This window comes from Pseudomonas tremae, assembly GCF_023278125.1.
Classification (GTDB): Bacteria; Pseudomonadota; Gammaproteobacteria; order Pseudomonadales; family Pseudomonadaceae; genus Aquipseudomonas; species Aquipseudomonas tremae.
Map to the genome: position 1 here is coordinate 195,001 of NZ_CP066270.1, position 57,671 is coordinate 252,671.

General features: G+C 56.0%; 43 protein-coding genes, 3 rRNA genes and 4 pseudogenes (2 of these 50 only partly in view). 13 read left to right on the plus strand and 37 right to left on the minus strand.

Features of this window, described 5'->3' with window-relative positions:
• From I9H09_RS00840 to rrf (I9H09_RS00850), 3 genes are all read left to right on the plus strand, one after another.
• Positions 1-1,429 (plus strand): 23S ribosomal RNA (locus tag I9H09_RS00840); it begins 1,465 nt to the left of the window's first position.
• A 157-nt stretch (positions 1,430-1,586) separates the two neighbouring features.
• Positions 1,587-1,702 (plus strand): 5S ribosomal RNA (gene rrf / locus I9H09_RS00845).
• Between the two features lie 107 nt (positions 1,703-1,809).
• Positions 1,810-1,925, plus strand: a 5S ribosomal RNA gene (gene rrf, locus I9H09_RS00850).
• Positions 1,926-2,031: 106 nt separating this feature from the next.
• Here rrf (I9H09_RS00850) and I9H09_RS00855 read toward each other — a convergent pair.
• From I9H09_RS00855 to I9H09_RS00875, 5 genes and pseudogenes are all read right to left on the minus strand, one after another.
• The gene (locus I9H09_RS00855) at positions 2,032-2,508 is read right to left on the minus strand and encodes an SRPBCC family protein (protein WP_053481647.1); all 477 of its coding nucleotides are present in this window, start codon (positions 2,506-2,508) and stop codon (positions 2,032-2,034) included.
• A 35-nt stretch (positions 2,509-2,543) separates the two neighbouring features.
• The gene (locus I9H09_RS00860; protein WP_236502619.1) at positions 2,544-5,990 is read right to left on the minus strand and encodes a non-ribosomal peptide synthetase; all 3,447 of its coding nucleotides are present in this window, start codon (positions 5,988-5,990) and stop codon (positions 2,544-2,546) included.
• Positions 5,987-6,934 (minus strand): diiron oxygenase, encoded by a 948-nt coding sequence (locus I9H09_RS00865; RefSeq protein ID WP_122346826.1) that lies wholly within the window; start codon positions 6,932-6,934, stop codon positions 5,987-5,989. Before I9H09_RS00865 ends, I9H09_RS00860 begins: the two co-directional genes overlap by 4 nt.
• A 20-nt stretch (positions 6,935-6,954) precedes the next feature.
• A complete protein-coding gene (locus I9H09_RS00870; RefSeq protein ID WP_053932776.1) occupies positions 6,955-7,743 on the minus strand; it encodes a DUF3050 domain-containing protein in 789 nt (262 codons plus the stop codon).
• Between the two features lie 785 nt (positions 7,744-8,528).
• Positions 8,529-8,894 (minus strand): annotated as a pseudogene (locus I9H09_RS00875) (FCD domain-containing protein); the annotation flags it as partial.
• A gap of 67 nt (positions 8,895-8,961) precedes the next feature.
• Between I9H09_RS00875 and I9H09_RS00880 the strand changes: the two are divergent.
• Positions 8,962-10,124, plus strand: a protein-coding gene (locus tag I9H09_RS00880; RefSeq protein WP_122346372.1) for an IS3 family transposase whose coding sequence is annotated in 2 segments (ribosomal slippage) — positions 8,962-9,217 and positions 9,217-10,124 — 1,164 coding nt in all. Because the reading frame shifts where the segments join, the coding sequence is not laid out codon by codon here.
• A 7-nt stretch (positions 10,125-10,131) separates the two neighbouring features.
• Here the strand turns inward: I9H09_RS00880 and I9H09_RS00885 are convergent.
• The 3 genes and pseudogenes from I9H09_RS00885 to I9H09_RS00895 all read right to left on the minus strand — a co-directional run.
• Positions 10,132-10,506 (minus strand): annotated as a pseudogene (locus tag I9H09_RS00885) (GntR family transcriptional regulator); the annotation flags it as partial.
• Positions 10,507-10,824: 318 nt separating this feature from the next.
• A complete protein-coding gene (locus I9H09_RS00890) occupies positions 10,825-11,832 on the minus strand; it encodes an aldo/keto reductase (protein ID WP_053932775.1) in 1,008 nt (335 codons plus the stop codon).
• Positions 11,833-11,852: 20 nt separating this feature from the next.
• Positions 11,853-12,542: an HAD-IA family hydrolase gene (locus tag I9H09_RS00895; protein WP_005895854.1), complete on the minus strand. Its 690-nt coding sequence runs from the start codon at positions 12,540-12,542 to the stop codon at positions 11,853-11,855.
• A gap of 156 nt (positions 12,543-12,698) precedes the next feature.
• Between I9H09_RS00895 and I9H09_RS00900 the strand changes: the two genes are divergently transcribed.
• Complete coding sequence (locus I9H09_RS00900) at positions 12,699-14,180, plus strand: YdgA family protein (RefSeq protein ID WP_122346827.1); 1,482 nt, start codon at positions 12,699-12,701, stop codon at positions 14,178-14,180.
• A 205-nt stretch (positions 14,181-14,385) separates the two neighbouring features.
• On the opposite strand, the gene I9H09_RS27025 is transcribed toward I9H09_RS00900, so the two are convergent.
• Positions 14,386-14,556 carry an acyl carrier protein gene (locus tag I9H09_RS27025; RefSeq protein ID WP_183142428.1) on the minus strand — a complete coding sequence of 57 codons (171 nt, stop codon included), beginning with the start codon at positions 14,554-14,556 and terminating at the stop codon, positions 14,386-14,388.
• Positions 14,557-14,943: 387 nt separating this feature from the next.
• On the opposite strand from I9H09_RS27025, the gene I9H09_RS00905 reads away from it, so the two are divergent.
• Positions 14,944-15,426, plus strand: coding sequence for a hypothetical protein (locus I9H09_RS00905; RefSeq protein ID WP_053481642.1), 483 nt, complete (start codon positions 14,944-14,946; stop codon positions 15,424-15,426).
• Positions 15,419-17,863 (plus strand): PEP-utilizing enzyme, encoded by a 2,445-nt coding sequence (locus tag I9H09_RS00910; protein WP_122346828.1) that lies wholly within the window; start codon positions 15,419-15,421, stop codon positions 17,861-17,863. The genes I9H09_RS00905 and I9H09_RS00910 overlap by 8 nt, the downstream gene beginning before the upstream one ends.
• Before the next feature lie 121 nt (positions 17,864-17,984).
• On the opposite strand, the gene I9H09_RS00915 is transcribed toward I9H09_RS00910, so the two are convergent.
• From I9H09_RS00915 to I9H09_RS00960, 10 genes and pseudogenes are all read right to left on the minus strand, one after another.
• Complete coding sequence (locus I9H09_RS00915) at positions 17,985-18,413, minus strand: DUF2628 domain-containing protein (protein ID WP_122346829.1); 429 nt, start codon at positions 18,411-18,413, stop codon at positions 17,985-17,987.
• A gap of 378 nt (positions 18,414-18,791) precedes the next feature.
• Positions 18,792-19,343 (minus strand): hypothetical protein, encoded by a 552-nt coding sequence (locus tag I9H09_RS00920; RefSeq protein WP_122346831.1) that lies wholly within the window; start codon positions 19,341-19,343, stop codon positions 18,792-18,794.
• A gap of 95 nt (positions 19,344-19,438) precedes the next feature.
• Positions 19,439-19,987 (minus strand): annotated as a pseudogene (locus tag I9H09_RS00925) (hypothetical protein); the annotation flags it as partial.
• A gap of 291 nt (positions 19,988-20,278) precedes the next feature.
• Positions 20,279-20,839 carry a hypothetical protein gene (locus tag I9H09_RS00930; protein WP_024668598.1) on the minus strand — a complete coding sequence of 187 codons (561 nt, stop codon included), beginning with the start codon at positions 20,837-20,839 and terminating at the stop codon, positions 20,279-20,281.
• Positions 20,839-25,053 carry an RHS repeat-associated core domain-containing protein gene (locus tag I9H09_RS00935; RefSeq protein WP_122323557.1) on the minus strand — a complete coding sequence of 1,405 codons (4,215 nt, stop codon included), beginning with the start codon at positions 25,051-25,053 and terminating at the stop codon, positions 20,839-20,841. Before I9H09_RS00935 ends, I9H09_RS00930 begins: the two co-directional genes overlap by 1 nt.
• A 5-nt stretch (positions 25,054-25,058) precedes the next feature.
• A complete protein-coding gene (locus I9H09_RS00940; RefSeq protein ID WP_024671250.1) occupies positions 25,059-25,526 on the minus strand; it encodes a DcrB-related protein in 468 nt (155 codons plus the stop codon).
• A 34-nt stretch (positions 25,527-25,560) separates the two neighbouring features.
• A complete protein-coding gene (locus I9H09_RS00945; RefSeq protein WP_024671251.1) occupies positions 25,561-26,142 on the minus strand; it encodes a DcrB-related protein in 582 nt (193 codons plus the stop codon).
• An 11-nt stretch (positions 26,143-26,153) separates the two neighbouring features.
• A complete protein-coding gene (gene tssI, locus I9H09_RS00950) occupies positions 26,154-27,998 on the minus strand; it encodes a type VI secretion system tip protein TssI/VgrG (RefSeq protein ID WP_122346856.1) in 1,845 nt (614 codons plus the stop codon).
• A gap of 74 nt (positions 27,999-28,072) precedes the next feature.
• Positions 28,073-28,801 carry a hypothetical protein gene (locus I9H09_RS00955; RefSeq protein ID WP_122346855.1) on the minus strand — a complete coding sequence of 243 codons (729 nt, stop codon included), beginning with the start codon at positions 28,799-28,801 and terminating at the stop codon, positions 28,073-28,075.
• On the minus strand, positions 28,801-29,721 hold the full coding sequence (locus I9H09_RS00960) for a C40 family peptidase (RefSeq protein WP_234779156.1): 921 nt from the start codon (positions 29,719-29,721) through the stop codon (positions 28,801-28,803). The genes I9H09_RS00955 and I9H09_RS00960 overlap by 1 nt, the downstream gene beginning before the upstream one ends.
• 706 nt (positions 29,722-30,427) lie before the next feature.
• Between I9H09_RS00960 and I9H09_RS00965 the strand changes: the two genes are divergently transcribed.
• The 6 genes from I9H09_RS00965 to I9H09_RS00990 all read left to right on the plus strand — a co-directional run bounded on the left by I9H09_RS00965 (position 30,428) and on the right by I9H09_RS00990 (position 33,746).
• Complete coding sequence (locus I9H09_RS00965; protein ID WP_122346854.1) at positions 30,428-30,736, plus strand: hypothetical protein; 309 nt, start codon at positions 30,428-30,430, stop codon at positions 30,734-30,736.
• Between the two features lie 72 nt (positions 30,737-30,808).
• Positions 30,809-31,111: an immunity protein Tsi6 family protein gene (locus I9H09_RS00970; protein ID WP_122346853.1), complete on the plus strand. Its 303-nt coding sequence runs from the start codon at positions 30,809-30,811 to the stop codon at positions 31,109-31,111.
• A gap of 198 nt (positions 31,112-31,309) precedes the next feature.
• The gene (locus I9H09_RS00975; RefSeq protein ID WP_122312234.1) at positions 31,310-31,573 is read left to right on the plus strand and encodes a hypothetical protein; all 264 of its coding nucleotides are present in this window, start codon (positions 31,310-31,312) and stop codon (positions 31,571-31,573) included.
• Positions 31,574-31,657: 84 nt separating this feature from the next.
• Complete coding sequence (gene tri1 / locus I9H09_RS00980; protein ID WP_183136824.1) at positions 31,658-32,767, plus strand: ADP-ribosylarginine hydrolase Tri1; 1,110 nt, start codon at positions 31,658-31,660, stop codon at positions 32,765-32,767.
• Between the two features lie 73 nt (positions 32,768-32,840).
• On the plus strand, positions 32,841-33,395 hold the full coding sequence (locus I9H09_RS00985) for an HD domain-containing protein (RefSeq protein WP_122346852.1): 555 nt from the start codon (positions 32,841-32,843) through the stop codon (positions 33,393-33,395).
• Positions 33,396-33,398: 3 nt separating this feature from the next.
• Positions 33,399-33,746, plus strand: a complete 348-nt coding sequence (locus tag I9H09_RS00990) for a DUF7957 family protein (RefSeq protein ID WP_235661401.1) — start codon at positions 33,399-33,401, stop codon at positions 33,744-33,746.
• Between the two features lie 37 nt (positions 33,747-33,783).
• On the opposite strand, the gene I9H09_RS00995 is transcribed toward I9H09_RS00990, so the two are convergent.
• The 18 genes and pseudogenes from I9H09_RS00995 to tssH form a co-directional block, all read right to left on the minus strand.
• A complete protein-coding gene (locus I9H09_RS00995) occupies positions 33,784-34,512 on the minus strand; it encodes a hypothetical protein (protein ID WP_122346851.1) in 729 nt (242 codons plus the stop codon).
• 156 nt (positions 34,513-34,668) lie between these two features.
• On the minus strand, positions 34,669-37,545 hold the full coding sequence (locus I9H09_RS01000) for a type VI secretion system Vgr family protein (RefSeq protein ID WP_122312233.1): 2,877 nt from the start codon (positions 37,543-37,545) through the stop codon (positions 34,669-34,671).
• A 33-nt stretch (positions 37,546-37,578) separates the two neighbouring features.
• The gene (locus tag I9H09_RS01005) at positions 37,579-38,661 is read right to left on the minus strand and encodes a hypothetical protein (protein WP_122346850.1); all 1,083 of its coding nucleotides are present in this window, start codon (positions 38,659-38,661) and stop codon (positions 37,579-37,581) included.
• 63 nt (positions 38,662-38,724) lie between these two features.
• Positions 38,725-39,102 (minus strand): annotated as a pseudogene (locus I9H09_RS27325) (DUF6396 domain-containing protein); the annotation flags it as partial.
• A 24-nt stretch (positions 39,103-39,126) separates the two neighbouring features.
• Positions 39,127-40,149, minus strand: coding sequence for an SEL1-like repeat protein (locus tag I9H09_RS01015; protein ID WP_236502512.1), 1,023 nt, complete (start codon positions 40,147-40,149; stop codon positions 39,127-39,129).
• Between the two features lie 2 nt (positions 40,150-40,151).
• The gene (locus tag I9H09_RS01020; protein ID WP_122346848.1) at positions 40,152-42,182 is read right to left on the minus strand and encodes a phospholipase D-like domain-containing protein; all 2,031 of its coding nucleotides are present in this window, start codon (positions 42,180-42,182) and stop codon (positions 40,152-40,154) included.
• 50 nt (positions 42,183-42,232) lie between these two features.
• Positions 42,233-42,487 (minus strand): PAAR domain-containing protein, encoded by a 255-nt coding sequence (locus I9H09_RS01025; RefSeq protein WP_003343651.1) that lies wholly within the window; start codon positions 42,485-42,487, stop codon positions 42,233-42,235.
• Between the two features lie 97 nt (positions 42,488-42,584).
• The gene (locus I9H09_RS01030) at positions 42,585-42,905 is read right to left on the minus strand and encodes a hypothetical protein (protein WP_005895914.1); all 321 of its coding nucleotides are present in this window, start codon (positions 42,903-42,905) and stop codon (positions 42,585-42,587) included.
• Between the two features lie 35 nt (positions 42,906-42,940).
• Positions 42,941-43,366, minus strand: coding sequence for a DUF2628 domain-containing protein (locus tag I9H09_RS01035; RefSeq protein ID WP_005895916.1), 426 nt, complete (start codon positions 43,364-43,366; stop codon positions 42,941-42,943).
• 207 nt (positions 43,367-43,573) lie between these two features.
• On the minus strand, positions 43,574-44,671 hold the full coding sequence (tssA, locus tag I9H09_RS01040) for a type VI secretion system protein TssA (protein ID WP_122312227.1): 1,098 nt from the start codon (positions 44,669-44,671) through the stop codon (positions 43,574-43,576).
• A 92-nt stretch (positions 44,672-44,763) separates the two neighbouring features.
• Entirely contained in the window at positions 44,764-45,282 is a 519-nt protein-coding gene (locus I9H09_RS01045) for an Hcp family type VI secretion system effector (RefSeq protein ID WP_002551414.1), read from the minus strand.
• Between the two features lie 155 nt (positions 45,283-45,437).
• The gene (gene tssM / locus I9H09_RS01050; RefSeq protein ID WP_005895923.1) at positions 45,438-47,930 is read right to left on the minus strand and encodes a type VI secretion system membrane subunit TssM; all 2,493 of its coding nucleotides are present in this window, start codon (positions 47,928-47,930) and stop codon (positions 45,438-45,440) included.
• On the minus strand, positions 47,927-48,850 hold the full coding sequence (gene tagF / locus I9H09_RS01055; protein ID WP_005895928.1) for a type VI secretion system-associated protein TagF: 924 nt from the start codon (positions 48,848-48,850) through the stop codon (positions 47,927-47,929). The genes tssM and tagF overlap by 4 nt, the downstream gene beginning before the upstream one ends.
• 31 nt (positions 48,851-48,881) lie before the next feature.
• On the minus strand, positions 48,882-52,799 hold the full coding sequence (locus I9H09_RS01060; protein WP_122346847.1) for a type VI secretion protein IcmF/TssM N-terminal domain-containing protein: 3,918 nt from the start codon (positions 52,797-52,799) through the stop codon (positions 48,882-48,884).
• A 30-nt stretch (positions 52,800-52,829) separates the two neighbouring features.
• Positions 52,830-53,543: a type IVB secretion system protein IcmH/DotU gene (gene icmH, locus I9H09_RS01065; protein WP_024670234.1), complete on the minus strand. Its 714-nt coding sequence runs from the start codon at positions 53,541-53,543 to the stop codon at positions 52,830-52,832.
• Entirely contained in the window at positions 53,540-54,883 is a 1,344-nt protein-coding gene (gene tssK, locus I9H09_RS01070) for a type VI secretion system baseplate subunit TssK (protein ID WP_005895938.1), read from the minus strand. Before tssK ends, icmH begins: the two co-directional genes overlap by 4 nt.
• Positions 54,880-55,635, minus strand: coding sequence for a type VI secretion system lipoprotein TssJ (gene tssJ / locus I9H09_RS01075; protein WP_080267969.1), 756 nt, complete (start codon positions 55,633-55,635; stop codon positions 54,880-54,882). Before tssJ ends, tssK begins: the two co-directional genes overlap by 4 nt.
• Positions 55,636-55,659: 24 nt before the next feature.
• Positions 55,660-57,671: the 3' portion of a type VI secretion system ATPase TssH gene (gene tssH / locus I9H09_RS01080; RefSeq protein WP_122323623.1), read on the minus strand. 592 nt of this gene lie beyond the right edge of the window; 2,012 of the gene's 2,604 nt are visible here — the last part of the coding sequence; its start codon lies off the right edge, out of view; it ends in the stop codon at positions 55,660-55,662.

Below are 57,671 nucleotides of genomic sequence, written 5' to 3' on the forward strand. Positions count from 1 at the left end.
TAGGCTGAGATCTTAGGTAAATCCGGGATCTTAAGGCCGAGAGCTGATGACGAGTGTTCTTTTAGAACACGAAGTGGTTGATGCCATGCTTCCAAGAAAAGCTTCTAAGCATCAGGTAACCAGGAACCGTACCCCAAACCGACACAGGTGGTTGGGTAGAGAATACCAAGGCGCTTGAGAGAACTCGGGTGAAGGAACTAGGCAAAATGGCACCGTAACTTCGGGAGAAGGTGCGCCGGTGAGGGTGAAGCATTTACTGCGTAAGCCCACGCCGGTCGAAGATACCAGGCCGCTGCGACTGTTTATTAAAAACACAGCACTCTGCAAACACGAAAGTGGACGTATAGGGTGTGACGCCTGCCCGGTGCCGGAAGGTTAATTGATGGGGTTAGCGCAAGCGAAGCTCTTGATCGAAGCCCCGGTAAACGGCGGCCGTAACTATAACGGTCCTAAGGTAGCGAAATTCCTTGTCGGGTAAGTTCCGACCTGCACGAATGGCGTAACGATGGCGGCGCTGTCTCCACCCGAGACTCAGTGAAATTGAAATCGCTGTGAAGATGCAGTGTATCCGCGGCTAGACGGAAAGACCCCGTGAACCTTTACTATAGCTTTGCACTGGACTTTGAATTTGCTTGTGTAGGATAGGTGGGAGGCTTTGAAGCGTGGACGCCAGTTCGCGTGGAGCCAACCTTGAAATACCACCCTGGCAACTTTGAGGTTCTAACTCAGGTCCGTTATCCGGATCGAGGACAGTGTATGGTGGGTAGTTTGACTGGGGCGGTCTCCTCCTAAAGAGTAACGGAGGAGTACGAAGGTGCGCTCAGACCGGTCGGAAATCGGTCGTAGAGTATAAAGGCAAAAGCGCGCTTGACTGCGAGACAGACACGTCGAGCAGGTACGAAAGTAGGTCTTAGTGATCCGGTGGTTCTGTATGGAAGGGCCATCGCTCAACGGATAAAAGGTACTCCGGGGATAACAGGCTGATACCGCCCAAGAGTTCATATCGACGGCGGTGTTTGGCACCTCGATGTCGGCTCATCACATCCTGGGGCTGAAGCCGGTCCCAAGGGTATGGCTGTTCGCCATTTAAAGTGGTACGCGAGCTGGGTTTAGAACGTCGTGAGACAGTTCGGTCCCTATCTGCCGTGGACGTTTGAGATTTGAGAGGGGCTGCTCCTAGTACGAGAGGACCGGAGTGGACGAACCTCTGGTGTTCCGGTTGTCACGCCAGTGGCATTGCCGGGTAGCTATGTTCGGAAAAGATAACCGCTGAAAGCATCTAAGCGGGAAACTTGCCTCAAGATGAGATCTCACTGGAACCTTGAGTTCCCTGAAGGGCCGTCGAAGACTACGACGTTGATAGGTTGGGTGTGTAAGCGCTGTGAGGCGTTGAGCTAACCAATACTAATTGCCCGTGAGGCTTGACCATATAACACCCAAGCAATTTGCGTCGAATGACCAGATTGCGGTGACTGTGAAGATGACACGAACCGAAAGTTTGCGTCACAAGCGACACCTGAATAACTGACTGTCACATACCCGATTTGCTGAAGCGCGCCGTATGGCACGACTCGGTACCCGAATTTCTTGACGACCATAGAGCATTGGAACCACCTGATCCCATCCCGAACTCAGTAGTGAAACGATGTATCGCCGATGGTAGTGTGGGGTTTCCCCATGTGAGAGTAGGTCATCGTCAAGATTGAATTCCAGAAACCCTCATCGCTTACGCGTTGAGGGTTTTTGTTTAAGTAGAAGTAACCAAAATTCGCTGAAACGTTACCTGATAACGGATCAGCAACAGAATTTCTTGACGACCATAGAGCATTGGAACCACCTGATCCCATCCCGAACTCAGCAGTGAAACGATGTATCGCCGATGGTAGTGTGGGGTTTCCCCATGTGAGAGTAGGTCATCGTCAAGATTGAATTCCGAAACCCCTCATCGCTCACGCGATGAGGGGTTTTGTCGTTATGGGCCAGCACTAAGTCTGAGAACCCATTCCGGCCTTCCTACCTAGAGGCCTGTTTTCAGGCAAACAGATTGCGCACGTTGCCCATTGCCCCTTCAGCAAAGCCCTGGAGAAAATCTTGAAAGGCTTCGCCCTCTGGCCCCCCTTGAACAGGATCGGCAATAATCGTCCAACTCGCCACGCATGTTTTTTCACCATCAGCCTCAACAGTCATGGCCGCCCATAGATTGCTGACCGGCAGACTGGTATGGATCAGCGACCAGGTCATGTACATCGCATCATCATCACGAGTGTTCAACTGCTCAATGGCCACATTGCCATCCTTGAACAGCTTCCTGCGAACCGAGCCTGCTCCTGCGCCCGTAACCTCGGTACTGTCCAGCGCCGTTATGAATGCTTGAAACCCGCCGAAATTACCCACGATTGCCCATACGTCATGCGCATCGCCAGCGACATTCACTGCGCATACCACGCGGCATATGTGTGGGTTTTTGATCAGGGTGTCCGGCTTCAGATGGCTGTGAAATGTATGCATGTCTTTCTCCATTTATTACGTCAGGGTGCTATTGCTCAGATGAAGTTGATTTCTTTCAGGTAATCGCAACCCCTGCGCAGCAGTGTCGGGGTCTTCCGTGGGTAGCGCTCGCCCATGAGGCGGATGCCTTTCAAGGCGTTCTGATACTCGATCATCGAAATGTCGCCGATGTCCTCTTCAAAGCCGTCGAGGTAAAAACCCAGCACGCCAAATAACGCGTTCTGACTGTCGACTCTGCTGAGCTGGGTCTGCCACTGCGCTACGCTGACCAACTCGTATGGGCACCCGGCTTCGCGGAAGGCTTCCACGTAACAGCTCCAGCTCAAGGGCTCGGGGTTATGCAAGTTGAAGACAGCGCATTCGGGCTCATGGCGACTGGCATGGAAACTGATGAACCGCGCCAGAAAGTCCACCGGCATCAGATCGAAATGGATGTCGAACGCCGGGACCTGGCCCAGCTGCAAAGAGCCCTTGAGCATCAGCATCAAACGGTTCTTCTGTGGCTGGCATACACCGGTGCTGCTGTTGAAGGCGATGTTCCCGGGTCTAAAGATGTTTACCCACGCGCCTTGATCCTTGGCACGCTGCAGGAGCCGCTCAGCCACCCATTTCGAAAGGTTGTAGCCGTTCTTGATGTAGATCGGCGGTGTATCGGCTGCAGGCTGCTCAAGCACCTTGCCGGTCGCATCGACAGCACTCGATGCGGACAACGTCGAAACGAAGTTGAAGATCTTCTTGCTGCGTCCTTCGCACAGCTTCAGGCACGCGAAGATGGGGGCGACGTTGTCTCTGGCCAGTGCTTCATAGTCCTGAACATGGTTTACATTGGCTGCGTTGTGTATCAGCGCCCCGAACTCACGGTCCAGTCGTTCGTACACCTCCTCACTGAGGCCCAGTTCGGGCAGCGCGATATCCGCTGCGTAAACGCGCACACGGCTCAGGTCCAGGTGTTCCAGCCGGTTTTCCCGGAGTGAATGCTCAAAGCGCTGCTGCGCGTTTTGCCCCGGAGCCTCACGCACCAGGCAGGCGATTTCAGTCGCCCCCCAATTCAATAGCGCTTCGACGATATGCACACCGAGAAAGCCGTTGGCACCGGTAACGATCACTTTATGAACATCACCCAGCTTGCTGACAGGCAATGCCGCCAGGGTGATGCTCGTGTTTGCATCCTCCAGCGCCTGAGGGCTCACTGTGTGGGCTGACGCACCGTCGCTGGCTAGCAGGCTGGCCAGTGTCAGTACAGTCGGTGCTTCGATAAAGCGGTTGATCGGGATACTGCGCCCGAACCGCTCACGAACCCCGAGCAACAAGCGTGAGAGCAGAATCGAATGGCCGCCCAGATTGAAAAAGCTCTCGTCCGTCGAGATATCACCCGGCGGCAACTCCAACAGCTCGGCCCACAAATCCACCAGCGTCTGTTCCTGCTCGCTGGCAGGCAGGCGAAGGCGGTGCTGCTCTGTAAAACTCAGCGGTATTTCCAGCAGCGCCTTGCGATCAACCTTACCGTTGTCGGAGAACGGCATGCCGGGCAACATAGTGTACGCAGCCGGGTGCATATACTCCGGCAGCAGGCGTTGCACATGTGCTCTCAACGCCTGTTCATCGTGCGCAGCGTAGGGTTGCGCGATAAACGCCAGAATTCGACGCTGACCGTCGACTACGACCGCGACTTGCCGGTACAACTGACTGGCGCGCAGACAATGTTCTATCTCTTCGGGCTCCACCCGAAAGCCGCGGATTTTCACCTGATTGTCACGGCGGCCAACCAAAGCGATGCCGTCTGCCGTCCACCTGGCGATATCGCCAGTACGATAGGCGCGTAACTGTTGCCCGTCCGGCAGCGTAAGCCACACATAGCGCTCGGCTGTAAGCTCGGGGTTGTTCACGTAACCCAGGCACACACCCGGCCCCACGATGTACAGCTCACCCTGAGTCTGCTCGGCGACAGGCTGCAACTGCTCGTCGAGAATCCACACCTGGCTGTTGGCAATCGGTCTCCCCAGTTGCCGATTGCTGCTGGAAGACCCGAACTCACAGGCCGTGACCAATACTGTGGCTTCAGTCGGGCCGTACAGATTGTGGAAACGACACTGCCCGCTGAGCTGCTCGATAACGTGCGGTTCACAGACGTCTCCGCCAGTCACCACATGCTCAAGCCCCAGCGGCTGATCCAGCGGCAGGATGCTCAGCAGCGCCGGCGGCAGAAACGCGTGAGTGATGCCTGCCTGCAGTACCTCCATCAGTTGTGACGGATCGCGGCGCTGATCTTCATTCGGCACCACCAGTTGGGCGCCACTCAGCCAGGCAGGGAAGATATCGATGACCGACGAATCAAAGCTCAGCGTCGAAAATTGCAGCACCCGGCTGTGCTCGCTCAGGCTCACGTACTCGGCATACCAGGCAGTGAAATGGCTGAGGTTGCGTTGGCTGAGCAATACGCCTTTCGGTTGCCCGGTGGTGCCTGAGGTGTACAGCGCCATACACGGGGTATCCGCACCCGGCCGGACGACTTTCGGCGTCGAAGCCACATCGTCGGCCAAGCTGAGGGCACTGATGTTCAGCGCAGGAAATTCGGCCGCCGCCAGCGGATGCGAGCCATCGTGCAGCAACAGTATCGCACCCGAATTTTCCAGGATGTATTGCTGCCGTTGCAGGGGCTGACCAGGATCAAGCGGAAGGTAAACCGCACCGCAGGCAAGAATGGCCAGGATGCCTGCGTACAGTTCAGGTGACTTGGGCAGACAAATGCCGATGACCGGGGGTGTATCGGCAGTGGCAGGCACGAGCGCCTGCAGCAAAATGCGTTGGATGGCGACGCTCTGCGCATGCAGCTCTCGATAGCTGAACGTCTGATTCTGAATCGACAGTGCAGGGCGTTCAACAAACCTCCGCAATGCCTGTTCCAGCCGCACGGTGACCGGGGTATCGGCAAGTTTCAACAAGTGCGGCTGCGCCGTTTGATTCAGGCGATGCTCGAACAGCAACTGATCCACTGCCTGCAAACCCTCCTGCCGTGCATATGAGGCAAGTTGCGCAGTCGGCAGGGTGTTGAAGTAATTTTCGTCTCTGGAAAAGCGGCTGACCTGCAGTGCCGCCAGGTCCACCATTCTTGCCACCGCTTCATCACGCAGCATGCGCCCGTTACCGGACGGCTCGACCGGCAGGCACTCGCAAGCAATCAATCGTCTGGCGTCAGCAGGGCCTTCCCAACACAACAGTTCCAGTCGAGGTTGCGCGTGTTCCCGAGGCCGGCTGAACCCGACTCTGAGGCTAAGCTGCACAGGCCTGTCATCGCTTTGCGGAGCCTCATCCGACGTCAGGCTGCCATCGTTGATCAGGATCGATGCGTCAGATATCGATAAGCCCGACAGCGCGTACCGGTCAGGCAGATGACGCACGCCATGACCATGATTCAGCAGCTCGGCATGCAGTTCGCTCAGGGTCGAGCTATGACCGATGAGCACGATCTCCAGGCGCTTCATTGCACCGTGCTCTGGGCAGGGAGGTAGTCCGCAAGCGCACGCTGCACGCAAGGATCTTCCAGCATCGAACTGCTCTTGAAGAAGCGCACGATGTTGCCGATCAGCGGGTGATGGCGATTGACCGGGAAATCCATCGCCGTTGTTTCAGCCCTGAGAGCTTGTTTGACCGGCTCAGGCACTTCGAGGTGATCAATTAGAGCGAAATCGAAGCCGCTCTGAATATCATTGGTCAAATATTGAGCAATGAACACCGGCATGATGAGGGCGATACACTCACGGTCCTGTTCGGCTGCCGTGTGCCAGTAAATACGCACCAGCCGCGCCCAGAACCCCGAGTGCCTTCCCTCGTCCAGCAAGTGATCCGCCATAAGGCCCTTGATCGACTGTTTGACCGAGTCGTCCTTGGCGAACGCGGCTACGTCGTTGGTGACGGTATTTTCCGCAATGGCGACGCAGATCAGCTCCACCGCACTGCGCAGATGCTCCGGAGCCAGGGCGAGGGCTGCGGGAATGGCACGGCTGAGCTCGATCTCTTCAGGCAGCCGAATGGGCTGGATGCCAGTCAGGGCGATGGTTTGCTGCATGAAGTCCATCGCCACCAATGCGTGATAATCTTCATCGACCACCACCGTCATCGCGTCATAGCGGCAGGCAAACGGAAAGCGGATGGTGAAGTTGTCCTTGGCGATGCTGCGCGCCGTTTTGTCGACGATCTCTGTTTCAAAGATCACCACATCGTTGATGAACTTGTAGAGACTTTGCACCAGCGCGTAATCGCGCAAATGCGCGCACTCCCGGCTAAATGTGTCGCTGAGCACCAACGGTTGGCGGCTGAGGGGATAGATCAGTTTTTCATCGTTTTCGACAATTCTGCGTGGGCGGGTACGAATGGTCGCGCGGCTTTCCCACGCATCGATGAACGACGTGTAGTCTTCTGCTCTCATGGTGACTTCCTTCTAGGGGGTCAGAGTGTTGCAACCGAGCTGGCCTGCACCAGTGGTGCCTGCATGCTGATGCGCAGCGTGTCCCACAGCCGGACCCTGCTTTTCACGGCTGCGATAGCCGCCTGGTAAACCTCTTTTTCCCGTTGCGCGTCGTCGCCAACCAGGCGCGCCAGCAAGTGCTCTGCAGCAGGACCGTGGTCTTCGGAGTCCACTTCGATATGGCGCTCCAGGTAATAGCGAAAAGTCGGTGCCTGATCGACGGTGATGCCCCAGTCATCAAGAATGCTCTGGAACATCTGCGGTATAACGCTCTCGCGACCATGCAAAAATGCCGCAGCAACGCTGTGTGCGGGGGCGTGCAGGGCTGTTTCGAGCGTGTGTGTCACGAAGGCCGAGGCCGCCTGACCGGCATTGACCTGCTGCAGCGCCGTCGAGTAGTGGATGCCTTGCCGTTGCAGTTCGATGAAGCGCTCGATCTGCGCGGTGCTTGCGCCGATTTCGCGCATGGCGTCCAGATAGAGTTCGAAATGGCTGTAGTGGCCATGCCCCGGTTTGTCGTCGGACTCTTCTCCCAGCACGATCTCATTGATCAGACGGGCAGCGGAGGCGTCCATCGGTGGCAGCCAGGGCAGGTGCGTGCAGGTCAATTCCTGCTGCAGACGCTTGGTCAAAGACATGAAGTCCCACACCGCGAATACGTGGGTCTCCATAAAACGCCTCAGCACAGGCAATGTGGTAATTTCTGCAAAGATCGGGTGACGGCTTAGTGCTGCTTTTTGATAAGCGAGTAGCGTTTTCTCACAAGACATGGCGATATCCTTTTGGTCATGTTAGTTGTTTTAAGTGGCGCAGTTTTTCTTTGGTGCGTGGCGGTTGGTGGTTATAAATAAGGCCGAAACTTACCGGTTGGCAGGCGAAAGACGTCCTGCTGTTCAAAGCATTAGTTCACAGTGGGCCACACAGTCCTGTGTGGGTTTTGTCGTCAGTTAAAGACGCTGCTGGGTTGCTGAAGGCCATGATGGCCTAGCGGTGCAGCAACAAGGTGGTTGGCTGCGTAGAAAACTTAAAACAAATTTAATCAGGCATGCAATCAATTTTTAATAATATTTAATTGATGTTTTTTTAAAGTAAAGCGGGTGGCTATAAAACATTCTTTCAATGTTTTATTTAGGCGCAGACAACCCTTCCGACTGAAGAGGGTCAGAATAATTACTAATGAGCGAATGCCTCGCTCAGCGTTGTCGTTAAGCCGTCTAATCAGAGTGATGGGTTTTTATGGGCGATCATTGGAAATGACTTCCAATAGGTGTGTGCCCCGTTCAGCAACTCCTTATCCATTGAGTTCAGATGAACAGAGAACTGCCCCGATGCTGCGCGGACAGCTCCAGCCGTCTCCATGGAATACCCTCCGGTTGGGTTCCCTGGGACCACGACCGAGTTTGCCTCATTCCAGTGTCAGGCCACCCGCGATCAGTAAAATAGATATGAAAGTGCCATGCCAGGTGCCGAGACTGCGAGGAGGAGGGGGCAGATAAGGGCGGTCGGTCAATCTGCCAGCTATGTTTCAACGCCGGCAGATCAACGCTTCGCTTGTTCAGGCGGGTTTTTTCTTCGATGCGCGGGCAGGCTTTGCGTTGATAGCCTTGTTGCTGTTCAGGTATTCAGTTACCGCCTTGACGCCGCGGTTGAGGTGCAGCTTCAAGGCTTCTACACAGGGCTCGACGGCCCTCTGCTCGGCAAGCCGCAGCAGCTCCCAGTGATCATCCTGAGAAAGCTTGCCCAGCCCCATGGCTGAAAGATTGAAGCGCAGAAAACGCTCTTCTTCGTTCAGGCCTTCTTCAACAAGGCGCATCAGGCGCTTGTTGCGTGTCTTGGCGTACAACGACAAGTGGAACAATCGATTGAGCTTGCCGATCTGGCCGAAGTCAGTCTCTACCTCAAGCTGTTCGATACAACGTGCGGTGTAGTGGTCTAATGATTCCGGACACTCATTTAGGCGAGAATATCGCCAGATATAGAGGTGTCTGATGACCAAGCAACGCCGTACCTTCTCCGCTGAATTCAAACGTGAGGCCGCAGGCCTCGTGCTCGATCAAGGTTATAGCCATGTCGAAGCTTCTCGCTCGCTTGGAGTGGTCGAGTCTGCGCTGCGTCGCTGGGTTAGCCAGCTCCAGCAGGAGCGCAATGGCGTGACGCCTCAGAGCAAAGCCCTGACGCCCGAGCAGCAGAAAATTCAGGAGCTGGAAGCGCGCATCGCTCGTCTTGAGCGGGAGAAATCCATTTTAAAAAAGGCTACCGCGCTCTTGATGTCGGAAGAACACGAGCGCTTGCGCTGATCGATCAGCTAGGTGCCCATGAGCCGATCGAATTGCTGTGCGAGATGTTCGAGACACCTCGCTCGTGCTACTACGACCATTGCCAGCGGCGTCGGGCTCCAGACACCGAGCGGGTTCGTTTACTCAGTCGAGTCAATGAGCTGTTCGGGCAAAGTCGAAGCGCTGCTGGCAGCCGCAGTATCGTTTCGGTATTGCAGGAAGATGGCGAGCAAATTGGCCGGTTCAAGGTACGTGGCCTGATGCGGGAACTGGGATTAATCAGCAAGCAACCTGGCTCTCATGCTTATAAAAAAGCAACAGTGGAGAGGCCTGACATTCCGAACATTTTGAATCGGCAGTTCGATGTACCCGCGCCCAATCAGGTTTGGTGTGGCGACATCACCTACATCTGGGCGCAAGGAAAATGGCATTACCTGGCGGTGGTTATGGATCTTTATGCGCGTCGGGTGGTGGGCTGGGCGTTTTCAAACAAACCGGACACGGACTTGGTCATCAAGGCGCTGGACATGGCTTATGAGCAACGCGGCAAGCCTCAGGGCCTGCTGTTTCACTCAGATCAGGGCTCCCAATATGGGAGCCGACAGTTTCGCCAGCGGCTTTGGCGATACCGCATGCGCCAGAGCATGAGTCGCCGAGGTAATTGCTACGACAACTCGCCGATGGAGCGTGTATTCCGCAGCTTGAAAACCGAGTGGATACCCGCCGTGGGCTACATGACGGCCCAAGAGGCACAGCGGGATATCAGTCATTATCTGATGCATCGCTACAACTGGGTTCGGCCACACCAGTTCAATAATGGACTGGCACCCGCTCAGTACGAGAAAAAACTTAACGTCGTGTCCGGGATCAGTTGACCACTACAGCGGCGACGGCCAGGTCCTCTGCATCCAGTAACGGAATGGACAGGCGCAACGCCTCGGACTCCAGGAGGATCCGCAGGGCATAGGCGTCTACAGCGTCTTCGGTGATCAATGGCGCTACCACCGCGCCCTTGTGCGTTTCGACGCGCAATAGAGACTGCGCCTCTAGTTGGCGTAATGCCTCACGCACAGGCATCCGGCTGACACCGAACAGCGTTGCCAGCTCCTGCTGACGCAAGGCCGTGCCGCTCGGTAAGCTGCCATCGATGATGGCGTTTCGCAGTTTTTCTTCAATAACTGATCGGGCAAGGTGCGCCGGAGGCTGCTCATTGCCCAATACGGAGCCCAGAAAGGCTTCTCTATCTGATTTACGCATCGGCCTACTTCTTCATCAACCTGACTGGACAGGGTCCACTTAATCGCGGGGCTGCTGACAGACTAGCCAAGCCTTGCCTGCACGTCGCGAAAATAGAAGCTTCATTGTGTGTTGTTGCATGATCCGGGGCGGCATTCCCAGCCTCCGGTGGTCAATAAATGCACACCTATCTTAACGCTCATCCGGCCTCAGCACCGAACGAGCGCTCAAAAGCACCAGGTTTCGACCTCGTTTTTTTGCGCCAAAGCGCCTGGAACAGCCGTTCCAGCGCGCCATGCTGCTGCCCTTCGCGGCATAAGGCCGCAGGTGAGACGCGACTCAGCGAACCAGGCGGCCGGACACAAAGTGCTGAACATCATTGAAACCGGGTGTGGAGGCATGTCCGGGTGTGACCAGCGAGTCGATGAAGGCCTCATCTTCAGGCGTGATCTTCACCGCCAGCGCTTTTGTGTAGCCGTCCCACTGCTGTTCGGTTCTGGGCCCGACAATCGCCGAAGTCACCGCCTGATTGTTGAGCACCCAGGCAATGGCAAACTCGACGATACCGACACCTTTGTCCTGCACGTACTCCTGAACCCGCTGCGCGATACGCAACGACTCCACGCGCCATTCGGTTTCCAGCAGCCGCTTGTCCTGACGCCCGGCCCGGCTTTCGCTGTCCGGAGCGATGTCCGGGGCGTACTTGCCACTGAGCACTCCACGCGCCAGCGGGCTGAACGGCACCACACCCAGCCCGTGATAGGCCGCAGCAGTGATCTGCTCGACTTCGGCCTGACGGTTGACGATGTTGTACAACGGCTGGCTGATGACCGGCTTGTCGACACCCAGACGTTGCGCGACGTTGACGATTTCCGCGATACGCCAGCCGCGGAAGTTCGACACGCCCCAGTGGCGAATCTTGCCCTGACGGATCAGGTCGCCAATCGCCGAGACCGTAACTTCCAGCGGAGTGTTCTGATCTTCCTTGTGCAGGTAATAGATATCCACATAGTCGGTATCCAGTCGCCGCAAGCTGTTCTCGATGGCGTTGAAGATATGCTTGCGGTTCAGGCCTGCCCGGTTGGGCAGGCCGTCTGCAGGACCGATGGCGACTTTGGTGGCCAACACCCAGTCGCTGCGCTGCGCCGCAATGGCCCGGCCGACGATTTCTTCCGAGCGACCGCCGTTGTAGACATCCGCAGTGTCGATGAAATTGATGCCCTGATCCCTGGCCTTGTCGATGATACGCAGTGACTCTTCGGCACCGGTCTGCTCGCCGAACATCATCGAGCCGAGGGTCAATGTAGAAACCTTGAGGCCTGACTGGCCGAGGGTTCGATAATCCATGCTCATCATCTCCTTGTCATTCAATCGAGTTCAGGCAACCCCCACGCCTTGAGCGGGAAGTCGGCCAATGAGGCAAGCAGCAGATCTGCGTGCTCGTATTGCTCGACCGGCATGTGCGAGTCCGGCACTGCCACAGCGTACATGCCGGCAGCCTTGGCTGCGGTGACACCGAACGGCGAGTCTTCGAAGACCAGGCAATCTGCCGGGGCAACACCGAGACGGCGTGCGGCGACCAGAAAGATATCCGGCGCCGGTTTGGCCGCGCCCACTTCAGGGTCATCGGCGGTCACGACCGTGTCGAACAGCTCGAACCATGCGCGGTGCAGGGTCGTCTTGGCCTGGAAGTAATGCACCGACGAACTGGTGCCCACCGCAATGGGAATATTGTGGGCAGCCAGATGCCGCACCAGCGCCTCGGCGCCGGGCATTGCCGCAGCGCGTGGGAAACGCTCTTCGAGCATGGGCTCCCGAACCTCGAGAAACTCGTCTATCGACATCGGCAGTTCAAGCGCCTTGATCACGTAATCCGAGAAATCTCGTGCGCCACGGCCAATGGTGTGTTGTTTGACAGACCAGTCGAAGGTTCGGCCATGTCGGCTGGCAATCAGGTGCGTGACTTCCGTGTAGACACCCTCGGTGTCCAGCAACAGACCATCCATATCGAAGATGACGGCCTTGATCGGGCCTCGTTCGTTGTGCTGTTCGCTCATGTGATCCCGTCCGGTTTTCGAATTCGGTTTTCAGCCTAACGTTTCCATGAACACCGTGGCTACCCTGTGTTTCTGATAATCTTTCGCGGTTTTCGGGCTGTGCTACCGGTCCCGGTACGACTTCCCCATCATCAGAACGGATATCTTCAGGTCACTATGAATAAATCAGCAGGTATAGCGATTGGCGTCATTGTCGTAGCGGGCGCATTGGTTACGGGAGGTGCCTGGTACACAGGCAATCAGCTGGAGGGCGCGCTGAACGATTCCATCAGCAAGGCCAATCAGGAGCTTTCCAAATCATTCAACGGCACTGACACCAGCGTCAAACTGGAAATGGTCTCGCTGGAAAAGCACTTCTTCAGCAGCACGGCGCATTATCGTGTCGACATCCAGAACCTGTCCGATAGCACCCAGGGTGGCCAGTTCCTGTTTGTTGACCAGATCGAGCACGGCCCCATACCGCTGTCGCGCCTGAAAACCTTGAACCTGCTGCCGGTCATGGTCCTGAGCAATTTCCAGATGGAAAAAAGCCCCGACGCCGACAAATGGTTTGCGATGAGCAAGGGCGTCCCGCCGCTGAAAGGGCAGGCCAGCATCAGCTATGACCGCGCCACCCGGGGCACGCTGCAAATGGCTCCGCTGGAAATGACCGATGTGGACGGGACGTTCAGCTTCTCGGGGCTGGACCTGAACGTCGAGTCGTCCGCTGATGCCGAGAAATTCAGCCTCGCCGGCAATATGGATAACCTGCAACTCAACGTCGCGTCAGCTGAAGGTCCGGTGAGCATCGAAGTCAAGGGCATGACCTTCGACACTGGCGGCACCAAGGGCAAGTCCGGCTTCTATCTGGGCCACACCAACATGAAAGTCCAGAATGCGGGTTTCCAGTTGGTGGGCAAACCAAAGGTGCAGATCAAGGACTTCACCAACACCAACCTGGCGCAGGAAGACGCCGGTAATCTGGCCGCGCAGGTCAATTACGATGCGGGCATGATTTCCTATGGCGGCAAGGAAGTGGGTGCCGGGCACATGGGCTTCAAGATCGCCAATTTCGATGTGATGGCCACGCAGGCGCTGTATCAGTTGTATCAGGAAAAAATCCTGCCTCAACAACAAGCAGCAGCGCTGGAGAATCGTCCTTTCCGTCTGGAGCTGAACGCTGCCGATCAAGAACTGATGAACACCCAGATGAAGAAGCTGCTGACTGCCAAGCCGCATATCGAGCTGGAAAAGCTGTCGCTCAAGACCAGCAACGGTGAAAGCCACATGCGCATCGCGGTGGACCTGACCGATCCTGGGGCGCTTGATCAGCCTTCCGATGCGCTGCTCTTGAAAACCCTCGGCGAGGTCAACGCTAAAGTCGTCTTGTCCATGCCGATGATTCGCGACCTTGCGACACAGCAGGCCATACGCGAAGGCCAGACCGACCTCAAGGTCATCGCAGAACAGGCCAAGGCTGCCAGCGACATGGCCAGCGTCATGGCCGAGATGATGCAACTGGCCAAGGTCGACGGCGACAACATCGTCTCCGACCTGCACTATGCCAACGAAATGGTCGACTTCAACGGCCAGAAAATGACCGTTCAACAGTTCATGAGCAACGTCATGGGCAAGGTCGGCGCACTGGGCGGCCAGTAAGCTGCGGCTGCTTGCTCGGGCTGCGCGATGCGTGTCCCCGAGCGCTTTCAAGCTGATGTGGGCATTTCCTGCATCAGCGTGCTAATCACGCCCAGCGCCCGACGAATGAACTTCGACTGGGGCTACTCAGTATATTGACTACGGAGTGCCTTCAATAGCGTTGGTAGCTGAATGGGCCGTGGACTACTGGTCGCATACGTTGAGTTCATGTTCTGTTTTTTGACACGTAGTCAAAGATACTTTGTAAGGTATTGAGCTTGGCAGTATCTTTGTCCGGGATGCTGAAGCCAAGCGCATCTTCTAGAGCCAAAAACGCGTCAGCGACATCCAGCTCATCCAGCTTTAAATATTCGAAAAACCTGTCTGTCGGTTTTATGTCTTATTTTGATATGCCAAGTGCGTTGGTCCAAATTTCTGTCACTTTTTCTGTTATCTCGCTCGTGATCGCGCGCTCCTTGCATGCGGGTAAACGTGCTATGAAGGGAAACATTAGGCCGTAGCAGAAGAGCTGTCTGCTGCTAGAAATGACAAGTGTTCTCAAGATCATGCAGCACAATGCTTACAACTGCCGCACTCAGAGGTAATCCGAGAATATTACGGCCCGAACATGTCTAAGCTGCTACGGGTTTTCATACCTTACAGGTAAATACCGTAGTACCTACGCTGGTGAATCAGGAGCAGCCAGCATCTAGCCTTTTCGCTATAAGGCCTGACGAGAAATCGCTAGACTCGGCATCTTCCGATAATGACCCAAGGACCTGGCATGCCGCTTTCTTCTGACACCCTGCGCCGTACGCTGGTGGCGTGGTTATACGCCGTCGCCGGGGCTCACGTGCTGGGCAGTCTCGTGTTCACCTGGGCAGGCTTTGCCGGTTTGCTCGATGGCTACCTGACAACGCTCGAACAGGCGTTCTGGACCGATGCGGTTCCCGCCGCTGCGCGTACGCAACAGGTCTGGTGGATGGCGTTGTTCGGCGCCACGCTGCAAACCTATTCGGTGTACATGCTGGCGCTGGTGCATTTGGGCAATCGCCTGAAAAGCGCCATGCCTTGGGGTTGGCTGATCGCCGGTCTTCTGCTCTGGGCGCCTCAGGACATATGGATCTCCGTGCGCGGCGGTGTCTGGTCGCACGTATGGCTGGACATGGCGGCGCTGCTGGCATTGCTGCCGCCGCTGATCTGGCTCTATCGCCATGACCGGTACGCTGCGGCTGCCGATGTGTCGAGAGGGCGTAGTCATGTCTGACTTGCCGCTCATGTACCTGCTGGCGGGCAACGGCAGCAGTGCCGAATGGTGGGACGATGTTCTTCCGCATTTTCAGCGTTATCGGGTTGTACCCCTGGAATTGCCCGGCTTCGGCAGTAACCCGCAGCCGCCGTGCGCTGACATTGCTGGCTACGCCGATGCGTTGCTGGCGGCGACGGAGCGGGGCAGCGCAATCATGGCGGTGGGCGTCAACGCCCTGTTGGTCATGCACGCGCTACAGCGCCAGCCGGGGCATTTCTGCAGAAGCGTGCTGTTGGCACCCGTGGGCGCTTTCCTATGGCAGCGGCGCTTGCCCGCATTGATGTCGCCGCTGCCCATTCGCAAGAGTATTCACTGGCTGCTGGCCAACAAGCCCACGCTGTTTGCGAAGAAGTTTTCCAGACAAACCTGGCCTGCGGCGCATTACCAACGCATGGGAGCTGGCTATGCTCGCTGCCGTGCCTTCGTGCCGTATTGGGACCTGGTGCGCGCCGACACCGCGTTGCCGCTACTGGAGTGGGTCCAGGACCCGATCGAACTGGTTTGGGGCGATCAGGACAAGGTGCTGGGTATCGAGCAGGCCGCCGCATGGTCGGCCATTCTGGCGCGTGCCGACCTGACCATCAGCCTCATACCGGGTTGGGGGCATTACCCGTGGATCGATTCGCCAGCTGAATTCGCCCACTGGCTGGAATCCGCTGAGCGCGGCTTCGTTGCACACACCAAGGGCGGGCGCCTGCGTCTGGCAGCCATCGCCGGCCAGCCAGTGCCAGCGGCGTTGTCACTTGAGCAGGGTAATGACTCGGCGCTGCCTGCGTTTCTGGCCAATCAGCCTGACGCTATCTGGGCAGTGCGCTCGTCCAGCTTCGGCGAGGATCAGGCCGATGCGGCAAATGCCGGTCTGAGCACCACCTTTCTTCGCGAGCCTGCCCATAACGTGCCTGCGCGCATTGCAGAGCTGCACAGCGCCGGGGTCGAAGAGGTTGTGGTGCAGCGCTTCATTACGCCGGTGCTCTCCGGCATCGCGTTTGTGCGTCACCTGTCGATCGAGCTGGAGTGGGTCGAAGGCCATCTGGAGTCGCTGGCCGATGGTCAGGCGAGCCCCGAGCGAGCGATCATCTCGCGCCTCGGCGACGCCTGGAACAGCGGCAGCTTCAGGCCCATTCATGGATTGACTCAGGAGATGCTCTGGGACTTCCTGCAAGGTGTTCTGCGAGTTTTCCATTACGTGCCAGGCGACGTCGAGTGGGCTTGGGACGGCAGCCAGCTATGGCTGCTGCAGTATCGCCCCATCAGTGATTATGGCTGGCGCAGGCACCTGACCGCCGCCAACATTGCCGAGATCCTGCCGCCTCAGCCCAGCCGCTTTGTGGAATACGCTCAGCGACGAGCTGCAAGCAGCATCCCGGCAATCATGGCGCGCTGGGACCCACGCATATTGCAGGACAACGAGCCGTTCACGGCACTGTTCGGTGCGGCGTCCTACATCAACAACGACTTGTTTCTTGCGCGGCTGGCAGACTGGGGCATTGCGTCCAGCAGCTATGCCGGTGAAGTCGGCGGCGCGACCCCGCACCTGCCTTGGCAACCACTGCGCGTGCTGTGGTCGCTGCCCTTGTTTCTGCGCATGCAGCGCATTGCACGTGGCCATCTGCTGACCCTGGAGCAGCAACTGCATCGGTTTGACCGGGAGCTGCATACGCTGACCGCCCAAGGCGCAGACGGCAAACAACTCGCCGACTGGTTCACCCGTTTCTACGTATTCGTCGTGCAGGGCAACCTGTGCATCGCCACCTCGCTGGCGAGCAGCGGCGGTGATCTGCTGGGACGTCCGCCGACCGCGTACGACGACCTCGAGCACTACCCGCATCGGCTGCCCTGGGAAACCGACCCCGCGACGCCGCGCCCGGCTTCCACGGACCTGCCATTGCAGGCATTTCCGGCCTGGCCAGGTTTCATTCGCGTAGCACACCGCGCAGGTCTGCCGGGCATGCGCGGTTACTACCTGCAAGTGCGCGAGTGGTACCGCGACAACCTGATGCGTCTGTTCTTCCGCCTGCACCACGCCATGCCCATTGCGGATAGAGAGCACTGGTTTGCACCTCATCCAGACATTCGCAGCCGTGATGGCAGCTTCTGGCAGGACGGGCGCGAAGGCACAGAACAGGCCACCGGTTTCATGATCTACCCAGGGCAGGTGCAGGGTATTCTGGGCGAGGACATTCTGCTGGAAGACACCCTTGATCCAGGACGCCACGCGCACTACCAGAACGCACGCGCCGTGATCGCGCGCATGGGAGGGCGGCTTTCCCACGGGTCTACTTTGCTGCGCGAACTGCGCAAGCCTTCTGCGGTGCTGCCGAACGTCGATATGGCGTGGGTGGGAAGGGAAGTGCGATACGCGGATGGGGAATTGAGGTTGGTCGAGGGGCAATGACAACGCCTGGTGGCCACTTATCCACAGCGAACCCGCCACCTCATCGAGAGGGGCGGGTGCGCTATGGACTCACCTCCTGTGAGAGCGGCCCCAAGCGCATTCAGCTGGCTACATCTTCAGGTCAGAGACGCATGCCTTTGAACGGGTTCCAGCCTTGCTCGCCTTTTACTTCCTTGAGGTAGTAGGAGTAATTGGCCGTCAGGGAGTACATCAAGGAAAATACGATGTTCAAGCCTGTGCCCAATGCTTTTGGAACCTCCATTCCGAGGATCCCGAAAAGCACACTCAGCACGATGTTGACCACGATGATGATGCCGATCAGCGCCAGGTTTTTCTTCCACAACCCCAGCACGAAGAAATAAATCGGGCCGAAGAAAAACGCGATGATATTGGCGCAAACAAGCAGCTTCTTCTTGAAGTCAGGCAGCGCGTTTACCGCCGGCTTGAAGCGTGGGTCGTTCGGCGCACCGTAAGTCTCGAAAAAGTTGAAGCGCTCCTGCCACTTGGCGCTGTACTTGCCAGTGCTTTGAGTCTGATCTGCTGTTCTCATGGATCTACTCCTCATGTTCCGTTGGGATGACGTGTTCTTCCGGGAAATCCTGTGTTTCTGGCTTACTCTTTTGCATCGTGCGCGGGCGATTGTATGGACTTTAATGACGGCTTACTACGCCGTTACCGTTTGTTTCTTGCCCATGAGAAAGAACACGGTATAGCGAAAGGCTTACACGCGCTGGAGGAAGTCGGCTATATCCGAGACCACGCAAGGTCAGTAGCATTGGATCCATCAACTGGTGAACAGGAGTTCATCAGGGTCAAGGATGACCGACCATTGCCTGGGAGGCAGCCGACAGGGAGTCGGGATGGTCTTGGAAAAACCCGCTTCGGCGGGTTTTTTGTTGGGCGCGAGAAAGTCTCGAGAGAACCCTGATCATTTGCGGAGCGCTTTTCTCTTGCGCAGGTTTTCACGATGTTTCTCAAGATCCTTGCGGCGACGCATTTCCTGGCGAATCTCTTTGCGCTCGGCTCGAATAATTCCCCATTGCACGCGCAATTCCCGCCCGCGCTGGCTGTTGAGCGACAAAAGGCCCAGCAGCGGGAAAAGCAGCCCCAGTGCGTAAAACATCAGCTCAAAGCGCCGCCAATGCGCAGGCGCAGTCGGCAACACAGCCAAAAAGCAGCCCACCAGAATGGCCGCCAATATCCACATCCCGCAGGCGTGCCCGCGACTCATCATGATGCCGCCGAAACTCAAGACCAGTGTCACCCCCATCAAGAGCATCACCGACTGGCCCGCTCGCTCCAGATCATTCGGAAAGTACGCATCCACCACAATGCCCGCGGTGATGGCGAGGGAGAATATGCCCATGAAGATCGGTGTCAGAAAGGACATCAGATAACGCGAGCGGAAAGCAGCGACGTGGCTGCGGTGCATCGCCATGGGCTCCAGATAAGCCGGCTTGCTGCGAGATTGTTTACCCATTGTTCTTCCTTGGTGGGTTTGTGGTGGGGCGGTTGTCTTCTTGGTAGATGGGGTTGTCGCTTCACTTCGTTTGCGGAGTGATATTACCCGCCTTAGTAAACCTTGTTCCCTGTCTCGCCTTCCTTCTGATCCACGCGGGCCAGCGGCGCGTAGCTGCCGTGCTCGTAGAGGTACAGGCTGCTCTGGCCGGGGCTTTCTTCGCGCAGCATGCGCAGGCCTTGCCAGAGGAAGTGTTTGTGTTCGGTCTGGCCTTTGATCTCGGACTGTTTCCCTACGCGTCGACCCAGGCTGTCGTACTGATAACTGCTGGTGCTTTCCACCTGCGTGTCAGCCATCGTCTCGGTTTTGACCAGGCGGTTTTCGCAGTCGTAGGTGAAGGTTTGCCAGCGCACGATGCCGACGGTTTTTTCAATCAGGTTGCCCCAGGCGTCGTACTTGTACTCCTGGTTCGCCCACTGTTTGAGGCGGTTGTCTTTGACGTGGTCCAAGCGGCTGGTGTTGAAGTTGAGGCGGTTGGCCGCAGCGTCGTAGCGGAACTCTTCGCCATCGACGACTCGACCGGTGTTGCGCGCCAGCAACTGGCCATTGGCTTCGTATTCGTAACGGGTTTCGCCGCGCAGTTTGTCGAGGGTGCGGCTCAGTTCAACGGTCACTGGTGTAAAAGCTTTCTGTACAACCTGCACAACAGGATGGATGCTGAAAAAGCTCAGCACCCCTCCCTACAGTTTAAGTTTTTAAATAGCTTACAATCGAGGTACGTTGCAGCCCCTTTCTCCAGTTTGAATTTTAAAGAATGTCTGTGGATCAAATGATATACGTAAAATAAACGCTCTAAGTAAGGGTCGAGTAAAACGGCAAAGCTATTTAGATTTGCCTTAACCTGTATGCTAAATAGCCACTCTATTAATGTAAAGAAATCTGAAGCTACGTTAATTTCAGTAGAGTGAAAATTCGTGATCGTCTACCGATGTGGAGGTATCGATCATAGGTAGCTTGCTAACCGGCATCAACTCAAGTCCGTACCCTAAGTTGGCATATGGAGGCTTAAGCTCAGTACATCCTTTAATGGTCATACTGTATAGCCCACTCAAGACATCTATATAGTCATTGCTAGGAAGCCTTTGTTCATAGTTAAGTTTATAATTTATAAAAAATTCAAAATCCCAATCAAACAGGGCGTTCAAATCAGAAACGATAAGTATGCCGGACGTAATTTCTAGCGGAAATCCAGAGTAGGAAAACTTTATTTCATGCAATAATTTTTTTGGGTGGGACGTATCATTCAAGAAAACAGAGTATTCATCTTCTGGAATCTGATAAATTGGACAGATAACGCCCTCTTCGATAGCCAGGCGACCTAACGTTTCATGCTGTAAAAAAAACTCAAAAATATTAGTTTCTGTGATTTTTTTTTCAGTTAAAAAATTATTTAAAACCTCTGGGTCGAATAGAACAATACCTGGGGCATATAAGTCAATAGTTGCGTGATTTTTCATTAGCCGCATCCTCCCGCTGATTTGACACCTGATTTTCCAATAGACTTACTCAAGGCCTCACCTATAGTCACATTTTTTGCTATGACCTGCCCCGTTCGAGGCACTTTTAGCGTGCCTTTTTGAGGGAATTTTTCATAGGCCTTATCCAATTTATTTACTAGCTCTTCCGGCGAGCCCTCAAATTTTTTATTGAAAGGCACTCCTTCTTTCTTTATAGCATCATGGAACTCTTGGTGAAGTTTGTCGGAGCCCTCTATGTCATTCGGAAACCAAGATGGCGAATCTAGCTTCGTCCCTAACTCAGGAAATCCATGGGTGTTAGCATGAGCTCTCGGAAATGGATGATGCCCCATACCGTCAGGCTTTAGAGGTTTCCAGAATGGCATCCATCCCCATGGATCTGCCCATGATGAGGGATTAGGTGCATACTGATAAAGATTAAACCCACCCAACAACCCAATCGGGTCCTGCGTAGTAAACCGCCCGATCTCCGGATCATAATACCGAAACGTGTTGTAGTGCAGCCCCGTCTCGACATCAAAATACTGCCCCTGAAACCTCAGGTTCTGCTCAACCTCGTTCACCACCAGCTTTTCCACTGCCCCCCACGCCCGGTACTTCGCTTGCCAGACGATCTGCCCTTCAGCGTCGGTCATCTCCAGCGGCGTGCCGATCTGGTCGGTGTGGAAGTAGTAGACCTTGTTCTCGGCTTCGCCTTCCTTCTGATCCACGCGGGCCAGCGGCGCGTAGCTGCCAGGTTCGTAGAGGTACAGGCTGCTTTGGCCGGGACTTTCTTCGCGCAGCATGCGCAGGCCTTGCCAGAGGAAGTGTTTGTGTTCGGTCTGGCCTTTGATCTCGGACTGTTTCCCTACGCGTCGGCCCAGGCTGTCGTACTGATAACTGCTGGTGCTTTCTACCTGCGTGTCAGCCATCGTCTCGGTTTTGACCAGGCGGTTTTCGCAGTCGTAGGTGAAGGTTTGCCAGCGCACGATGCCGACGGTTTTCTCTATCAGGTTGCCCCAGGCGTCGTACTTGTACTCCTGGTTCGCCCACTGTTTGAGGCGGTTGTCTTTGACGTGATCGAAGCGGCTGGTGTTGAAGTTGAGGCGGTTGGCCGCAGCGTCGTAGCGGAATTCTTCGCCATCGACGACTCGACCGGTGTTGCGCGCCAGCAGCTGGCCATTGGCTTCATATTCGTAACGGGTTTCGCCGCGCAGTTTGTCGAGAGTGCGGCTCAGTTCGCCTGCCGGGTCGTATTCGTAGCGGCGGTGAATCGGGTTGTAGGCGTGTTCGACGTAGCGCTCAGGCTTTATGAGCGGGTTCTGGATCTGTGACAGTTTCTCAGCGGGCAGGGTGGTCGCGTACTGCCACGCCTTGCGCCCCATGCTGTCGTAGCCGAAGCAGCTGGTGAGCGTGCCCTGGGTGCGATAGATCTCGCGGTGCAGGTCGTCACGCTCCATGTCGCTGATCAGTTGACCATCGAGGTTCAATTGGTGCAGGTGACCGCTGCCGTAATACAGGTAGTTCAGGTGCTGGCCTGTGGGAAGCGTCAGCGTGGTCAGGTTACTGAGTGGATCGTACTCGTAGGCCAGTGCGCCCTGCGGGGTGGTCTCTTTGACAAGACGGCCTAGCAGGTCGTAGGCAAATTCGAGTTTCTCAGCGCTGACGCCGAGCTTTCTGCCGGTGTCCGTCGGCTTGCGCTCGATTGACAGCAGTCGGTCGCCGTCGTCGTATGCGTAGTCCTGACGCGCATCGTCGTTGAGTTTGGCCAGCAGGCGCCCAATCGGGTCGCGCTCCAGATGGGTACTGCGCCGTGGCTGTTCGCCTTTCTCGCCGTAGCCGATTTCCTCGACCTGTGTCAGGTGCCCGCCAAGGTTGTAGCTGAAACGGCGGGTTAGGTTGTCGATACGCTTTTCTTCGATCAGGCGGTCGGAGTTGTCGTAGGCGAAGCGGTAGGTCGCATCGTTTTCGTTGGTCAGGGCGACAAGGCGTATGGCCTTGTCGTATTCGTAGGTGATGGTCTGGCCTTTGGCATCCTGCCGCCATTTGGGCAGGCCACGGCCGTTGCGCAGCAGTTGGGTGGTCTGGCCCTTGCCATCGGTGTGCGTCAGGACCTGGCCCAGTTCGTTGTAGGTGAAAGTCTCGCTGGTGCCATCCGGGTGGTTGATACGCAGCACTTCGCCGTCGGGTTTGCGTTCCAGCGTGGTGGTGTTGTTCAGGGCATCGGTGACGGCCACCAGGTGGTGGCGCTCGTCATAGCGGTAATAAGTGCTTTTGCCCGAACAGTCCTGAAAGCGCTGCACTTGCGCCAGGCTATTCCACCACAGGTATTTGGATTTGAGCGTCGGGTCGACGATGGTGTGCGGCAGACCATCTTCGCCGTTGAGGTATTCGGTCTTGTGGCCCAAGGCGTCAATTTCGGCAACGAGGTTGCCTTTGGCATCGTAGCGGGCCTTCCATGTGCTGCCGTCGGGGTAATCGACCTGGGTTATCAGGGTGGTCAGGTGGTGATATTGATAGCGGATGCTGCGGCCCAGGGGGTCGGTTTCCTTGAGCAACCGGGCGAACTCGTCGTACTCGAAAGTCAGCTGGTTGCCGTCGGGCAGGGTCAGGCCGGTCATGTTACCGGTGTCGTCGATCTCGATGACGTAGTGATCGCCGTTGTAGTCGCGGCTGGAGGTGACGCGATGATCCTTGTTGTAGTGAACTTCCAGCTCGCGTCCCAGCACGTCGGTAACCCAGGTGGTGCGGGCCTCGCGGTCGTAGCGGAAGTGGAAGTGTTCACCGTCGCTGGTCTGGTGCTCTACGACGCGCGATTGGCCGTCGATGGTTTCCCAGCGGTACTCACAGGTCAGGCCCAGCGCGTTGCTGTGGCGGGACATGACGCCATCGGTGTAGGAGAAGCGACGCATTGAGTCGCCGTTGCGGTTGAAGACTTCGGAGAGCTGACCGTTGCTGTCGTAGTGGTACTGGACGAGAGTTTCGACAGCCTCGTTGTCGACGATGCGTTTGACCGAACTGAGTCGCGTCGTCACCTCGTCGTAATGCAGGTGCACACGTACACCGCCCGTGGCGCTGATGTCGGTCAGCGTACCTTGCTCGGTACGGGTGAAATGCAAGAAGTGGCCGAGTGAGTTTTCGATGCGATCCAGCGGAACCGGTGTGTTGTCACCGGGCACTTCGCCAAAGTAGAAGAAGATGTTGTCCAGCGTCTGCAGCAGGTAATGACCGCCCTGTGTGCAGACCAGATAGACCTGCTCATGTGGGTTGTAGATGCGCTGGCCCGGTGCTACGTCCACGAACGGGACGGTGCGGCCCTGATTGTCGGTGAGGTAAACGAAGCTGCCGTTTTTGCGCAGGCTTTGCTCCCATGGCAGCACCCAGCCTTTACCCAGTACGCTGTCAACGTCCAGGTTGCTGGCGTAAAAGCGTGACCACTCTATAGGCATCAGGCCGGGCAAGCTGAAGTCGATCTCATCCGGGATCAGCTTGCGACCAGTAGTCGTGTCGACCGGGTTGCCGCTCAGGCCGCCGATGGCTCTGCGCGCCACCGGCTCGACCACATAGCGGCTGGCAACTTCGCCGGCCACGAAACCTGCTGTGAATTTAAGTGCGCAGGGCAACACTGCTTTCATGCCCGCCTGTGCCCCTGCCTTAAGCAGTTGGGCAATACCGCCTGCTGCTCCGGCCACCGCCATCAGCACATCGACGGTGGTACGCAGCCAGCCCGGAATTTCATCGTCTACTGGTAGATAGCGATACCTGCCGCCGCCGATGAATACGTTGTCGGAACCACCGGAGATAGTGGCGCCGCAGGTCAGTTTGTCGCCTTTGCGCGCCGCCGCCACACTGTTGATGAATACGTTGGTCGAGCCCTCGGCAATTTTGACCGGCCCCGGATGCTTTTCGCAGGCCCCGATGCTTTTCTCAACGTGCGCCGCCTTGCGGTTGTTGATGTAGACATTGGGCGATGCTGTGATGATAGTGCCGGAGGGGGAGGAGAACATACTCCCTATTGCCTCTCCTGCGGCGGTGAGCAGGCTACCTCCGACGCCTGCAGCAAGCCCTGCCAGAAGAGCCACGCCAAAACCGCACGTGAACGTAGCGATCGCTACGGTCGCAATGAGCGCAATACCGAGTACAGCCCCGATCAGGAAGCCTCCCAGGGCGCCGGTATGCGATATTTCGTCACCAAACCGTGCGGCCTCAAACATCAGCGTTACTCCTGATCGCCAGCGTCGGTTGGAGGGGCTTCAGGCAATCGAGCCTGGAAACTGGCCAGCAAGTCGTCCCAGCCCTGAGTCTGCTCGACGCTGAAATCCGTTTGAGACGTGGTCGAGAACACAATTGCGCGCTCTGGTTCGATTAGAAACGCTGCCTGACGCTGATAGTAAGGTCGCCCCTCGGTCATGTAGTACGCGTCAATCTGAACGCCCTCTATGGGCGCCACAGTCGAAAGGGAAACCGCTTTCCTGCTCAGCAGCGTGTAGCCACGCAGCTTGGACGACAGCATTTTGACCTGACGATCGACATAGGTTTTCAGCAGCTCTGAAGGCAGCAAGGTGTCTCTGGAGACCGTAATGCTCAGTGGCGCGGGAAGCGTCGAGCCCATCACGAACATGTTCACCGTGCGGTCCTGAAACCCATCTGGCAGCCTGATGCTGCCTTCGTGCAATTCGTAGTCCATGTGATAAGAATTCCTGAAGTCGAAAAATAAACAATCAGTGGGCGGCAAGACCACTCAACATGCTGTCGAAATCCGCCATCCAAAGACTGAGGTCCGGCTTGGTTGGATCGATCAGGCAAGAAATTTCCAGCCACTGCAGCACATCTTTCCCGGCCAGCGGAACAAGCGCACCTACCAGACGTGCATGGTGTTCCTCACTGCCCACTTTGAAGTGAAAATCCAGCGCCTTGGCAGCGCAGCCAGCAAGCGTACAGTCCCGGCGACGAATAATGCGCAGTTCGGGGTCATGTTCACGAAATGCTTGAACCGAATGCTCGAAAAGCGCTTCCAGAGTCTCCCCTTGCATCACATCCTTGCGTTTGACCGACAGCGTGAGCGTTTCGCCCTTGTACTCAACGGTGGCCTGGATCTCGCGAAACAACATGCTTTCTGGAAAGGCCAGTGTGAAACCACTGAAATTGAAGCTGGTGGGCACGTCTTGCAGGGGCGTGACCGGTTCTGGCTCAGGTTCGGGCACAGCTTCAACGACCGGGGCTTCCAGCGCGGCCTTGCGGGCTGCCTCTTCATCCGCGATGCGCTTGGCTGATATACGATCGTAAAGACTTGGTCTGGCCATGTCCTGCGTTCTCACTTGTTGATGTCGACGCGATCACCTTTGACGAAAGTATTTTCGCCAAGAATGTTGATCACCTTGCCTTTGATCTGGATGCCATCCGGAGTGATCGAAATGCTGCTGTCACCCACTTTGAGAAGAATGTACTGCTTGGCATCTATCTGGATAAACTTTTCGTCGACCTTGATCGTGTAAGCCCCATGCTGCACGTTCGTCACAGTATCTTTCTGGATGATTTCCGTATTGGTGCCGCCAACAGTCACCTTGCGGTTATTCCCCACCTCGTGCTTTTCATCCAGCTCGATTTCGGTGTCCATGTTGCGCTCGGCATGCACGATCACCTGTTCTGCACCGGCCTTGTCTTCAAAGCGGAAGAAGTTGGCTGTGCCGCCATCCCCCTTGGCCGAACGTGTCAGGAAGCCACTCTGGGTCTTGTTGGCCGGCAGTGACCACGGCGGTGTGTTCTGGCTGTTGTACAGACTGCCCATGACGAGCGGGCGGTCAGGGTTGCCATCAAGAAACACAACCACCACTTCGTCGCCGACGCGCGGGATCTGAATACTGCCGAAGCCGCCGCTGGCGCCGGACTGAGCGACACGGACCCAGCAGGAGCTCTTGTCGTCAAACTTGCCATAGCGGTCCCAGTGGAACTGTACTTTTACGCGGCCCATCTCGTCGGTGTAGATCTCTTCGCCTGGGGGGCCGACGATGATTGCGGTTTGGGGGCCGGAAATGGCAGGTTTGAGTAGGTCCATTTGCGGGCGGAATTTTATTTTTTTGCGTACGCAATAAATCTTATTGGCGTAACCAGCCTGACTGCCCGAGGTGTAATTGTTGCTGCCGCGGTGCTCGATATTCATCACTAAGAACTGCCGGTCATCGGCAGATCCTGTGTCATGCTCATAATGTTGCGTCAGCTCAAATGTATGGCCTGGACGCATGGCCCGACAGTTGCTGGACCCAACGAACGTCTTGCCTTTGAGCTCGAGTGCTTCGATACGGTGACGCACCAGGAGCTCGCCATCCTCAGGCGTGCCGTGGGTATACTGCCCCATGTAATCGAAGATTTCGTACGATGGAACATCGCCTTGTTGATTGAGGCTGTTCATCGTGACGGGAATACGATTTCCCGGTTGCCGATAATCGAAGGTCTGTACGGAAATCTTGCCAGCCTGAAAATCCCGAGCTGAGCTCCATTGAGTGATGGAGTCAGAGGTTTCGGTGACCGACGCAGTATGGAAGCGTACTTGAGGCTGTTCCGGAAGCGGCGTAAGTACAGTGGAGTCGTCCATGATGATCAGGGTGTGGCTGTCGGCCGTATGCTCGAAGTAGAAGAACAAACCTTCCTGTTCTAGCAGGCGCATGACAAAGTGGCTGTCGCTTTCGCGGTATTGCGTGATGTAGCTGTATGGCTTGAGTGTACGATTGATACGGAACTCGTATTTCGCAAGCCCTTCATAGCGACCAAATACCTTCCTGATCACTTGTTCAACTGTTTGATCCTGGTAGATCTGAGAGTCATACCTCTGCGCAATTAGACTCAGCCACGAACCTATGTAGGCTGAATAACGCGACATACCACCATCGCTGCCGTTGTTGCCGAAGCTTAAGATGTGGCCGTTAATGTAACGGCTACCTCCGGTAGCAAGTTCGATTTCAATAGTCGCAGGCTGCCCGATGGCAGACTTTAGCTTTACGCTCGCATCATCAGAAATTAGTTCCACTTGGAACCCGAAATCAGCCGACAAACCTTCGCTCCCGGCGAAGGAGTCAAGTAATAGTTCCTGGCCACCTTTCAGTGCCATCGTTAGCTTGAACAGGCGCCTGTTCTGCGCCGAAAACAGTGAAGATAGATCCATCGCTTTAACCACTCCTTAGCCAGTATATTATGTCATCAGACTTGGGCAACCTGAACATAGCGATCATCAAAAAATTAGCCACCAGGGGGCTTTCGCTGGGAAGCGACCCTAAATAACCTACTCAGCCACCAACGGCTGCGAGCTTCGCGAATTTCGTCAATCTGCATGAAGGTGTAAGGGATGGGCATTTTTTTTTCCTGCATACGAAGGGTACGCAGACCTCTAATCAGATGGCGAGAGTGGACGAGCATGAAAATACACCCGAACAAAAAAAGCAGAATAATGAGGATGCCTGTTGTAAGTGCCGTAACAAAACCGATGATGCTAGAGGCGACTAATGTCCCCAAGCCTGCAATAACACCGGAGCGGAGGCTGGATGTTTCGCGGGCGCTGAATGAAACTTTATTGCCAGAAACGTCAAATGGAAATTCATTTGACGGCGTCAGGTATATAAATAAATACCCTAGCATGACAGAAGCCAATACTAATAAAGTGACTGCCCCCCCTGCGAACTTAGAACCACCCAAGTCTTCCGTGACAATCGTATAGCTTACGCATGCGGGTGCGAATGCAAGAAGGAATATCAGTAGCGTGAAGTAGCTTGATGCAAACAATGTATATCGCTCACACATATATTTTATATAAAGCATATATATGAAAGCCATAAACGATAAGAGCCCGTAAATCCACCAGCCATCCGAAAAACTTAATGGACCCATGACGCCAAGGGTCACGGTCAGTAAAAAAATTGCTACCGACACTTGCTTGACCGTTCGTGCGTCTGGGTCGTATATAGTACTCATTACGGCAGGCGCTCCTTGATTGCGCTCTCCGCCATTTTATCGACGCCGTATCTAGCCATAGCATGTTGCGTGAGCAAGCCAGCCCCCCATCCGACTGCTATTACTGCCACTAGAGGGGCGCCAGCCAAACCAAGTCCAAAGGTCAAAACAGCGCCTACTGCGAATGCGGCGACGTTTGTAGGTTGGCTCTCTGCTGACTTTCTATAAAACTCCTCTTTACTGCTTGAACTGGTCCAGTCTAAATAGGCTTGTGGCCCTACCGCGAGTGCTACGCCCACAATAGTGCCATTCATTACTTTAAGGCTGCCTCTTGCACCTTCAGCATGGAGATGAACTCTTTTATTCAGTTTGTTTCTCACTTCATCAATGGGGATTTTTACCGATGACTTACCAATCTCACCCAATACTTTATAATCTTTGGCTTCAAGAGTAAGTGGAATATCCAAAAATAACTTGCCACCGATGCGCAGTATTTTGATTCTACCCCTTAAGACCTTGCTCGCAGTGCTGGCATTTGGCCCGCCTCTTTGATTTGCCCATTTGCGGAGCTTTTTGTGCTGCGCTGAGGTCAGATTGAGCATGTCAGAGACTTTTTTTGCTTTTGCTGCTGCCATGACGACGCCGGAGCCACTTGCAAGGGTTCCAGGTATATTTCCTGGCGAAAACATCAGAGGTCCAAGTACCGGTATACCCGCCGCCGCCTTTTGCAGAGACTGAAGCGCTTCAGCCGATACGTCTTTTGCCTGCTCCAGATTTTGTAACAGCTCCTTGAGCATAACAGCCATACTCTCGGCTTCTTCCGGGCTCATCTGCTCATCAGGGGATGAAAGCTGACTTATTAGAAGCAAAGCGGCAGTGTATTCATCCGTGGCGTACTGTCCTGCAATACTTGGATTAGGAGGGCGCATGTAAAAGTTCATGGCCGACGCTCCTACGAACGTCTGCTGCCCTGCACCGAGCAGCCCGGGCTGCCTTCGCTCACAACTCAAAGCCCCAGAGGTAGGGGGAGTCAAGAATTTATTCATACGCTTGCCTCATTGACTGTCGCATGGCCTCGGCATTCATCAAGCTGATCCGCCAAATAATAAACCCAAATCTGCAAAAGCTGACGATATAGCCAGATTTTTGAGGCCGTTGGCGCTGTGGTGACGGTTTGGCGAGATCCATGATCATCTACACATTCTTGAGCGTACCTGCGGGGCTACCGCGACGGAAATGCGAGCCGGGGTTCGGAAGCTGAAGCCCTCAGTTGGCAAAATATTTCTTTTCCAAATATTTTTCTACGTTTGATGCCCATCAGGGCAGTGCAAAGTTTCCGAAAAAATCGTAGGAGACGTACTACAGCCTCCTGAGCCCACTGCCAGTCGCGTTTGGCTCAACCAAACCAGCTGTGAGACAGTCGGGAAATGTGAAAGTGCCGCAAGCTGAGCAGAAAACTAACACTTTTCTCAAAACCATTACAGGCTTGGCAGCGTTGAAGGAAAAAGCGGGGCGCGGTACCGTGTCAGCTACGCGAAGGCACAGATACGCCGGCCCTCGCCACGGCGTGCTGTTTTTTACCTTCATTGTTTGATAAGCCCTGGCGCCAAGCTTGGCTCGTTGGGATAATTGAAAGCTGGGTGAGTAATGAACGTCGATGCTTTAAAAACAGCAGCAGAAAAGCTTCGGAAGCTAATTGAGTTTTACAGGGGTATTGATGCAGCGGCATCAATATTGCTGTCTGAGCTTGGCGGTCTGCTTGATCTCGCGGAACGCGGCCAAATTACAAAGCTTGTTGAGCCACGAGATATTCCAGGTTACAAGCTTTTCACTGAGACACGTTTACAGTCATATAAGGATTTAGAGGCTGCGTACACGGATTTCTATATAGGACTCATAGAGGGGCGAGAAACTGAAGCTTACATGATGTTGGCGGCTAAGATGGCTAAGGACTGAAAGGCTTATCGGAAATATATTTTTTGTGTGCCAAGTTTTCGATCGGTTCAGATTGATTGGTATGGGGCGTTTATGAAGTTCGAAACTTCTATGGGGTTTATAGATCACGCTATCGCCCTAATCAAAGAGCGTACAGCCCGCTATCCTGCGTTTACAGTCTATGCGGCAGTTCTAAATCAGCTTCTCTATATAAAATCCGTTTTTGAGGGTGTTGAAAAGGACAAGTCCAGACTTCATAAGCTTTCCATCGGTGCCCTTGCAGCCAAGGAATTCGAAGGGACAGATGACGAGCTGGCGCGAGCTTTGATGGATGTTTATTACATCGCGAATCAGTCAGCAAATGGGCTGAAAATTCAGCTTCCTGAAGGTCTGTGACGTCCTTGAACAATCGGGTCAGGATGCCTTTCATAAGCACTGATGACGTTGCGCGAGTCGCTCGCAAGGCGGCTACTGATGCAGGCTACGGAGCGCTTAGAATGGGGTTGACTGGCGGAGAGGCTCCATTGCTTTGCCCTCTGAAAAAGGATTTGTCCGTGTCAATATGGCACGCTGAAGACGATTTCAAGAGGTGGTATGAGGTTTAACGACAGTTTCATAAGTCGCGAGCTTAGGTTCTCTTTAGGTATTGAGGAGCCCTCTGGCCGTTTGTACGTATCATTCCCGGTGAGCAACAGCATGGTCGATTACGAGGAGTATTACGAAATCGACCAAGCCAGCTTTGATCTTTTCCATAGAGACCTCGATGCAGCGGAGGCATTTGTCATGGATTGCCGTAGAAGAGAGCTGGATGATCTTTTGATTGTGCAGCCAGGAACAAACCGTGGAACGGCTATTTAGTCGTTATCAAGCGGTATAGAATCGCCGAAAGGCAGCGACTTTTATCACGACTCTGCACTTTGAGAAATTACTCTGGAAGGACCCATGATTGACTTGAGAAGCTCCAGCGAAATCTGCGATCAATATGTTGAGCGCTACGATCATCTGCTGCCGCCGCCATCTGCGCAGCTGCTCCAACGTATGGATTATATGCTGCAGGCTGACGCACCAAGGTTGCCCGTAGAGAAGCCCGGCTGGATAGCCTCAAGGACGTGCACCTTGACCGAAGAACAGGCGCTTGACCGCGCCAAAGGGTGCTTGCTCGGCCTGGCCATTGGCGACGCAGTGGGCACAACACTGGAGTTTTTGCCCCGTGATCGTAGTCACGTTCATGACATGGTCGGTGGCGGTCCTTTCAGGCTTAATCCTGGGGAGTGGACCGATGACACCAGCATGGCACTCTGCCTGGCAGACACTTATCTTGCGAAAGGCAACTTCGACCTTATCGATTACGCAGAGAGAATGGGCCGTTGGTACATAAATGGCGAAAACAGCCACAACGGCAGGTGTTTTGATATCGGCAATGCTACTCGGGCTGCGATCGAAGAAAGACTGAAAAATGGCGGCCTTTGGTATGGAAATGCTGCTCCATCCACCGCTGGTAATGGCTCAATAATTCGCTTGGCCCCAACTGCGATATTTTGTCGACATTCGCTCTCAGCTACTTGGCGTGATAGTGCCGCCCAAAGTCAATGCACGCATCGAGCACTAGAGGTCATCAGTTGTTGCAGGCTGCTGGGTGCCCAATTGCATCTGGCCCTTAATGGCGCAGACAAAGAAGAAACCCTTTCACCGATGATCCGCCCTTTACGGCCGAGGGTTTTGATCATCAATGCCGGCGAATACAAAGAAAAAACCCGCGACCAGATCCGCTCCTCAGGCTATGTCATTGACACACTCGAAGCAGCCCTGTGGGCCGTTTGGAATACCGACAACTTCAAAGATGCCATTCTGCTGGCTGCCAACCTCGGTGATGACGCCGACAGCGTAGCCGCCACCGCCGGACAGATTGCCGGCGCGCTTTATGGGGTGTCGGGCATGCCGGAGGAATGGGTCAGGAACGTCGCTTGGTCTGGACACATTCAGAGTCTGGCTCAGCAGTTGTTCGAACGTGCGCCGCTGCACGACTATCTGGACGAGCCTGTTCGTGATTGATAGTGATACGGGCGCGTATTCTCTATGGGCAACCCGCAATATCTGACCTATATAGCGCTTCAAGGACACCCTAATGTCGACATCAGCTCCGCAACCGCTCTACAACAAAGCCTGGCTATTCGCATCCCATGCCCATATCGGCCAGAAAATGACAGGCTCCGACCTGCCTTACACGACCCACGTAGCGATGGTTGCCAACGAGTTGATCTTTGCCCATCGCGAAGAGCCCGTGGGTGCGTTTGAAGTCGCGCTGCCTGCTGCGTTGCTGCACGATGTGCTCGAAGACACGCCGGTAACTCAGGATCAGTTGGCCGAGGCATTCGGTGTAGAGGTCGCCTCAGCCGTGGCGTGCCTGAGCAAGAACCTGATCGTGCCGTTTTCCGAAGCGCTTTACTTCGCGGGGATAGCCAGCCACTCCAAAGAAGCAGCGTCGGTCAAGTTGTGCGATCGCATCACCAATCTCCAGTCAGCGCCGTCTACCTGGGCGAAGACAAAACGAGCGTCGTATCTGGTTGAGTCCGCACAGATCCTGGCAGCCTTGGGGCATGCGAACGGGTATCTGCGGCAGCGGCTCAGCGACACGATGGCACGTTACGAGGCGCTGTATGTAGAGGGGTTTGAAGGCTGAGTGATGAGTTCGCATCATTGCCGGATCGTGGACGGGGAACTCTGGATAGAGAATCTGCGTGTCTGTATGCCTTATCCAGTGGATACGTTTCTGCTGTCGGGCGGCAACGTATTAGTCCGACTTGAGCCTTCGGCGGGAACGATCTTCAACCGGAATATCTTCGCTGTGTCGAAGACTGGCGAGGTGCTCTGGCAAATCGATGAAAGCTCACACGGCACACAGGCTGACAAGCCGTTCATGAGTCTTTACCGCGATGAAAATGATCAGGTTGTCGTGGGCTGCTGGAATGGTGTGACCTACGCAGTGGATGTCGAGAATGGCGAAATCCGGGTTATCCACTTCGATAGATAGCGGCGTTGCCGGGTCGTCAGGTAGCGATCATCGAATATCAGGCACCTGACGATTTTCCCCAAGACGCGATCCACTTGAACAGCCTGCTCAGCCACCAGCGATTACGAGCCGCTCGAATCTCGTCGATTTGCATGAACGTGTAGGGGGTGGGCATGGTTTTTTGTTGAATGCGAAGCGTGCGCAGGCCTCTGATTATGTGACGTGCATGGAATAGCAACCCTATGGAAAAAGCCGTTAGCCCAAACATTGCAACCGCTCCAGCAGTAAGGGCCCCGGCTACTTTGATAAAAATACTGGCTGCCAACGTGGTTACGCCAGCCAGTAAAAGAGGGCTGTAGGCAGTGGATTTCTTTAGCTTTTTTTGCGGACGTGGCTGGACCTTGATTCCATCATATTCAAATGGATGAAATGATGGCTTTCCATTGACCAAAATCAGATACGTCAACGACGTCAGCACCGCTGGAACCAGCCCCGCCATGAGTGCAGCAGCACTTGCTTTGCCCCAGAATCTTGCGGCAACCAAATAGGCTGAGAGGGAAGCAATAAAACAGAAGAAGATCACTACTGCAACCAAGACTGAAATCGTATATAGAGTAAATCTTTCACACGCATAGACAAGATACAAAGTCCACGTTAGTGTGCACAGAAAAATGGTGATGTATACAGGTCCGTAATACCTAATGCTTGAAAGCCCCAAAGCCAGTATGGAAACTAAAAAAGCAAATAGAAACCAGGTAAATTTTTTCAGTTTGGTGGAGTCAATCATTACGGCCTCTCAATGTCGAGGAGTTCCCCGATCTTCTTGTCAATTCCGAATTCAGCCAGCGCCCACTGCACCGCTAGACCCGCGCGGGAGCTAACGCCTACGTCAACGCCTGACTTTGCTCCCTGAGGCGACCCGCTTGAACAGCCTGCCCAGCAATCATGCCTCCGACCCCGGATTACTCAATTGGTCGTAGGCATTACGGAACAGGCTGCGATTGTCGCGCGGGTTTACATCGGGGTGCGACGCGTTTTCGTGGCGGTGAAGCCCGCGGTTGGCCAGCTCTGCATTTTTGGCGTCGCCTTTGTAATCGCCCGCCACGGGCAGGTCGTAACTCACGCCGTTACTCAGGTCAATCTTGTACTGGCTGGTGGTGACGTGATGGTCGATGGCGATCTGTCCCGTGGCGTCCATCACGCCTTTTTTGACTTCGGCGCCGTCGCCGAGAATGGTGTACGGCTGACCTGTCCACGCTGCATAGCCCGCCGCGCTACTAAGCCCTGCATAGGCCGTAAGCTTCTGTTTGATCGTGTCGGTTGGCCACGCCGGGTTGTCCCGGTTGAGTTGCGCAGGGCCGTTGAAGGTCTTTTTCACGCCTTTTACATCGATGGTTCCGGGAGCATGAATTTCGATATTGCCGCCCTTGATGCGGATATACGCCGCGCCGCTGGTCAGCAGGATTTCTTCCTGCGCCGCGATCTCGATGGTGCGGGCCGTCGAGGTGATGCGCACGCTTTCCTTTGCGGTCAGCTCGATGCTGTCGTCCTGTGCCTGTATTTCAATCTTGCCCTTTGCTGCAAACAGCTTGGCGCCTGCCGCCTGGGCGAACAGGCTGATGCTTTGCGCGACACTCACTAACAGTGACTTGCCGCTGGCCAGGTTGGTGTCCTCGCCGGTCGAGAGGGTCAACTGTTTGCCGCTGTGAATGTGGGTATTTTGTGGCGTGACGGTCACGATGTCGGCGGGCGAGGAGGCGACCAGTAAGGGCTTTTTATAGCCCGACGTCTGGCCCCGACCGCCGCTCATGATCGCCGCCTTGGTGTCACCGCCATTACGCTGTTGTGGACCACTGCTGACCTGGCTTTCGCCGCCACTGCCGTAATTGGCCTGTGTGTCGGCGTTGAGCTGCTCGAGGCTTGTGATACCGCCCGGCATCGGCAGCGCGTTGTGCTGCTCGGCAATATCCGACATCGCCTTGATCCGTGCCTGAGCGTTGCTCAGATGCTGCTGAGCTTCCTGCGTGTCGATCTGCCCGCCCTGCGCCTTGTTGCGCGGCCATGTGCTCAAGTACAGCCCCTGCTGAGCACGCAAGGCGCCGTAGGCGTCAGTACGAAGTTCAAACCCGGCACCGCGCAACGCACCTCGCGAATTGCCCTGTTGATCGATCAGGTAACCAAGGTTTAGCTGGCTGTGCCCATGACTGCTGTGGATCTGGGTCCTGACCTGGCCGGTGGAATCGTCCATCACCCACTGGTTATAACCGCTGCCCTGAATCTCCTGACTTTTATAGCCACTCATCAAACCGCTGGAATGCCACGCAGGCTTATGCCCGCCGTAGACCTGCCCCATGATCAGCGGACGGTCGATATCGTTATCAAGAAAGGTAACGACCACTTCTTCACCTGCGCGCGGCACGTTGACGCTGCCCCAGTCCTGGCCGCTGCTCGACTGCATCATGCGCAGCCAGCACGAGCCCAGCTCGCCGTCTTTCATCAGACGATCCCAATGAAAGCGCACGCAAACCCGGTTCAGGTTGTCAGTGAAAACTTCATGCCCTGTGGGCGTCACGACAACGGCCGTCTGCGGGCCGGGATGGGCCGGTTTCTGGTGGGTGAACGCGCTGCGATAGGGGATATCCAGACGCTGTGTTTCAAAGCGATTCAGGTAGAAGCCTTCATCGCCAACCGGCAGCGATGAACGAGCCTGCACGGCGTCCAACGGTGTTTTCAGACTGCCAGGCGGGCTTGGTCGCGTCTTGCCGATCGGCAGGTTGCTCTGCACGAAAAACTCCACGGCGACGATCAGAAACTGACGGTCCTTGAGCGTCTTGAGCTCGTAAAGCGGGTGTTGGGTCAGTTCAAACCCATGACCCGGCTGCATCTGCCGTACACCGCCCTGGCCCTGAATACGACGAGCTGCCGACTCATCCTGTTCGATCTGCACGCGGGCGAGCCATTCGCCCCGGCTGAGGTTCTGCCATGCGTACTGGCCACGGTATTGATAACGTTCAAGGTCTGGCGGCGCCGATGCGGCAGGCAATGCCATTGAGTGGGTAACCTGCGGCTGCGCATGACTGCGGTATTCGCTGCTGCTCCATTGCACCAGGCCATTGAGCAGGCGTGCACCGGGGCTCCACTGGGTGATGCTGTCGGTCAGGTCGGCGGCTTGCTGAGTGTGGAAACGCAGCTTCTCGGGAGTCAGGGTGGGCAGCGACATGATGTTGTCGGTGAACACGATGCAATGACTGTCGTCCTTGTGTTCCACGTACCAGAAAAGGCCTTCCTGCTCGCACCAGCGCTGCACGAAGTTAGCGTCGGTCTCGTTGAACTGCGTCACGTAGGACAGCAGCGGGTAATCGCGCTGCAGGTCGAAGCGGTAGTTGGCCTGGGCCTGGCTGTAGCGTTGAAACACCTGGGCAAGGATGTCCGGCAAGCTCATCTCCTGCCAGATCCGGCAATCAATGCGGTATTCCAGCAGGCTGAACCACGGCGCGAAGACCAGTTGCCAGTCCTCAAGCCCGCCATCGCTGCCGAGATAACGAACACTCTCTACCCAGCCATGCCGAGGGCTCAGGCTGCCGTCGTCGAGGCGGATGCTCAGTTGCACCGCCTGACCAATCAGTTTTTCCGGATCAAAGCTGTTGGTCTGATTGATCACATCGACCGTGTAGCGGGCCACGTGGCTCAGACGCTCCACGGCATGTGCGCGCAGCGCAAACAGTTCCTGACCTTGTGGCGTCTTCAATTCCAGCAGGCGCCCGGCCTGACTGAGCGGCCCGCTGAAAGCGTTCATGGCGGCGTCGAGTATCGAGTTCATAGGTGCATCCCTTTCTTGCAATTCCTTGGGTGGTCAGCCGATCAGCCAGCCCTGAGTCTGATCCGCGCAACCACGGTCCAGTATCCACGCTGCGCTGCCCGGTTCTGCGCTGGCAGCCAGCCACGCAAGCCCGATCTGCGTCCATTGTTCAGTAGCAGTCCCGACCCGGGCGCCCAGCGTGTTCAGGCGGATCTGGCGTTCCAGATCGAGATCAGGCAAAGAGGCCCGAGCGTAATGATGAAGCTGCTGCAAACGCTGCCCATCGAACGCGCCATCACCGATCAGCACCTTGATTCGGTTTGCATCCAAACCGGTTTGAGTGCCCAGCCCGGCGATCAGGCTTTCCAGCACCGTCGTGTCGGTGCGGGTCTGTGAGTAGCGGCTGGCGTGGTGTTCAATGATGGGCGCACACAGTTTAAGAGCGCCTTCACGCAGCGGTTCAGGCGGGCTGGACTCGCGTTGCAGCAGGACCGCGCTGACCGCTTCCCCTGCCATTTCGTCGGGAGCACCGACTTTCATCTGCTCCTTGCAGGCCCAGGTGTCCAGGCTCAGGCACAGCAGATAGGGCGCGCCACAGCTTTGCCCCAAGGCCTCGGGCAGCCACTGCGCCACTGATTGCGTAGTGACGTCGAACGCGTAATAAGGCAACTGGTCGCGAGGCCACAGCCGGCACACGGCGGCCAGCCAGTCCAGCTCACTGAGCGCCGTCGGTGTAAACAACATGACCTGAGTGTTCGACCAGTCAACCTGTGAACAAAACGCCTTATCCCACTGAGCAAACATCGCCTTGAGAATCTCGGCTGCCCGTCCAGCCGCATTAACAGCGGGCGAGCGGACCTGCGGCGTATCCAGCCGGCGCAGGGGCCGTCGCAAACTGCGCGAGTCCACCAGACGCGGGTCATGATCAAAATCCGCACGGCGCAGCGCAAGCTCATCAGCCGAGAGCGGTGTATCAAATACACCACAGGGCAACCACACCCAGGCATTCACCACCGCCACAGAGCCGGACGTGAAATTACCCTTCGGCAACTGCGCCTCAATGACGCGCTGCCGCTCAAGATCGGCCAGGCGCTTTTCAGACAGCCGATCGTAAATATTCCTGCGAGGAGGGAGCATTTCTTTTCCTTAAGAGAGAGCGCGAGGTTTTGAAGGTCGCGCTGTCATGAAAGCTGAGATTGTTTATTTTTTAACGGCTGCCAAAGGCATGCCTGTAGCAGGGTCCAGGCCTTTCGCCTGACTGAGCGTTCGGATCATGTCTTCCGAGGGCTTTTCAGCAGGGGGCGTGGACTCACGTTTTTTCAGCCATTCGAACGTGCCGTCCCAATCCGGAAGTTTGGCCGGGGGGAGGGGGACGATCTGGTCGATGTCTGGGACTTTTGGTCCGAGGTGTTCATAGCGACTTAAAAAGGTTTCAATTTTTCATATCGCATGGAGCGCTCAGGATCAGCACTCAAGTGCAAAATAATAAAGGCGGTTCTTAGGCTCTGTAGTTTTAAATCCACCGCTCAAAAAACCGGCGCTATTTGAACTACCGTTCCGGACGCCCGCCTGAAAGCCTTACGCATACCCATTGTTATCACGTCATTTCTTTAGCGGCAGACCAGTTTCCGGGTCAAGGCCTTTCTCCTGGCTGAGCGTCCGGATCATCTCTTCCGAGGGCTTTTCAGCAGGCGGCGTGGACTCGCGTTTTTTCAGCCATTCGAACGTGCCATCCCATTCCGGAAGCTTGGCTGGGGGGAGGGGTACGATTTGATCGATGTCTGGGACTTTTGCTCCAAGAGCATCATAGCGTCTTAGGAAGGCACCAATTTTTTTATAGCGAAGAGACCGTTTGTCATCCACAGGCAGCGCAAAATAATATTGTTCATCACTAGCGTCGGTTGTGGAAAATCCCTCTCTCAGAAAACTCGCGCTATTACGACTACCGTACCGAGCGCCCTCTTGAAAGGCCTGAATAGCCTCTGGGTAGTTACCCCGCACCTTCATATAAACTCCGTAGTTGAAAGCGGCCTGAGCATGTCCTTGATTCATTGCGCAGCGACGCATACTAGTCACCGTTTCCTCTGCCGATTCGATACCCTCAAGCAGTTTTGATACGTAAAATTGGGCATCCGGATTACCTAAGTCGGCCGCTCGACGAAAGTAAGCATTTGCTCTGCTTCCATCTTGCTTGACGCCATAGCCCTCTTCCAAATAATGTCCCATATCGTAGTAACCTCCTGGAATACCTTGGGCGATAAGACCCTCAACGATATCGATAACTTCTTTTTTTGAATTGTCGGTCTCAATAACACCTTGGGAGATCAAGGTGTGCAGATTAGTAGCTGCCTTATAATTACCCTCGGCAGACGCAAGTCGATAATATCTTGCTATTTTTCGATAGTTTTTAGGCCCCTCCGTGGTCTCTAGTAATCTTGCATATTGATATAGCTGTCGAGCATTTTCGCTAATAGACGGTAGATGATCTGCCTCTACGTGACATGTAAAAGAAATTCTTTCTAAAGCATGTGTCATTTGGTCTGCAGATATGTTCAATGAGTCTTCCCCGGCACATGCGTATAACGTGAAGCACAAAGTGAAAGTTGAAATCAATCGAGTAATCATACTTAATCCTTATTTGTTCTTGAAGCACTTTCTCTTCTGAACTCTGTTAAGGATGCCGTGGGGCTTGCCTTGTCTTTGGTTTTTTGACGAAGTGCTGAGTTGTAAACTGCAGTTTCGGTCCAGATGTCAAATACTTCTCCAATATCATCTCCGCTGCCCTTCCCATTGGAATGTATTCCCCATAAATGCTTGCGCAATGGCTTAGTCACAGCCGGATCTTCAACACATATATTCAGCTCGCTGTCGACTTCCATACTGCGTGTGTTGATATTGCTTGAGCCTAATGTAGTAAAAACATCATCAATGATCATCAGTTTGCTATGAATGTAAACGTCCATCCATTCTTCGGGGGGCGAGTCAGGAGCGACCAAGGTACAAATTACCACCTCAAGGCCTTCAATTTCTACCTTGTCCACAGCTTTTACACTAGCAGCAGGCAGTTTGGCTTTTAATTCGCGGTACTCAGCTTCTGCCGCTGCGGCCGCTTTTCGCTGTGATTCCCACAGTTTACTCATTGCCGGATTGAATGAATTTCCGTAGGTGCCTTCAATAATGGTGATCTTGCCTTTGGCGGTATCATAACGCTCCTTGGCTTGCGCGACCTGAGCTTCCAGTTCTTTATTGCGCTCCAGTCTCGCAACATTAGGCATGAGTTCGGGGCGACCTAATTGTCTGAGCATTCGATAGGTGTTGATTGTTCCATCGCCCATTCCTTCTTCTGACGAGTTGGTAACGACAAAAAGATAAAGCGGGCCATGCTCAATCAGGCTCCGTCCTTCTGCAAATTGACGACGGACATTTTCTTTGATTTTTTCCGCCAAGGGCGGCCAGCGAAAATACTGATTCTCCATGTACATAAAGCTATTTGCATTACCAGCGGCCTTGATATACATCTCCCGGATATCACGCTTATTTTCCTGAGGCTGAGTCCGCAGGACCTGAGCCATCATTTTCGGACCAAAACCATTTCTGGCTTTCAGTTGGTTTGCGATATGTTGTCTCGGTGTCAAAAGGTCAACACCTGTTTCTCGCAACCACGCTTCGGTAAAGTTGTGGTTCAGGTATTCGAGTATCGGGCCGGTTACTCGGCTGGAAATATCCTGACGCGGTGTTGCGCCATTACGCCCTTCATGAGCTGGCATCCTTGTCGCGCTGTGGTCATCCTTATCCCAATAAGCGTCCAACGAGTTGTGACCCATGACAAAGCCTACCGCACTATCCGGAGCTTCATAGTCAATAAGCACCATTTTTTGATGGTGACTCGGTGCGGCGAACATAGCCCCTGTACTTACGACTTTATTTGTTTTGCTGCGATCTTGATCAAGTGCTCTCATTTGCAGTTGCCATGCAATTTCCACGCGGTCAGTGACGGAAAAGTCGCGAGTGACGAATTCTAAGTTTTTGATTTTGAGAGACTCGTCGTTGCCCCACATCATTACATGAAAAAAGCGTTGACCTAGCTGGATAGGGCCAGTTTCAGCACCCGTGTAGGCGAGGCGGACCTGGCGATACCACATCTTGTCGATTTGGATTTGATCCTTATCTCGATTCTGTTCGGCTTGCGTGCGCCTTTCTTCAAGCTTTTTGTTCACGCTATCAAGGCCTAGCTCTTTTGTAATAGAGGTGGCGTGAAAAAAATCATCAAGGCCGGGGATCCAGTTGCTGACGTTATCTCCAGGTGTCGTATTTTCCAGAAATTGGTCCATGTGAAGTGAGTCAGACCAACAGATGATTCTTACTTGAATTCCGGCTTGAGCCTTCATCGCGAGAAGCTTCCCGATACACATAGAGCTTGTATCGCCACGCTTGAAATACATTGAGGGCTGAAATCCCCAGCAGACGATTTCAACACTCTTTGTGGCAGCCATTATCGCGTCGTACACCGCGCCGAATGCGCGCTCGCCGTTGACCAAAGGCTCAAAAGTGGCTTCTGTAGGGTAGTACTCGGTGTTGTGCAGAAACCAGGGGAGGTTGATGTTGCACGACATGTTCTTGCTGGTAGCGACCGGAGTGGTGATTGAAGGTGTGGTCATGGTCAAGCTCCCGGCGCGTTGATGTTGAGTGTTGTGTTCATCTCTGTTCCTTAGAGGTCCACGGTATCCTGCTGCGTTGCCATCAGCCGCGCACCACAGGAGATAAAATCACCTTCCCGGGCAACCGGGCGGCCATCCACCAGCAGGGTTTCATCCCCGCTGACGATGGTCCCGATGCCATGCGGGCAGGACACTCGGTCTCCGACCCTTGCCACGGCCAAACCGTTTATGAACGTGCTGGGCGATCCTTCAAGGACCTGACCTGCATCGGAGGTAGGATCGTTGATAACGATGATTGGACGCATACTGGCTTCCTTGTGAGTAATGGCTCCATGCCTGTCCAAATGAGAGGTGGGGTTTAAAAACGGCAGACTTCAAGTGAGTGAGGCGAACGCCAAGCAGCTACAAAAACCTATCAAGCCTTGAGCGTCCTCTGGTTTTAATCATTAGTATCGCCATCGTTATTGCCTGTAAAAAAAGATAGGCTGATAACCATAAAAACGTTTCGGTCTGGTCCGAATCAAGGAAGGCACCGACGAATGCATAGCCTGCCGCGGTTAATGATAAGCACGTCGACATGGCGTAAGAAAACCGTGAAACACGGTCAAGAGGATTGTCACGCCTAATCAACGAGGCAATGGTTTTAATCGGCGCGTAGACAGTAAAAAATCCCAGCGCTAAAAAGAACAGCAATACTGCTGTAATGGCCACAGGCTCGAACATCTAAATCTCCCTGAAATAGAATCCATGTGCTCGTATTACCAGCGCAACCCCTCAAACGGATTCCAACTCTGCTTGCCTTTCACTTCATTGAGGTAGTAGGCATAGTTTGTCAGCTGCCCGTAAAGCGCGTTAAACACAAATCCGAGTGCAGAGCTGGCCTCCCTGGCGTATCGAAACCCATACTTTTCCATCACGATGTCTGATGCGATAGACACCACTATCATAATCGCGATGAAGGACAGGTTCTTCTTCCACAAACCCATGATGAATAAATAAATAGGCCCAAAAAAGAACGCGAAGAAGTTGAAGTTTATTTTCACTTTTTTCAGAAAAGGCAGTTGCTTAAGCGCGGGCTTGAACCCCGGAGCATTCGGTCCGCCGTGCGCTTCAAAAAAGGCGAAGCGTTCTTTCCATTTATCGCTGTATTGGTTTGATGCTTTTTCTGGTTCTGATGTGTTCATTCTCTTATCCGTGATGTGTGCGAATATTGCTCGTGCCCAAGGCGGAGCGTTTGGTGCGATCAAAAAGACAGGGCGGCCTGCGTGCGGCGATCTGCCAATTATCCAGATCAATAACGGCTATGTTAGTCATGCACGCAGACTCACCCTGTGGCGCCTTTCCGAAAGGTCTGTACGCACGTTCATACAGACCGATCCTACGAACTGCCCCTACTGCTTAGGCTCTTTCGTACCCAGCACATCGCGAATGCTGTCCACGACGTTGCTGTCTTTAATAACGTCGCTCAGCCAGCCTTCCAGCGGCATGTTGCCCCACTTGATGGCGCGCTCGATGAGGTACGGGACGGGGCTTTGCGGCTCGGTGTTTTTGAAGAACTGCGCAATGCCGGCGAGCATGGTGAAGGCTTCGTCGCGGGTGGTCGGTGTGGTGCGCAGTGGTGCGGAGGCGCTGTCCTGGGTGGTCTGGGTCATCGCGGCACCTGCGGATTGGTCGACGGCGATTTCGGGGGCGGCCTGCGTCGCGGCAGCGGGGGCCGGGCTGAGTTCTATGCCACGGTCCTTGAGCAGCTTTTCAGTCAGTTGCCCGGCGCGTTGCAGGATGTCGCTGAGGGTGACAAGGCTCGGCGCGTCGCGGCCGAACAGGGTGTCGGCGGTGGCCTGGAGCTGCTGGCAGGCATAGAGGCTGGCAGCAATCTCGCTGGCTTTGAGCCGCAGGTGGTCCGAGTCGGTCAGCACGACCGAGCGCTGGAAGATTTCGGCGTTGATCTTGCCTTCTTCAACAGCGGCGTGCATGGCCTTGGGGTTTTGCAGGGCGAGGTTTTCGACGTGGCGTGACTCGTCGTAGCGCAGCAGGCCAAAGTTCTGCCCCTGCGTGATCGGCAACCCGCCCACGACTTCGGTGAGTGTGGTTTTCAGCCAGGCCAGACGGGCGGCGCGTTCTTCCACGCCGTCTTCCAGAGACGGGTATAGGTCGTCCCAGAAATTTTGCAGGATCCGTTCGGCCACGGTCAGGCCGAAGGTGATGCCGACAAAGTGGTATTTGTGCGCCAGGGCTTCACTGAGCCAGGCGACGAGCATCAGGTCCTTGCTTTGTTCTGCGAGGCCCTGCGCGGCCAACGTGATGGTCTGATCCCAGTCAGAGGACTTGAGATCGGTTTGCCAGTCACCTTGGGTAAGGTAGTCGGGGTCTGCTCGACGAGCTTCCTTGACCTGATCGAACAGGGTGGAAAAGCTCAGGTCCTCGCCACTTCCCCCGTTGATGGGTGCCGTCAGATCGGCAAGCGAAAGGTCGTTGAGAAATTCAGACATAGTCAACTCTGATCAGAGGAGAAAAAAACACCGCGTCTGGACAGACACGGTGTTGAAGACGGGCCGCTTGCGCGACCCGATGTGTCACAGATTTATGCGAAGACTTTGTTCGCAGTGCGGTCCCAGCCGCCGGTGACGTTACCGCCACCCTGGCCATCGGAACGGCTCTGTTGGGTGTAGGTGGTCTTGATGCGAGCGAAGTTGAAGCTGATTTCTTCGATCGGCAGATCGCTGACGGCGTTGTCTTCGCCTTTCTGATTGCCACCTGCAACAGCCTTGACGGAAGACACGACCACTTCTTCCAGGTTGATGGTCAGGTAGGTCAGCTTGTCGCCGCCTGCACGGTTTACGTTCAGCTGGATCTTGGCGATGTGAGTGCCTTTGCAGCACGCTTCGAACAGCTTGGCAGAAGCCTTGTCCACAGATTTGCGGATGCTGAAGTCGCTCAGTGCAACGCGCTCGGACGAAGCACCGCCCGAGGAACTGGCGGTAGCCGAGGTGGCTTGGGTAGCGCCGAACTCGTAACCCAGTACCTCGATCCAGTCCTTGTGCTTGTCGTCCAGAACTTCGCCCGGGATGCCGTCGATTTGGATATATGCGTCAAATGCCATTTTCTGCTTCTCCTTTCTCATTTAAAACCGTGACGTCTACGGACAGAACACGGTCCTTTTGATTAACCTTTCTGAAACAATCAAGAAAGGTTCTCTTGCCACGGCCCCGGTTTCGTATGGACAACCCGGGCTTCGGTTTACTTGCCGGCACGCACTCAGTTGAGTGCGCGTACTTCGATCTCTACGCGCCGGTTTGGCTCCAGGCACTGAATCAACTGAGCCCTGGGCTGCTGCATGTCGCATTTGACCAGAGGCTTCTCGCTGCCTTCACCCACCGCGTCCACCAGCTCGGCGGGTACACCTTTGCCGACCAGGTAAGTCTTGATGGTCTGCGCCCGCTGTTTGGACACCTGCATGTTGCTCTGCGGGTCACCCAACTGGTCCGCGTGACCTGCGATCACGATCTTGCCGATGTTCGGCGTGCTCAGCAGCTTGCCGGCAATCGCGCTCAACTGGTTTTGACCTTCGGTTTTCAGGCTCTGGAAATCGGCACGACCAAAGGCAAACAGCGTGTCCGACTCCAGCGTAATCGTCTCGATGGCCTTCAAAGACTGCGTCAGCAGGCTATTGATGTAATTACGCGAACTGGATGTCAGAAATGCGTTGTCGAGAATCCGTGGCACATCCAGTTCGTGAATCTGATCGCTGTAGAAGTTGATCTGGCGACTGGCGTACTCGTAATCCTGATTCGAGCCTGGCTCGGCATTCGTGTTGATGGTCTTGCCGGTCTGACGTGCGATGGCCGGGTACCAGTAATCAGGCATCTTCGCTTTCAGGAAAGCCGGGTCGGCCTTCTCGCGCTGTGCTCGCGACAGCATCACGTACGTGTCCAGCGTTGCCTTGCCGAAGGCCGCGATGGACTGCGCACGGTTGTCGGGCGGCAGGGCCTTGGGCTCGACACTGTCTACGCCAGTGACCGGCATCAGGTCCTTGGCATTGCGCTGGTAGACCTTGATGGTGGTCAGCAGGTACAGCGAGCGCGTCAGGTTGTCTGCGGTCGGCTTGAGCATCACCGTTTCCAGGCGATTGAAGTAGCGCGTGCGCAACAGCGGCTCGATGTCATAGCCCCTGTAGAGTCCCAGACGCATGCGCAATGGCACACCTTCATCGTGGTGACGGCCGTAATAGAGCGCTGTCCAGAAGCGCATGCGATCCAGTGTCTGCCATTCGGTGTATTGCCCGGTGGCCTTGCTGTCATCCGCTACGGCCTGGGCCAGTTCATTGGAAATCGACTGAATGTTGTCCTTGTTGTTCCAGTACGACCAACCCCACAGGCTGCAGATCAACAAGGCAACCAGGCTGGCGCCGCCAATCCAGGCGGCCTTGCGACGCCGCTCGCGGTGGTTGGTGGTGTACAGCGCCACCAGGTGCTGGTCGGGGATGATCACTTTACGGAACAGGCTGTTGATGAACAGCGGGTGCGGTTGCGCATTGCCGTCCACCACATCCTGCTCGCTTTCCAGCTGGAATCGCTCAGTGACCTGGCGAGTGTGCCCACCCATTTCCGGCTGATCGGCGTCCAGTGCGCTGGTGAAGTAGAAGCCGCGCAGCATCTCGGCGCTCTGATATGGGTTGGCGCGCAGCAGGGCATCAACGAACAGCCGCAAGCGCGGTTTCAGCGCTTCCAGCTCCAACGGGAAGCGATACACCGCCGTGTCCTGGCGGGTGATCTGTATGTCCTGCAGTACCAACTGCTGATTCGCCACCTCTTTCCAGTAGCTGATCAGCTCGTCCATCGCCACGCCGAAGCGCTGGCCCCAGTCGGCCTGCTCGTAGCCTTTGTGCGGGAAGGTCTTGCCCATTACCTCGCCACGCGCCATGTCGTCCAGCTGACGGTAGAACGGCACAAAGCCCGGTACCAGGTCGCACTTGGTGAACACCAGATACACCGGCAGGCGTACTTCCAGCAGGGCGTGAGTTTCCTGGATTCGTTCGCGCAGACGCTTGGCAATGCGCTCCTGATCCTCGACCGAAGCTTGCAGGATGTCGTGGATGCTGACCGTCACGATCAGGCCATTGAGCGGTCTGCGCTGGCGATGCTGACGCAGCAACTGCAAAAACGCCCGCCATTTGCCGGCTTCTTCCTGATCGTTCATGTAACGGCCAGCGGTGTCCAGCAGCACGGCCTCGGAGCTGAAGAACCAGTCGCAATTGCGCGTGCCGCCCAGCCCGGCGACACGTGCGCCTTCACGTTCGGCGTAAGGGAAGTTGAGACCCGACTGATACAGCATGGTGCTCTTGCCTGCTGCGGGCTGGCCGACGACCAGATACCAGGGCAGGGCATAGAGCGCGTCCTTGGCATTGGAGCCGTTCGGTTTGTTGCTCTGCAGGCGCTCGATGCTTTGCAGCAGACGCTCACGCAGCATGCTGACCTCTTCGCGATCTGCCGGGCTTGCGTTGAGCACGGCCTGATCGGCGTCGTCGCGCAACAGCCCCTCAAGGTTCTGATGCTGAGACACACCGCGATACAGCAGCAGAACATAAGCGGCTGACAGCAACAGGAACAGGCCGATACCGGTCAGCAGGCTATTCATCGAGCTGAAGCCAAGGGCTCGACCGATGCTCCAGACGATAAATATCGCCAGGAAAAAGCAGACCCCTAGTATGTAGGGCTGGTAGCGCAGGAAGTAATACTTGATTTTGTTCATACGGACTTCAAATCCAGCACATCGACAAAACGGTCGATAACGTCATAAAGAGGGCGGTTTATGTCTGGAAACACATGGCCTCGGTGGTGTTCGTCGAACGCGTCGAAAGGGGCCAGCACGTCATAGTTCTCCGAATGCTCACCCACGCCCGTCACCACGCGGTACACGCCTGTGGTATTGCGGGACGGAAAACAGAACAGCCTGGGGCGCATGAAGTCGTCCGCCAGAATGCTGATCTGTGGCACAGCGTTGTTTGCGTTGAGGCGCGACAACCAGTTGACCCAAAGATCTGCAGTCGGGTTCTTCAAGCCCCGTTCGGCAGGTAGCGGCAGGGAAATCCCGACCGGCGCCTTGTGTGACGGTCGGCTCAACGCTTGCAGCCTGGTGAGCACGGCATTGCTGATGAACTCGGGGTAAGAACTCTCCAGCGACTTGGCGATGTCACGCAGCGTGAAGTTCACCAGAAACTTTTCATGCACACGCCGGAACAGTTCGAAGTCCTGCCCTTGCAACGGGCGCAAGGCCCTTATGCGCTCGAACAGCACCGCAGTGCCTTCCGCCTGCGCCGCCATGTGCAACAACGGCTTGATCTGCCCGGCGAACAGTTCGCTCAGGGTGAACGGGTTCACAAACACGCCGGCATCGCTGGCCTTCACCGTTTGAAAGATGAAGAACGGATAACGTCGCGCACTGGAGTCCCGTGAACTGATCAAACCGCCCACCAGCCAATTGCCGTTGCGTGCCCGGTAGCTGAAGAAACACACTGGCAACCGGTCGAAAAGCGTGCGCCAGTCTTCGCGGTGCTGCATGTCGGCGAGCGCGCCCTGCAGCCAGGCGTCGAACTCGCAAGCTTCTTCGCTGGCGCCATGCAGGCTGACGAAGTCTGCGCTCGCGGGCACTTTTCCGAAGCAGCCAATCATCTGCTGCCCTCCAGATCCGCCATGCTCATCCTCACTTGGTCCGTCCATCAGTTGCATTCAAGGCACTCAGCGCCTTGACGTTCGCCAGGTCGGTCAGTTTTACGCCGCCATAGTTGCGAACCACGAGGCTGACCGGACCTTTGGCGGTGTTCCAGCTGAAACGCTGCTGGATGCCGTCGAGGTCGGCAACACGCGCACTGTCGTTCATGCGCAGCAGGCCCCAACGCCCTGTGTAGTCGAACACGGTAATGCGTTCGCCCGACAGCGTCACTACGTCCAGGCGTGCGCCCGGTGCGGTGGTAGTGCCTGGCCACGAGAAGCGGCTCCAGCTGGTTTTGCCGTTGCGGTAATGCTGTTCCTGGCCATCCAGCGTGAAGATGATGTCAGTGAAGTAGGCCGACGGCTCGAGCATGATCTCGAAGCCATTGTCGCGGTCCGACAGGCTGGCGATGACTTCGCCCAGCGAGCTGGCCTTGTCGATATTGCTGACCAGTTTCGGATTGACCAGCGGTGCCTTGCTGCCGCTGCTCATGCCCAGACCTTCGCCATCGGACAGATTGCCGATTTCGTTGCGTTTGAAATTCGGCAGCAGGCCTGATTCCGGATCGACGAAGCGTTGCAGATCTTTCACCGATGCCTCGTTGCGGCTGTCGGGAGCGATCGGGTAACGATGCGCCATGACCTGTTCCCAAGGCTTGGCAACCTGTTTGGCCCAGGCTTTAGCGATTTGCTCGCCAGCCGGGTCACGCAGGGTTTCCCAGGCGAACTGGATCGGCAGGCTGAACAGGCTTTGCAGCGACGTAGAAAGCCCGCCCTGGCTGGTATCGACCGTGGTTTCAACGTAGTTGCGCACGTTGGTGACTTCGCTCGGCTGGCCTTCCAGGGTTTCACTGATCAACTGCTTGCTGCTTTTACCGACATCCTGCGAACGCTGGATATTGCTCATCCGGACCTTGAGCTTGCGCAACGCAGCAAGGTAGCGGTCCATGATTGTGCTGTCGGCGCCTTCGGCGTTCTGCGCTGCGAAGACCCGCGAAACAGGCTCGAAACGCTTGGCCAGGCTGCCGTCGTCGACCGCGGGCAGTGGCGAGGTCAGCACACTGGCTGCAGCTTCCTTGTTGTCGAAGATACCGCCGACCTTGCCCCAGAAACCGTCATCGCGCTTGACCCCGGTCTGCTGTGCTTCACGCGGTGCAGGTACGTCCCACTGGGTGTTTTCGTTGACCGCCGACAGCAGGAGTTTTACTGGTGAGTTACGCACATCGCTGAGCAACGACAACTGTTGCGTGGCATTGGCCATATCGCTGAAGCGACGCACACCGATGCTGTCGATCATGGTGTACCAGACCTGCGTGTAGTCACGTTTGTAACGGGTCATGAACTCACGGACGAAATTGGCTTTCTGTACGACGCTGTCACCGCCCTCGCCATCAAGTACCCAGTCCGTCTCGTTACGCAGATTGCCCGACACCAGCTTGATCAACTCGGGTTTGACGAACTCATCCCAGCCTTGGCGGGTGAAAATCGCAGGTACCGCTTCCGAGCCATACAGCAACTGGCGGCCGGGCATCGGCACCAGGTCATTCAGGCCGATGGCCGGGAATTGACGGCTCGATTCAAGTTGCAGGCGCAGGTATTCACGGTCCACCAGCGAGCTGGAAATCATGAAGAACTTAAGGCTCTTGCGAGTTTCATCGATCAACTGTTCATTGCGTGGCATGGCCGGCGCGTCGCCATTCTTGAGCAGTTGCACGTAAACCGGCGAGTTGTCCTCGATCACGTTGTCGCTGATCGGGTTGGCATCGCTGGAAATACCTGTCCAGGCCACCGGCAGCGCCACACCGACAAACTCGGTTTCCGGATGCGCGGTGGGCTGAGTCAGTATCAGATAAAGCTTGAGGGCGTTGTATGACTCGATGATGGACGCGACCTGCCGTTCATCGAGTCGGCCGAGCATTTCTTCCGACAACGACAAACCGCCTGTCGTCGCCGACAGCTCGGCCGCATCGTTGGCGGTCGCCGGATTGCGCAGAGCGGCAATCGCCTCGCTGCGTGTCTGGCTGGCTGTGCCACGGGCGGCGCCAGTCAGGCGATTGGCAACATCGCCTGTGCTGCGCGGGATACTGCCCAGGCTGGTCGGACGGCCTGCTGCGAGGTTGCGAGTGCCGCGGTCCAGCAGTTTCTGGCCCTGAGCGCGTGCCTTGCCTGTTTTGGTGCCAGAGCCAGCGGTTGCAGCGCCGAAGCCATACTGCGGGTCCATGGTTTTTGCGAACTCGTTGAATTCGCGCATCTGCAATTGCAGCTTCAGTGTGATCGGCTCCAGCGCCTGGGTACGCAACTGCTGCAAGTAAGCGGTCTGTGTGGCGAGATAGATATCACTACCGCGATACAGGCCACCACTGAGTTGCAGCGGTACGCCCTTGGTGCGGTATTTCTCGATGATCGCCAACTGATTGCGCAGCAATTCCAGCCCTTGGCCGGAAGCGAGGCGTTGCGCGCGGTCCGGGGATTGTTCCAACTCGGTCAGTTGCTGGCTGATGGAAGCCAGCCACTGCCGGTTGTTCTGGAACGACAGGGTTTGCCAGCCGATGAAGGCCAGCCCGGCGAGCAGCGCCACCCCAATGGCAATCGGGCCGATTGATCTGTCCCGGCCGTGGCGTGACTGGTACAGCGTCAGGTCGCGGTCAGGGAAGATGACGCGGCGGAAGGTGTCGGTGATGAAGTAACTGCGATCACCGGTTTTGCGGTTTTGCTCCTGCTCCAGCGCAGCGGCTTCGGAGGCCGGCAGCAAGGCGAAAGACTCTGCAAGGTCATCTTCATAGACCGGCGTCAGCTGTTTTTCGGTTTGCAGGGCGCTGGTGAAGTACAGGCCGCGCAACAACAGCGGGTTACCGTTGACGTTACTGCGCGCAAAGTGCTGCAGAAACTCTTCGAGAACGGTCGACAGTTCAGCAAAGTAGCTGGGGAAGTTCAGCAGCGCACTGTTGGCGTTGGCACCCAGCGCGGTTATCTGCGAGTCGACGTGACGACTGACATGCGCCTGCAGATTTGCCAACTTGTTTTTGAGCACCGAGCGCAGGCTTTGGGTGTTGATCTCGTTCAGACCGAAGGTCATGCCCAGCGGCTGTTGGCGCTCGTGCAGGTCCAGACCTTCAAATGCCTGACTGAAGCCCGGCAACTGGTCGGTCTTGGTCAACATCAAGTAGATAGGCGGGTTGGCATCCAGGCAATCGGTGTATTCCTCGATGCGCGATACCAGGCGCGCGCCCATCTTGTTACGCTCTGCGGCAGAGGCAGCTAACAGTTCCGGCAGGCTGACCACCAGCACCAGGCCGTTGACAGCCGCTTTACTGCGTTGCTTCTTGAGCATGCGCAGGAACGCAGCGAACTCGCTGGCCGACTGGTCGTCGCGAAGGTAACGGCCAGCGGTATCGATCATCACCGCTTCAGGGCTGAAGTACCAATCGCAGTGCTGGGTGCCGCTTTCCGTGTCGTTGGCGCTGCTGGCAATACTGGCCGACAGGCCCGAGCGCGTCAGCAACGAGGTCTTGCCCGCCGCCGACATGCCGATGACCAGATACCACGGCAGGTCGTAGAGCGCCGATGAGCCGCCGCCACCCGCCGAACGATCGGTACGCAACATGGCGATGGCATGCTTGAGACGGTCGCGAAGCACTTGCTGATCGCGGAACTCGCCGGTCGATTTCAGCGAACGGTCAACTTCGATCTGGACCAGATTCTCGAGGTTGTGTTCGGTACGGATCCGCCGGTATTGACGCAGCACGATCAGCAGCAGATAGAAGGCGCTGATGATCGCCATCGCTTCGAGCATGTAGCCTTGCAGCCAGCTGATTCTGGGGGCGAAAAACCAGCACACGGCGAGGCTCGCCAGCCACAGTATCGGGACCAGAAACCAGAAACTTTTTAACAGACGCAATAATGTCTTCATGTCTTCCTGACTCGGTTACCTGAGCGGGGCTCAAGCATTGAACAGTTGGCTGATTTGTTCGGCCAACGCGGCCACGTCTTTGCCCAGCAACCAGTCGAGTGTCAGATAGACAGCCAGGCACACGAGCGCAATGAGCACCAGATAGAGCCAGACCGGCACTTCATGACGAAGCATCTGTGAAACCTGATCAGGCAACGCCCAGTCCGGCGACAGTGCCTTGGGCGTCTTGCGATGCCGCGCAATGTCCTGACCCAGGGTGTTGGCCAGATAGCGCAGCTGGTCTTTCTGGCCGAGGCCGAACTTGCCTTCGAAACCCAGCGCCAGACACAGGTGGTACACCTCAAGCACATCGAGGTTTTTCTTCACGTCGGCGCGCAGCAGCTCAATCTTCTCGAAGAAGCCCTCACCCGCGAGGTGAACCCCGAAATAACGGAACTGCAACGGCTCCATTTCGAAGTGGCGACGCATGTCGTTATCGCCTGAGCGCAGCACGCTTTCATCAAGGAATGCGCACAGTGCGTACTGGGCGTCCTTGACCTGTTCGACGCTGTAATTGGCGCTGCGCGCTTGGCGCTCGAGGTTAGCGAAAAAGGTATCGACGCTGGCTTCGAACGCAGTGACCGAGGTCGACTGGCGACCGCGACGCACGATCAGCGCCATGGTGATGAAGTCCCGTACCAAGTCTTTGAGCGTAGGTTTTTCGGTTGCGGCCGTAGCGGCACCTTGCATCACGGCATCAGTCATTTAAGCACCGCCAACAGTTCAAGCTTGAGATTGGTAAACGCGCTGGGCGCGTAAAAGGAAATGGCCTGGGCTTCCATCATTCGCTCATACACCCGGCCATGCGGCTCGATGGAGAAATAATGGTTGTCCAGGCGCACCGGAATGGCGTTCGGCAGACGTGTCGAGTGGTTCAGTGTGACGCCAGGCATGGCGCTGTTGACGACCACTTCGATGTCTTCCGGCGAGCCCACCTTGAACGCGCGCGGCACCAGTTCCAGTAGGCTGGAGCCAGGCATGTCGGCGTGTACCGAGATATAGAAGTCGGCTTCGGTGAGGCGCGGGTCCAGCAACTGGCCTTGCCAGTACGACGGTCTGACCTGGCTCAGGTTGATGACGATGCACTGGTTCGGGATCACGTTCTCGAGCAACAGACGAACCAGTTCGTCGAGCTTTACCAGCGAGGCGGCCGGGTCCTGATGATCGTAATCCGGAATATCGGTGAGCTGTGTGTCCAGCGAGAAGGTCAGCAAACCGCCTGCCAGTTCGGCAAGAAACAGGTACAGACGCTCTGGATGCAGGCGTGGATGGGCCAGTAGGTGTGCCAGTTGCGGATAAGCCCGGTTGACGGTGTTCAGCAGCCAGAACAGCGTCACGTCGCTGGAACCAAACTCGGCGATCTGGTCCGCACGTTCGCGACGACGACCGGAAAGCGCTTTGCTCTTGGCTTGCAACACGCTGATCAGGCGCCTGCCGAGGCCGATCAGTGTCTCGTGAGTGCCCACGTGCAGGGTCGGATGCACAAAGTGAGCATCAAGGTTGAAACCACCGATGTTGTTGCGCGCCAGTCGGGCAATCGGGCAGTAGCTGTAACCGTCCAGACTGTCGCCATCGACCAGCATCACGACGTTCAGCCGCAGGCTGGTGATCTCGTTTTCCAGATCGCCTTCGTTGAGGTCCGGCAGCGTGTCGAACTGTTTGCGGAAACGCCGGGCACTCTTCTGTTCCTGACCGTCTTCGACGTAGTTCAGGCCAAACGGCTCAGGCAGTTTAAGCGCTGCGTAAACCTTGATTTCGCCACCTTTGATGAGGTTCTTCAGGTCGCGTGCAGCAGGCAGCGGATCGTGCTGTGGGGCGTCGTAAAGGCTGCCGTCCGGGAACACCAGCTTCAGGCGCTTCAGCTGCAGCGAGCCGGTCGCCAGTGCCTCTACATCGACCTCAAGGGTTTGCACACCCCAGTGGAAGGGGGTGTTGCGCAGGGTCGACTCAGCAAGCTGATGCTGATGAAACTCATCCTGGTATTGGAAATGTTGTGGCAAAAGGAACATGCCTTCCGACCACATCACGCGGCTTTGTTTGCTCATTTGGCGCCTTCCAACAAAGAATTGAATTGTGAGTCCGCCGCTTTTTTAGCGGAGCTGCTGGCAGAGTCCTGAACTTGCTGAACTGCCGCGTCCTGCGCACGATCGGTCAAGGTCTTTTCTGCAGGTTTTACCGGCAATGCATTGGATTTGTTGAACTGCTCTTCGGTCTTGAGTCTGTTCAGCACATCCACACCGCGGGCGGCGAGGATGTAGTTGTTGTCCACCAGCACGCGAACACCGTCGGACGAGAACCAGATACCGTCCTTGCGCAACGTATTGGCGTCGAACGCCACTTTCCAGCGGCTGTTCTCGTCAGTCCGAAAGAACGCCGCGATGCCCACGTACGAAGCGTTGGGGTTCAGCGGCCATTGATCGGTCTGGCCCATGCCCGGCAGCAGAATCAGCTCCTTGCTTTCGACCAGTGTGTTGCCCAACGCCTTTTGTGGATTATCCCAGAGGCTATCGGCGTCGATGGACTCGAAGCGCTCCAGCGAGGACAGTTGATAAACGCGCACCACCACCGAGAGCGGCTTGCCGTACTCATCGGGGTTGAGCTGGTTGCCACCGTCGGTCGTCAGGATCACTTTCTCGTTGTCACCGAACATCATGTCGCCAGCCCAGGTGTCATCCATGCGCTTGGCGACACGGTCTGTCACGCCACAGGCGGACAGCGCCATCATCACTGCCAGAACAGCCAGGCACCTTGCCAAGGCTGGCTTCGAGGAACTTTTGCCTTGAAGTCTTTTATTCATCACGTGCTACCTATGGGTGATCGATCAGGTCAGGGTGTAGGCGAAATCGCCGTCGCTGCCCAGGTCGATGCTCAGACTTTGAATCGGTTTGTCCTGCGCCATCCGCTCGAGCACCCGCTGGGCGAGTTCTGGCATGAGGGTCTTGGACAGAATGTTGTCGATGTTACGTGCGCCGCTGTCCACTTCAGTGCAGCGCGAAGCGATGGCTTTGATCAGCGCCTGGTCGTAACTCAGCACCGCCTGATGATTGCGCTCGAAACGCTTGCGAATGCGCTCCAGCTTCAGGCCGACGATGCGCTCCAGGATGGCGTCCTGCACCGGGTAGTACGGCACGATAGTCAGACGACCCAGGAACGCAGGCTTGAACACTTGGTTCAGCTCGTCGCGCAGGCCTTCCACGATGTCATCGGGAGTCGGCTTCTGCTCGGTGCTCAGGCACCACTGCATGATGCGGTCGGTGCCTGTGTTGGACGTGAGGATAATCACGGTATTGCGGAAATTGATCTCGCGACCTTCGCCGTCGTCCAGAACACCCTTGTCGAATACCTGGAAAAACAGCTCGAGCACGTCCGGGTGGGCTTTCTCCACCTCGTCGAGCAACACCACGCTGTAGGGCTTGCGGCGCACGGCTTCGGTCAGCACGCCGCCTTCGCCGTAACCGACGTAGCCAGGCGGGGAGCCCTTGAGGCTGGAGACCGTGTGCGCTTCCTGGTATTCGGACATGTTGATGGTGATGACGTTACGCTCGCCGCCATACAGCGTGTCAGCCAGCGCCAGCGCGGTTTCGGTCTTGCCGACGCCGCTTGGGCCCAGCAGGAGAAACACACCGATAGGCTTGTTCGGGTCTTCCATGCGCGCTCGGGAGATCTTGATGCGCTTGCCGATTTCTTCAAGCGCGTGATCCTGACCCAGTACGCGTTCACCCAGCAGCGCAGGCAGACTTTGCACGGTGTCGATCTCGTCGCGCAGCATCTTGCCCAGCGGGATGCCGGTCCAGCCGGAGATCACTTCGCCAATCGTGCCGCCGTCCACCAATGCATGGACCAGCGGCTGCTCGCCCTGAACGCTGGCCAGTTCGGCGCGAACTGCGGCAATTTGCTCGGCATCAGGCTCGCCGCGTTCCGGAACGCTGAGTGCGCCGAGTTTCTCGACCAGTTCCAGCTCGCGCTTCCACTGTTGTTCCAGCGACTCGCGGGTGGCCTGTTCGGCTTTTAGCTCTTCGTGCAGGGCGGTCAGGCGGCGTGCGTGATCACTGCCCTTGGCGGTTTCCTGCTCTAGCACAGCGATTTCTGCGTTGAGGTTATCGATGTGACGCTTGCAGTCTTCCAGTGCGCCTGGCTGCGCCGATTGACCCAGCGCGACGCGGGCGCAAGCGGTGTCGAGCACGCTGACCGCTTTGTCCGGCAGCTGGCGACCCGTGATGTAGCGGTTGGATAGTCGCACGGCCTGCACCAGCGCTTCGTCCATCACTGTGACCTTGTGGTGTTCCTGCATCTTCGCCAGCAGCCCGCGAAGCATATGGATGGCCTTGTCTTCGTCAGGCTCTTCGACTTTCACGACCTGGAAGCGACGCGCCAGCGCGGCATCTTTTTCGAAATACTTTTTATACTCCGCCCAAGTGGTAGCGGCGATAGTGCGCAGCTCACCACGAGCCAGCGCAGGTTTGAGCAGGTTGGCGGCATCGTTCTGCCCGGCCTGGCCGCCCGAACCGATCAACGTGTGAGCTTCGTCGATGAACAGAATGATCGGGTGCAGGCTGCGCTTGGTTTCTTCGATGACTGACTTGAGGCGGTTCTCGAACTCGCCCTTGACCCCGGCACCGGCTTGCAGCAAGCCTAGGTCCAACGTGTGAATGGCGACGTCTTTGAGCACCGATGGAACGTCACCCTGGACGATACGCAGCGCCAGACCTTCCACGACCGCTGTTTTACCCACGCCGGCTTCACCGGTCAGGATCGGGTTGTTCTGACGGCGGCGGGTCAGGATATCGACCATCTGCCGCACTTCGAATTCGCGTCCCAATACCGGGTCGATAC

What these genes read in the sequence shown, in the direction of transcription:
- I9H09_RS01045 (WP_002551414.1), bottom strand. Translation starts at nt 45,282, where the DNA reads ATGGCATTTGACGCATATATCCAAATCGACGGCATCCCGGGCGAAGTT.
- tssM (WP_005895923.1), bottom strand. Translation starts at nt 47,930, where the DNA reads ATGAACAAAATCAAGTATTACTTCCTGCGCTACCAGCCCTACATACTA.
- I9H09_RS00900 (WP_122346827.1), top strand. Translation starts at nt 12,699, where the DNA reads ATGAATAAATCAGCAGGTATAGCGATTGGCGTCATTGTCGTAGCGGGC.
- I9H09_RS01005 (WP_122346850.1), bottom strand. Translation starts at nt 38,661, where the DNA reads ATGCTCCCTCCTCGCAGGAATATTTACGATCGGCTGTCTGAAAAGCGC.
- I9H09_RS00990 (WP_235661401.1), top strand. Translation starts at nt 33,399, where the DNA reads ATGAGTTCGCATCATTGCCGGATCGTGGACGGGGAACTCTGGATAGAG.
- I9H09_RS00865 (WP_122346826.1), bottom strand. Translation starts at nt 6,934, where the DNA reads ATGAGAGCAGAAGACTACACGTCGTTCATCGATGCGTGGGAAAGCCGC.
- I9H09_RS00920 (WP_122346831.1), bottom strand. Translation starts at nt 19,343, where the DNA reads ATGGGTAAACAATCTCGCAGCAAGCCGGCTTATCTGGAGCCCATGGCG.
- I9H09_RS01030 (WP_005895914.1), bottom strand. Translation starts at nt 42,905, where the DNA reads ATGTTCGAGCCTGTGGCCATTACAGCAGTATTGCTGTTCTTTTTAGCG.
- I9H09_RS00910 (WP_122346828.1), top strand. Translation starts at nt 15,419, where the DNA reads ATGTCTGACTTGCCGCTCATGTACCTGCTGGCGGGCAACGGCAGCAGT.
- I9H09_RS00890 (WP_053932775.1), bottom strand. Translation starts at nt 11,832, where the DNA reads ATGGATTATCGAACCCTCGGCCAGTCAGGCCTCAAGGTTTCTACATTG.
- tagF (WP_005895928.1), bottom strand. Translation starts at nt 48,850, where the DNA reads ATGATTGGCTGCTTCGGAAAAGTGCCCGCGAGCGCAGACTTCGTCAGC.
- tssK (WP_005895938.1), bottom strand. Translation starts at nt 54,883, where the DNA reads ATGAGCAAACAAAGCCGCGTGATGTGGTCGGAAGGCATGTTCCTTTTG.
- I9H09_RS00945 (WP_024671251.1), bottom strand. Translation starts at nt 26,142, where the DNA reads ATGGCCAGACCAAGTCTTTACGATCGTATATCAGCCAAGCGCATCGCG.
- I9H09_RS00915 (WP_122346829.1), bottom strand. Translation starts at nt 18,413, where the DNA reads ATGAGAACAGCAGATCAGACTCAAAGCACTGGCAAGTACAGCGCCAAG.
- I9H09_RS00965 (WP_122346854.1), top strand. Translation starts at nt 30,428, where the DNA reads ATGAACGTCGATGCTTTAAAAACAGCAGCAGAAAAGCTTCGGAAGCTA.
- I9H09_RS01015 (WP_236502512.1), bottom strand. Translation starts at nt 40,149, where the DNA reads ATGATTACTCGATTGATTTCAACTTTCACTTTGTGCTTCACGTTATAC.
- I9H09_RS00960 (WP_234779156.1), bottom strand. Translation starts at nt 29,721, where the DNA reads ATGAACTTTTACATGCGCCCTCCTAATCCAAGTATTGCAGGACAGTAC.
- I9H09_RS01000 (WP_122312233.1), bottom strand. Translation starts at nt 37,545, where the DNA reads ATGAACTCGATACTCGACGCCGCCATGAACGCTTTCAGCGGGCCGCTC.
- I9H09_RS00995 (WP_122346851.1), bottom strand. Translation starts at nt 34,512, where the DNA reads ATGATTGACTCCACCAAACTGAAAAAATTTACCTGGTTTCTATTTGCT.
- tssJ (WP_080267969.1), bottom strand. Translation starts at nt 55,635, where the DNA reads ATGAATAAAAGACTTCAAGGCAAAAGTTCCTCGAAGCCAGCCTTGGCA.
- I9H09_RS00940 (WP_024671250.1), bottom strand. Translation starts at nt 25,526, where the DNA reads ATGGACTACGAATTGCACGAAGGCAGCATCAGGCTGCCAGATGGGTTT.
- tssA (WP_122312227.1), bottom strand. Translation starts at nt 44,671, where the DNA reads ATGTCTGAATTTCTCAACGACCTTTCGCTTGCCGATCTGACGGCACCC.
- I9H09_RS01020 (WP_122346848.1), bottom strand. Translation starts at nt 42,182, where the DNA reads ATGACCACACCTTCAATCACCACTCCGGTCGCTACCAGCAAGAACATG.
- I9H09_RS00930 (WP_024668598.1), bottom strand. Translation starts at nt 20,839, where the DNA reads ATGAAAAATCACGCAACTATTGACTTATATGCCCCAGGTATTGTTCTA.
- I9H09_RS00975 (WP_122312234.1), top strand. Translation starts at nt 31,310, where the DNA reads ATGAGGTTTAACGACAGTTTCATAAGTCGCGAGCTTAGGTTCTCTTTA.
- tri1 (WP_183136824.1), top strand. Translation starts at nt 31,658, where the DNA reads ATGATTGACTTGAGAAGCTCCAGCGAAATCTGCGATCAATATGTTGAG.
- icmH (WP_024670234.1), bottom strand. Translation starts at nt 53,543, where the DNA reads ATGACTGATGCCGTGATGCAAGGTGCCGCTACGGCCGCAACCGAAAAA.
- I9H09_RS01060 (WP_122346847.1), bottom strand. Translation starts at nt 52,799, where the DNA reads ATGAAGACATTATTGCGTCTGTTAAAAAGTTTCTGGTTTCTGGTCCCG.
- I9H09_RS00985 (WP_122346852.1), top strand. Translation starts at nt 32,841, where the DNA reads ATGTCGACATCAGCTCCGCAACCGCTCTACAACAAAGCCTGGCTATTC.
- I9H09_RS00935 (WP_122323557.1), bottom strand. Translation starts at nt 25,053, where the DNA reads ATGTTTGAGGCCGCACGGTTTGGTGACGAAATATCGCATACCGGCGCC.
- I9H09_RS00905 (WP_053481642.1), top strand. Translation starts at nt 14,944, where the DNA reads ATGCCGCTTTCTTCTGACACCCTGCGCCGTACGCTGGTGGCGTGGTTA.
- tssI (WP_122346856.1), bottom strand. Translation starts at nt 27,998, where the DNA reads ATGGATCTATCTTCACTGTTTTCGGCGCAGAACAGGCGCCTGTTCAAG.
- I9H09_RS01035 (WP_005895916.1), bottom strand. Translation starts at nt 43,366, where the DNA reads ATGAACACATCAGAACCAGAAAAAGCATCAAACCAATACAGCGATAAA.
- I9H09_RS00895 (WP_005895854.1), bottom strand. Translation starts at nt 12,542, where the DNA reads ATGAGCGAACAGCACAACGAACGAGGCCCGATCAAGGCCGTCATCTTC.
- I9H09_RS00970 (WP_122346853.1), top strand. Translation starts at nt 30,809, where the DNA reads ATGAAGTTCGAAACTTCTATGGGGTTTATAGATCACGCTATCGCCCTA.
- I9H09_RS00860 (WP_236502619.1), bottom strand. Translation starts at nt 5,990, where the DNA reads ATGAAGCGCCTGGAGATCGTGCTCATCGGTCATAGCTCGACCCTGAGC.
- I9H09_RS00870 (WP_053932776.1), bottom strand. Translation starts at nt 7,743, where the DNA reads ATGTCTTGTGAGAAAACGCTACTCGCTTATCAAAAAGCAGCACTAAGC.
- I9H09_RS01025 (WP_003343651.1), bottom strand. Translation starts at nt 42,487, where the DNA reads ATGCGTCCAATCATCGTTATCAACGATCCTACCTCCGATGCAGGTCAG.
- I9H09_RS00855 (WP_053481647.1), bottom strand. Translation starts at nt 2,508, where the DNA reads ATGCATACATTTCACAGCCATCTGAAGCCGGACACCCTGATCAAAAAC.
- I9H09_RS00955 (WP_122346855.1), bottom strand. Translation starts at nt 28,801, where the DNA reads ATGAGTACTATATACGACCCAGACGCACGAACGGTCAAGCAAGTGTCG.